Genomic DNA, 55,797 nt, shown 5'->3' with positions numbered 1-55,797 from the left:
GGCCACTGGAAACCCTATTTCGGAGCTGCCGTCCATCGTGAAGTGCCCAGGGTAAAAGCATTGCAATTCGGATCCCACTTTCGAAATGGCAAGCTGTAATGCCTGGATCGAGTCTGCGCCGTAAGCATGCAACGAGCGGACGTTCTCCCCCTCGATCGTTATCTCGTAGGGGCAGACCCAGTAGTCAGCCGTCACGTCCTCATCCCCTGGAGGTGGTGGCACGTGTCGAGGTCTCCCAATTCTGATGACAGCCTTGCGCACAGGAGCGTCGCTTGTTTCCCGGTATTCGAGCTCTCGTTCCGCAATGCAATCGAGAGCGATGGGCGTCGTTGCTGTCATCGTGCTTCTTCTTGTTCCGGTGCGAAGTGTTGCGCGAGCGGTCGCTCTGTCCCGTGCTCACTTGTTATGATTGCATCGCTTCAAACAATGTCCGTATTCCTCGGATGCCGCCCCGCGACACAAACTCTGTTGCATTTTCGTTCTGTACTTTCGTTTGTCTGCACATTCTCGCGACAGCAGCTCGTAAATTCGGTGGCAATTCGACTCGCAGACGCTACACGTCTCGGCTTGGATTGTCGTGCCCTGCAAGCTGGCGTGTGTTGCAGTCTCTGCAGACGTCCATCCAGGCCCCCATCCTTGCCGCGAACGGAAACCGCCCGAGCTACCGCCAAACGTGCCGGACAAAAGGATCGCGCCCAACCCCAGAATCGTTTTGCCCATCATTTCCCCCCCGCGCGCGCCCTGCGTTCAATACGCAGGGCGTCGCAGTGTTTCCCTGTAGCACGGCACGCATGGACGTGAAGCCAGAAGCCGTGCCGGCGATTGCGAGCCGCGCTACCCGTGCACCTTCCGCCCGAACTCCCGCATCCACTTCGCCTCGTCCTCGGTGAGCGGGCCTCGTTCGAGTGCGTTCAGGTTCTCTTCGAGCTCGGCTCGGGTCTTCGGACCCGTCAGCGCGAGGTCCACGTGCGGGCTCGAGAGCTGGAATCGATAACAATCGCCCGCGCTCATCACGGGACCGTCCCAGCCGCCCGGGCGCTTCAGCAGCTTCCGCCACGCCGTCGCCGTGTACGCGAGCACCGAGGGGGAATGGTCCTTCACGTGCGGGAAGACGTCGCGCTCGGCGCCCGGGTGCGCCGCGTTGTAGCGCAGCATCAGGAGGTCGAGCGGCGAGTCCGCGGCGAGCTTGCCCGCGCGCGGGCGATCGTGAATGCTCGCGCCGATCGCGCGGACCTTGCCGCTCTCGCGCAGGTGGAGGAGCTCTTTTTGCGTCGCCTCCGTCCACGCGGAGCCCTTGCCCAGCCAGCTGAGCAGGTACACGTCGAGGTGATCGGTGCCGAGCTCGCGCAGGAGTTTTTCGGCGCCCGAGCGCACGCCCCAGCCGAACCAGCCGAGCTGCGCGTAGCCAATGACGGTCGTCGCGTCGCGCCGCGCGCCCATCGCCGCCTTGACGGGCGCGCGCATCCCCTTGTTCCGCGCGGTCCACAAGAAGACGTTCACGCCCCGATCGATCGCGGCGCGGACGCCGTCCTCGTCGATGCCGTAGTTTGCTGCGAGGCCGAGCCGAAACACGCGCTTGCCGCGAAGCGCCGAGGGGGTCGCATACAGCCAGTCGTTCATGTCCCCCACGGTATCACGGATCGGTCAGCGTTCGCCGAGCTCCGTCGTCGAGCGAAAACCGAAACCCGAGTAGAGGTTGACCAGCCGATCCGCGATCCCCATCCCGCGCGCCTGGAGCTTCGTCGTGTCTCGCACCCGCGCCCCGATCCGACGCATCCACGCGAGCTCCTCCTCGCTCATCGGCCCCTCTTCGAGCGCCTTCAGGGCCTCGTCGATCTGCGCCGCGTCCTTCGCGCCGGCCCAGCAGGCGCCGATGTTCGGGTTCGAGAGGGCGAACCGATAACAATCCGCCGCGCGCGGCAAGCGCTCGTCGGCGGGGACGAGCTTGCGATCGAGGAGCTGACCCCACGAGGTCGAGGTGTACGAGACGATTCCGGGGCCCCGATCCGGCAGGTGCGGAAAGACGTCCTTGTCGGCGCCGGGGTGCGCCGCGTTGTAACGGAGCATCAGGAGGTCGATGCGGGGATCCCGGGCGAGGTGCTTGAACGCGGGGCGGTTGTGGCAGGAGATCATGACCGAACGCGTGCGGCCCCGACGCACGAGATCCGCGGCGGCGTCGAGGATCGCGTCTTTCGGCGGGAGGTTCCACCAGCCGAGGAGCAAGACGTCGGCGTGATCCATTTCGAGCTTGCGGAGCGCTTTTTCGAGCGATTTGCCGAGCCCGGACGACGAGCGCGCGTAGGTCTGGATGACGACCTTGATCCGATCGCGGTGGCTCTTGCCGAGGCGCTTCAAGCCCTCGCCGAAATCGGGCATGCGCGACGAGCCCCAGTAGAAAAAATTCACCCCGCGCTCGAAGGCATGCTCCACGTCGCGCCCCTTCGCTCCGTAGCTCGCCGCGAGCCCGAGGGGCACGACGTCCAGATTGCTACGGCCGAGGCGGACAGGGGAAAAGGACGCCGACATGGGAAGAGCCTCCGGCGCGAGGATGGCACGGAGGATCGAGGACACGCAAGGAAGGGGATTATCGCGCCTCGGCGGCGATCGGGGCGGGCGCCGTCGCGTCGGCCGCGCTCGCGGTGCGCGCGCCCGTGAGGCTGACGCAAGCGCCGCCCACGCCGAGGGCGACGACGCCGCAAGCAAAAGCGCCGAGCAGGGCGCGGCGCGCATCGCGCGGATTGCCGCGGACGACGGAGAGGACGCGGTCGTGCTCGCGGTAGACGACGGCGGCCGAGAGCACGGAGGCCCGCGTCTCCTCGCCGAGGCCGAGATCGAGCTTGCGCGGCGACCAGGCGACACGCGGATCGTCGGCGGACGCCGGGCGCATGGCGGAGAGGAGGCGCTCGACGCGGAGAGCGCGCGCGAGGGCGACGGCGTCGCCGAGGCATAACGCGAAGATGGCGGCGACGGCGGCGACGCCGAGGGTGCGCGAGACCTCGAGCGAGGGGCGGACGCCGGTGGGAAACACGTTCCAATCGGGCAGGGCGGCGAGGGTGCCGAGGGCGACGCTCACGGCGACGGCGAGCCAGACGGCGCGGCGATCGGCGCGATCGACGAGGGATCCGGGCCGGGCGCGGCCGACGCGGCGGGCGGCGGCGAGGACGAGGGCGAAGGCGGGCAAGAATCCGAGCGCGCAGACGAACCCCGTGGCGGCGCCCTCGCCGAGGCCCCAGCGCGACCAACGCATCACGCCGATGAGCGCGCCGCCCATGAGCCCGGCCGACAGGACGCCCACGGCGGCCGCGAGGAACGCAGCGGCGCGGCGAGGCCAGTGGACGGTGGGCTGAACGAGGACGCCGAGGAGGAGGGCGCAGAGCGGGGTGACGACGACGAAGGCGGGGCGGAGGCCGGCGTCCATGAGCTTGAGGGCGCCGACGCGGAAGAAATCGGCGGCCATCCAGCCGCCGACGGCGCCGAGGACGGCGTACGGGAGCGAGAGGCGAGGGACGCGGCTGGGAGCGGGAGCGAGGGCGGGGGTGGGAGCGGCGGCGGGAGCGGAAACGGAGGCAGGAGCGGCGGCGGATGCGGGGGCGGGGGCGTTGGGCTGGAGCATGGGCGGTACCTCGCGGGAGGGGTCAGACGCCTGGGAGGCCTCTGGGGTTCCCGGATTTGGATTTGTCGCCCTTGAAACGCCCTCGCGGTGAAACTCCGCCCGGCGTGGACGGGGTCGTCTACGACGTGGAAATGGCCCCAGATGCCACGCTGCGCAGCATCGTATCGTCACTCGTGAACTTGTCACGGATCTGCTGCGCGTAGCTGGTCAGGTCGGCCGCCAGGCCCGTGGAAGAGGTGGTCAGCAGATCGGCCAGCGTGCTGGTCGTCTTCGTGCTCTTGTTGTCGTTGAAATACTTGTGCAGGCGTCCCACGACCGGGTTCTCGTAGACATCGGCCTTCAGCACGTTCTTCGCGTCCTTCAGGGAGAAATGCACGCCGAGCCAGCCCTTGATCAAATTGTTGTTGTCATCTCCGGGCGGGATGCTTTTGTCCTTGTAGTTCTCCCGGGCGCAGCGGGCTTCCTTCATCCACGCGCGTAGCTCGGTCTTCAGCACGGCGATCACGAAAGCGTCCGTGTCCTTGGAGGCGCCCCGCGGGGATTCCTTCCGGACAATCTGATCATGCGCATGGGACATCTCGTGCGTCAGGGCTGCGATGCCCCTGCCCAGCTGGGTCCCCTTGGTGCCGTTGGTCACGTACTCCTTGATCGGATTGAACCAGCTCGACGAGATTTCGAGCATCATGGTACTGAAGTTCCATCCCCCACCGCTGCCGCCCGAGCTGATCCCGATATCCGCTTTGTGTTCGCGCAGGGCTGACCACAAGGCGGCGGTGGTGGCGCCGAATTTCGCGAGCAGCGTGGTGTCGTCGACGCTTTGCATCCACGCGCCATCCAGGTCGAACTTGCTTTGCACGACACGAGGAGGCGCGCCGGACAGGTGCGGCGCGTAGGCCTTCCGCTGCACCACGGTAGCCGGATGCGGCGGCCTCACCAAGAGGCCCCCGAACGGGCGTTTCGGCTGTACGACGGTCGCCGGGTGCGGCGGTTTCCTCGGCGCGGGCCCGTCGGGTTTCTTCGAATGATCGGGGGGCATGGGCGTTCCTGGGGGCTCCCCATGCTCGCGCGGAGTCGCACCCCAGGCAAAGTTTCGGGCTCGCGCCTGCAGCGATCGGCCCGCAGGATTTGTCGCCCCAGGAACGCCCTTTCGGGTAGGCTCGTCCGGTGCGGTCGCGATGGTCTCTCGGGGCGGTGGGGCTCTCGGCGCTTTTGTGGGCGGGGAGCGCGGAGGCGTTTTGCGGGTTCTATGTGAGCGGCGCGGACGCCAAGCTCTACAACAACGCGACGCAGGTCGTCCTCCTGCGCGACGGCACGCGCACCGTGCTGTCCATGCAGAACAACTACCAGGGCCCGCCGGAGGCGTTTGCCATGGTGGTCCCCGTGCCGATCGTCCTCCAGAAGGAAAACGTCAAGACCCTCGTCCGCGACGTCTTCGACCGTATCGATCAGCTGAGCGCGCCGCGCCTCGTCGAGTACTGGGAGCAGGATCCTTGTGACCATCCGCGCAGTCGCTCGTGGGTGCAGACGGAACGCAGGGCCAGCGCAGAGGCGCCCTCGCCCGCGGGCGGCGGCCCCGGCGGCGCGCCGCTCGTCCGGATCGAGGCCCAGTTCGCGGTCGGCGAGTACGAGATCGTCGTCCTCAGCGCCGAAGACTCCTCCGCGCTCGACACGTGGCTCCGGCAGAGCGGGTATCACATCCCCGACGGCGCCGAGCCGGTGCTCCGGCCCTATGTGCAGAGGGGCGAGAAGTTTTTCGTGGCCAAGGTCGATCCCGAGAAAGTGAAGTTCGACGCGAAGGGAATGGCCACGCTCTCGCCGCTCCGGTTCCATTACGACACGGAGACGTTCGCTTTGCCCGTGCGGCTCGGCCTTTTGAATTCGAAAGGCACGCAGGACCTCATCGTCCACGTCCTCGCGAAGAACCAGCGGTACGAGGCCGCGAATTATCCGAACCTCACGATCCCCACGAACATCGAGCTCAACGAGTCCGCGCTCGGCGCCTTTGGGTCGTTTTACGTCGCGCTCTTCGACCAGACCGTCGCGAAAAAGCCCGGCGCGGTCGTGACCGAATATGCCTGGAGCGCTGGGAAGTGTGACCCTTGCCCCGGGCCGACGCTCGCCCCGGAGGACATCGCGGCGCTCGGCGGCGATACCCTCGTGAGCCCGCGGGACACGGATCAGCCGCCCGGATCCCCGCCCGCGAGCGGCATGTCGCCCGCGGAGGCCACGATCACCCGATTGCACGTCCGGTACACGAAGGAATCGCTCGGCGAGGATCTCGTCCTCCGCTCCGCGTCGCCGATCACGGGCGGCAATGAGTGGAGCAGGGGCCCCGACAAACACGGGGCGACCTCCGACGCGCCGGGCGGCCAGAACATGTTCCAGGGGAGATACATCGTGCGGCACCCCTGGAAAGGCGACATCACCTGCACCGATCCTGTCTACGGGCGCTGGGGGGAGCGTCCGGACAAGGTGGGCGCGGCGCGGGATCTCGCGTTCGTGCCGCGGGAGGGGCTCGCGCTGTCGGAGCTCGTCGCCGAAAACGTGGAATCGATCGGGCTCTTGGGATCGCCGCCGACGATCGAGCGCAACGTCCGCGTGCCCCTTTCGGCGTATCTGCGCACGAGCGGCGCCGCGATCGGATTCGGGTTCGCGGCGGGGCTCGGGCTCGTGGGGTTTTTGCTGTACCGGATGCGGAGGGCCTCGTGAGCGACACGCCGATCGATCGGTCCGAGGAGCGACATCGCCTCGTGGCCATGGCCGCGAGCGTGCCGCTCTGGCTCCTCTGCGCGCCGCTCGTCTTGCCGTTCGGCGGCCGGGAATCGCTGCTCCAAATGGCGAACCGGGACGGCACGGCGGTGACCATCCTCGTGGGCCTCGCGTTCTCGCCGCTGTTCGCCGGCGTCGTCGGGCTCGTACGAGGGCTCCGGCGAGCCGCGCCGGGCCGGTGGCTCTTCGGCGTGCCCGCCGTCGCCGCGACGCTCATGGCCCTCGGTATGGTCCTCGTCATTTCGCTCCTGCTCCTCATCGAGCGGACGTCGAGCCATCAGCCCTTCGTCTGGGTCGGGCTCGTGGTGGCCCTCGCCGCGCTCGTTTGCCTCGTGCGGGGTTTTTTCCGCAAGGGCTGGCGCCGCTTCAGCCACGTCGTCGGCGGGATCTGGCTGTCCGGGCTCGTCCTCGGCATCTCGCTCGGTTTCTCGCCGAAGCCCTTCTTCACCTCTCCCTCGTGGGGCGAGTGGGCCTTCCTGTTCGGCCTCGCCGCGCTCGCGCCGCTCGTCGTGTTCGCGCTCGCCCCGCGGCGGCCGGCGTGAGCCCGTGCTAGCCTGCGGCCCATGGCTGCACGGCATTTCCAGTTCGTTCCGATGGACGGGCGGGCGCCCGAAGGCGCCATCTCCTGCGATGGGCTCGTCGCGGGCGCGGCCCTCGATCTGAGCCACTGGGCGAAGAATCGGACGCCGAAGGCCTTCAAGGCCGATACCTCCGTCGAAATCGCGCTTTCGTTCGTCCGCGAGGCCTCGCCGGCCGACGGGCCCTCCGTCGTCGTGAACAACCATTTCGACGCGGATGGAGTGCTCTCCGTCTGGTCGCTGCTCGACCCGGAGACGGCCGCGGCGCACGCGGGGCTGCTCGTCGCGGCGGCCGAGGCGGGCGACTTCGACGAGTGGCCGAAAGAGACGCGCGGCATCTGGCTCAACATGGCGATCCGGCGCCTCGTCGTGCTGAAGCCCGAGGCGAGCGCGTTTCCGATCGTGCTCGCGTCGCTCGGCGAGCTCGTGCGCACCCTCGACACGCGCGAGGATCTCTGGGGGACGTCGTACGCCGCGCTGCTCGAAGCCGAGCGGCGCGCGAATGCGGGGGACGTGATTTCGTATTCCGTCGGCCCCATTCGCGTGTTCCACCACGGGCCGGGCGTCCCCGAGGTGCCGGGGGCCGTGCTCTCGAAGCTCGGTTCGACAGGGGAGGGTGTTCTCCGGCTCTTGCTCGCGTTCGAGGAGCCGGACGGCTCGTTCCGGTATCGGTACGAGCTGCCGCGCTGGACCTGGGCCGATACGGTCGTGCGGCCCGTGATCCCCGCGCCGAGCCGCAATGCCCTCGCTGCGGGCCTCGGGCCGGGATGGGCGATGAAGGGCGTCGATTTCGGGATGACGGCCCTCCTGCGCACGACGGCGCCGCTCCGGGAGGCGCCGCGCGTGATGGCGGAGCGGTTCGCCTCGATCGATCGCTACGCGGCCTGATCAGCGTGCTTCTTTGCCCACGAGCTCCGCGATCGAGCCGATCCCCTCGGCGCGCATCCGCGACAAGATCCCCTCGTGGATCCGCCGCGCGAACGCGGGGCCCTCGTAGATGAACGCCGTGTACGCCTGCACCAGCGTCGCCCCCGCGGCGATGCGCTCCCACGCGTCGTCCGCGCTCTCCACGCCGCCGGCTGCCACGAGCACCATCGAATCGCCCACGCGCGCCCGCAGCCTGCGCAGCACCGCGAGTGCGCGCGCCTTCACGGGCTTGCCCGAGAGCCCGCCCGCGCCGATCTGCGCGACCTCTGCGGCGTCCGTCGCGAGTCCATCCCTTCGGATCGTCGTGTTCGTCGCGATGATCCCGTCGAGGCCGAGCTCGCGCGCGAGGTCGCCGATCGCGTCGATGTCCTCGTCTGCGAGGTCGGGCGCGATCTTCACGAGCAGCGGCACGCGTCGCCCGGGCGAGGCGCGATCGAGCGCGGCGCGCACCTCGGCGAGCAGCGGGCGCAGCTTCTCCGTCGATTGCAGATCCCGGAGGCCTGGCGTATTCGGCGAGCTCACGTTGACCACCAGGTAATCGGCGTGCGCGGCGAGGCGCTCGGCGCTCGCGACGTAATCGGCCGCGGCCTCGGATTCCGGCACGACCTTCGTCTTGCCGATGTTCGCGCCCACGATCACGCCGCCTGGCTGTCGCCTCGCGAGCCGCTCGGCCGCTGCGCGCGAGCCCTCGTTGTTGAAGCCCATCCGGTTCACGAGCGCGCGATCCGCCGGGAGCCGGAAGAGCCTGGGCTTCGGGTTTCCGCCCTGGGGCTCGCCCGTGACCGTGCCGATCTCGACGAACGCGAAGCCGAGCGCGCCGAGCGCTTCGAACCCGCGCGCGTCCTTGTCGAACCCCGCGGCGAGGCCGAGCGGGCCCGGGAAATCGAGGCCAAAGGCCCGCACCGCGAGGCGCGGATCCCGCGGGCCGAAGAGCCGCTTCGAGAGGGCGCGCGCGCCGGGCAGGGCCATCAGGAACCGCAAGAGGCCGAAGCCGAGGTGATGGGCCGTCTCGGCGGACAGGCGGCGGAGGAGCAGGCTGAACAGGAGGCGGTACATCGGCCGGCGAACGCATACGATGCCGCGTGCGTGCGTCAAGGCGCGTCTTGCGCATCCGTGACGGCGGTGGCAGGGAGTTGGCAAGCCATGCATGCCCCTGCGTTTTCCGCCGCCGTCCTGCTTTCCCTCCTCGCCCTCGTCCCGGCCTGCTCGAAGGACGAGTCGGCCGCGCCGCCCGGGCCGTCGCAGCAGCCGGCTGCGCAGACGGGCCTGCCGGACCGCGACCCGGCGCTCGCACGCAAGCTCGTCGCCGAGGGCGGCGTCTTGATCGACGTGCGCACGCCGGAGGAGTACGCGGAGCGCCACCTCGACAAGGCCACGAACATCCCCGTGGGCGAGCTCGAGACGCGCCTCTCCGAGGTCGAGAAGCTCACGGGCGGCGACAAGACGAAGCCGATCGTCGTGCACTGCGCGGCCGGCCCGCGCGCCGCGCGCGCCAAGAAGATCCTGCTCGGCGCGGGCTACACGCAGGTGACGAACCTCGGCGGCATCAACGACTGGGACGCGAAGTAGCGCCAAGCTTTGAGCATGGGTCTCTCCGGGGGCCGCCGAGCCGGGGCGCTGCCCCGGGCCCCGCGGGGGCTATCCGCCCCTCGACCCGGACCAGGGCCAGCCCTGGACCTCAGGGGGAAGAACTGCGCGATGCGCAGTTCTTCCCACAGGCCGGTGGTACCGCCTCGCCGGTGGAACTGTCCGCGCTGCTGGCTTGGTTGGCAGGGCCCTTCGTGGTCTTGATTCGGCCCGTTCGATGAACTGCGCGAAGCGCAGTTCATCGACCCTCGGTCCAGCGCGGGCGCTGGTCCGGGTCCAGGGGTGGACAACCCCGGGGTTTGGGGCGTAGCTCGGCTTGCCGAGCGTAGCCCCATCGTTGAACAGACGGGCCCGGGGTGAAACCCCGGCGCTACGCTACCCTGTGAACCCCCCCTCGAAGACGGGCGAGCCGCGCCTCCGCCTCGCGCATCCGGCCGGGCTCGCGCATGCGCCGCGCGCGAAAGAGCAGGTTGTGCGGGGTCACCGTGGGCGGCACGAACGCTGTGATCGTCACCTCGTAGCCCGCTGCTTCCAGCCTCGCCGCCCGCTCTGCGTCGACGAGCGACATCACGAACCGCCGCCGCACCTCGGCTTGGCGCGGGATCCCGAGCGCGTCGGCCTTTGCCTCGGCCGCCGCGGCGAACGGGACGCTCGCCGCATAACAGCACGGGACCAGGTAGAGCCATTTCGCGCCCGCCTGGCTCGCCGCGTCGAGGATCGCGTCGGACGCTGCCCCGCAGGCGTGCAGCGCCACCACGATTTCTGGCGCCTCGGGCCAGCACGACGCATCGCTCACGTCGCCTGCCGCGAGCCGGAGCTCGATCCCTGCTGCAAGCCGCGCGGCCGCGGCCTCGCATGCCGCGATCCTCGTCGCTTCGCGCTCGATCACGTGGACGCGGGAGAACCCGAGCAGCGCGGCGCCGACGAGGCCCACGTACGCTTTGCCGGCGGCCGCGTCCACGAGCAGCTTATCTTTGCGGTGCCGCTCGATTTCGCCGAGAAGTGCGGCGACCTCGACGGCCTTCTTGCGGTCCTCGCGCCGGAGCTTCGTGCCTTCTGCGACGATGAACAGATCGTGCAGGGCTCGCTCGACGGCCTCGGACGTGATCATGACGCAATCCTAACGTTGGTTCGTGGTACGGTGTGGACGTTTCCCTTCCGGAGATCCGCTTCTTCATGTCGGACCAAGACGCCTCGTCGGGGCGAACGACCTTCGCCGCGCTCTCGTCGGCCGCTCGTTTCGTCGTCGGCTTCACGCTGGTCGCGGTGGCGTCCACCGTGACCATCCTGATCGCGCTTTTCCTCCTGCCATTTCGGGTCCTGCGCATCAAGCTCTGCAACTATTACGGCAAGCTCATCGGGTATTCGATCACGCGTATCGCCGGCGTCACGCCCGTCCTTCATGACGCCGAGCGCATCACGCAGAGCCACCCGGCCATTTACGTCGCGAATCACGCCTCGACGCTCGACGCGTTCCTGTCGATCTGGCTCTGCCCGGTTGGCGGGTGCGGCGTCATGAAGAAAGAGGTCCTCAAGATCCCCTTCTTCGGCCAGCTCTACCTCCTGTCGGGGCACCTTTGGCTCGATCGGGCGAACAAGGGCTCGGCCATCGCGGCGATGGCCGGCATCGCGAAGACGGTGAAAAAGCACAAGCTTTCCATCTGGATCATGCCGGAGGGCACGCGCAGCCGCGACGGGCGCCTCCGCCCGCTCAAGCTCGGCTTCGTGCACCTCGCCATCGCCACGGGCCTGCCGATCGTGCCGGTCGTCCTCCACGGCGTGCACAAGAACTGGGTGAAGCACACGCTCTTCGTGCAGCCCACGACGGTGGACATCGAGGTCCTGCAGCCGATAGAGACCTCCGGATGGCGCGCGGAGACGGCGCGGGAGCACGCTGCCGAGGTGTTCAACGTGTTCGCGGAGAAGCTGCGCGACGATCAGAAGCCCTTGCCGGGCGTGCCGGCCGTGGCGGAGAAGGGCGAGAAGATCGAGCAGGCTGCGGCCTGATCAACCTGCCGCCTTGTTCCCCATCCGCCGCTGGAACCGGAGGCGGAGCACCTCGTCCTCGAGCTCGTTCGCGATTGCCATCGCGCGCCGCCTCGCCTCCGCGGAGGCCTCGCCGCCCACGATGCGCGCCAGCATGTTGAGCGCCATTGCGCGCATCCGCATGTGCCCGCCGTCGCCCGCGTGTCGGCACGCCTCCCGTGCGAGCGCCGCGCCTTCGTCGGGAAAACCTTGCTTCCAGCGCGCGTACGCGAGGCCGCTCGCCCGCCGTGCGCGCGCGAAGGCTGGCCCGTCTTCGGGGATCCGCAGGTAGAGCGCCTCCGCGGCGACCGGATCCGGCTGCTTGCCGCCCCACGAGCGGTTCCGCTCGAAGGCGCGTTGATCGATCCACCGCGCGAACAGGCAGGCCTTGTCGTGGGCGGGCATCGGGAGCTCGAACAAGGGCTCGATCTCGTCGAGCAGGCCGGGCACGCGCTCGACGTCGTCCCGGCTCGCGACGAAGGCCTCCGTGAGCAGCGCCTCGATGCGCGCCTCGGGCGGGGCTTTGCCGAGCAGGGGACGGATCCGGGCGAGGTGCGTCCGTGCCGCGTCGCGGTCGTCGCCGCGCAGCACGCACGTCGCGTGGGCGAGGGCGAGGAAGACGTGGGAGACCGGGTCTTCGCTCACCGGGGGCCGGTCCCAGAGGCGCAGGAGATCCTGGGCGAGGGGCAGGGGCAGGTCCGTGAAGCGCGAGTGATACGCGCCCATCCAGCGGGCCCGCTCGGTGAGCGCGTCCGGCAGGCCGAAGGCCGAGAGCGCGCGCGCCCCCCAGGTCCCGCCGTCGCGTTGCCCGCGCGTCCGCAGCCGACGCAGGGCGCGCTCGATCGAGTAGACGTCGTCCTCGTAGCCGCGGAGGGACGAGAGCCGCTCGGCGACCGCCGTCAGCGAGCCGTGCTGCGCGACGAGCCAGACGACGTAATCCTCCCAGGAAAAGCCTGCGGCCGCAGCGTGTCCGGGTTCGTGTCCGGGCATTTTCGTCGCGGCGAGCGTATCAAGGTTCCGAAGCAACCAACAAGGAGGACGGCGATGTCGAAGGAACCTGCATTTTTCCTGGTGATTGATCTGGAAGCGACGTGCGATGAGGAAGGGCGCATCCCCGAGAAGATCATGGAGATCATCGAGATCGGCGCGGTCCTCGTGGATGGCGTGACGCTCGAGCCGGTGGGCGAGTTCGCTACCTTCGTGCGCCCGGTCATCCGGCCGACGCTCACGGACTTCTGCAAGAAGCTCACGACGATCACGCAGGCGGACGTCGACGGTGCGCCCACGTTCCCGGCGGCGATCGAGGCGCTCGGGCGCTTCGTCGGGGATCGGGACGCGCTCTTCGGCTCGTGGGGCGACTACGACCGCAAGCAGTTCGAGATCGACGCGAACCGCTGGGGCGTGCCGCTCCCGCTCAAGGGGCACATGAACATCAAGAAGCGCTTCTCGGCGGCCCTCGGCGAGACCACGCGGTACGGCATGTCGAGCGCGCTCGAGCGCCTCGGGCTTCCGCTCCTCGGGACGCATCATCGGGGCATCGACGACGCGCGCAACATCGCGCGGATCCTGCCTTACGCCATCGGACGGGTGCCCATCCCAGAGACGCGGCCTACAACGTGAGACGGGACCTTGCCCGGAGCGCGAGCTTTCTTGCCGGCGAAAGCGGGCCATGAAAGCATCGCGCTCGGGGAGGATGATGTCCCGGGCGCGAACGAAGGCGATGACGGTGGCTGTGGCGCTCGCGAGCGCGCTCGGGCTCGCCGCGTGCACGAGCCATGTCACGCTCGCGCCGTCCGAGCTGCCGGCGCTCTCCAACGCCTCGCCCGGCCCGACCGGGCCGTTTTCCACGATCAAGACGAAGGACGGCGCGCGGAAGGTCGTCTACGGCCGCCTCGAAGCCGTCACGGTCCAGCGCAAGGGTGCGGCGGCGCTCGTGTATCCCGCGCCGATTCGATCGGTGGTCCTCGGGGATCGGCTCGTCGTGCGCACGCGGGACGATCAGCGCGAGATCCCGCTCGGCGAGATCACCGCGGTCCGCGCCTCGTACGACGATTACCTCGTGCGTGACCGGGTCGCGGGCGGCGTGCTCGTCGGCACGGGGGTGCCGATTTTCGTGGGCGGCGTGATGACCGCCGCGCTTGGCCTGACGAAGGATCTCGACGGAGGCACGGGCGCCGTGCTGTCGCTCTCGGGGCTCGGAGTGGCCGGGATCGGGCTCTTGATGATGATGCCCGGGATGGTGCTCGCGAAGAGCGGACCCAAGAAACCCGCGCCGGAGCCGGGGACGGTGACGGTCTCGGCGGGACCGGGCGGGATTTTGGGATCGTTCTGAACCTTCGGCCCCGCACCGATTCCATGAGATAGGACTCGACGAGCGGTGCGGGGCATTCAGGGGTTCGTGTTCAGCTCACGACGGCTGGATGGTCACGTACGGGTCCCACGTGACCGTGGCGTACGGCTTCCCATTCTGGTAGACGGTGCAAACGAAGCTGTACGCGACGTACTGCGTCGCCTGCATTTCACCGACGCACGTGGCTTGCACGAAGGCATCGGTGATCGGCTGGATCGAGACGCCGGCCGCATTGGACGTGGTGGAGCCGCCCGGCTTCGGGCTCTCCGGCGAGAAATTGAACGATTCGGTGGCGCGGCTGTAGGCGGGGCCATTCGCGGTCCCGGCGTCGGCGAACCACTGCTGCAGGAACTGGCTCGCGTCGAGCTGCTTGTTGTTGTCCGTTCCCCAGAGCCTCACCTGCGTGATCATCACCTGCCAGTTCTGGCCCTCCGGAAGACCCTGCGAGATCTGAAGCGGGACGGCGCGCCAGCGCAAGTTCGTCTCCGGAGCCACTTTGATGGAAAGCTCCGTGGAGCCCTGGCTGTTCCCCTGCACGATCGACGGATCCGCTGCGTACATCGACACCGCGTCCGACGGCAATTGGCCATTGGTCACGGGCTTCTGGCAGTCGACGATGATAAGGATGTCCTTGGCCATGTTCGTTATCTCCTCTGGTTCGATCGGTTTTTGCGAGTCCTGACTCGCGTTGCTTATTACGAAATCCGTGCCAGCTACCCCCGGTGCTCTGTTGCGGCTCGGACCGGGAATACGAGCTGTCACGCGGCCGCACCTCGTCATGCGTGCGCGGACGGGCGACGCTCGATATGCCTGCGGGCCTTCCTTCAGGCTCAGCCGCAGGCGTTCGCAGATGATTGCATGGGCTATGCCAGGGCGATCTCAGGCCCTGGAACGGCGCTCGATTCGGGCTCTGCTTTGCAAACGCAGGGCGAGCGCTTCGAGATATCTCCGGCGCCGAAGGCCCTGCGTCTCGTCACGAAGCGGCGCGTCTCCCGAAGACGCAGGCCCCCAGGAGACCCCAGCTCCGGAGGCCCTGCGTCTCGTCACGAAGCGGCGCGTCTCCCGAAGACGCAGGCGAAGAGCCGGACCTGGCCGGCGCACCGCGGCCCCTTGGGACTAGGAAACCAAGTTCTCCGCCCACACCGACGCGAGCGCCATGATCGTGTGCTGCGGGTTCACGCCGATCGTCGTCGGGATCGCCGACGCATCCGCGACGTAAAGCCCCTCGTAGCCGTGGACCTTGCCGCGCTCGTCGACCACGCCTTGCCGCGGATCCGCGCTCATCGGGCAGCCGCCGAAGAGGTGGGAGAGGATCGCGACGTAGCATCGCGGATCCGTCGGCCCCTCGTCGATGAGGTGGATCTGATCCGGCCCGATCTTGTACGGCAGCCCGAAAATCCCCGGGATGACCTCCCGCGCGCCGGCCTCGAAATGCATCCGCGTGACCATCGAGAGCCCCTTGCGGAGCTTGCGCATGTCGGCCTCGTCGAGCTGGTATTTCACCACGGGCCCGCCGAGCAGGCTCGGCTTCACCGTCCCCACGGACTCGGCCCGCACCGCGGCGACCCACATCGCGACGTGTCGGTACTCGCGGAACCGACGGATGAGCTCGGTCCCGCCGCCCGGAAGGCGCCCCGCCACCATCTCCGGCGGGATCGCGAGCGTCTCCAGCTTGAGCCCCGGATCCTGCCGGAACGCGGTCGAGGCCCAGCCCTGCGTGGCCCCGATGTTCTGATCGACCGGGTCGTCATACACGCCGAACACACCCGTACCCGGGTGCGCCCGGAAGAGCGTGCCGAGCGGACGGCTCTTGATGCCGCTCTTCGCGAGCAGGATCGGCGTCTGCGTCGCAGACGCGGCCACGAGCACGGCCTTGCGCGCCCGCACCGTGAAGCGCGCGCCGAACTTGCGGGTCTCCGGATCCTGAAAGCGGCCCGTCACGCCGATCACGCGCCGCCCATCGAAGAGCAGCTCCTTGACGGGCGCGGTCGAGAGCACGTAGCCGCCGCGCTCCAGCACCTCGGGAATGTAGTTGACGTTCGTGCTCTGCTTGCGGCCCTTGCGGCAGCCCTGGAGGCACTGGCCCGCGCCCTCGCAGTCCTTCGCATACCGCACCATGTAGTGCGACGACCAGCCGAGCTTCTCCGCCGCATCCATGGCCAGCGTGTTGATGAGCCCGCGCGCGTCAGGCGGAACCACCGTCGCCGAGAGCTCCTGCTCGATGCGATCCTGGTGCTCCCACACGCGCTTCTCCAGCGCGCGCCCATCGATGCCGTACTCGCGCTCCCACCGCGTAAAAACGTCGCCGGGCGTGCGGACCACGATGGCGCTGTTGACGACCGTGGTACCACCGACGCAAGAGGCCTGGACGATGGGCCAGAGCGCGCGGCTCTGCGTGACGAGCGAGCCCCAGTCAGGGAAGAGGTCGCGGATCGTGCCGTACGTGGTCCAAGGATAATCCTCGGGCGCGCGCCACGGCCCAGCCTCGACGATCGCAACGCGGTAGCCAGCCCGCGCGAGCACGACGGCCGCAGCCGAGCCACCAGCGCCGCTGCCGACGACCACGAAGTCGACCTCGGTTTCGAGGCCCGGCTGCGCGAACGAGGTGAACGTCGCGTGGCGGCCACGCGCCGTGTCCGAGAGCTTGTTCGGTGCGGTGCTTCGGTCCGTGCTCATGCGTGGAGTCCCTTGCCGCGATCCTTGTCGCGCCCGAGCGCGCGCTCCTTCTTGCCGAGCGAGAGCAGCTTGTCCGGCGCGCCGCCAGGCAGCGGCCCCTGCCGCGGAACGAAGGCCTCGAGGCGCCGCGTGCCCGGATCCTCGGGGTAAGGCGTGAGGTCGAGGAAGGCGCGAACCTCGGGCGATTGCCCCCAGAACATGCCGCCCACGAGCTTGAGGAGGAACGTCACCTGCCGGACGAGGTAGCCCGGGTGCGTCGCCATCGTATGCGCGTGCCGATCGAGGTCCTCCGCCGAGAGCCAGCTCGCGAGGAGCGGCTTGCGAATCGTGAGCAGAGGCGCGATCTGGAAGGCAACCGAAGCGGCAACGATGCCGGTCCAGAAGAGCCAGGTGGACTCACGGCGAAGGCGCGCGATCTTCCCCTCCACGCCAAGCTCGGCGAGGCCAGGCAGATCGTCCACGCGCGGATAAAACGCCGTGAGCGCAAAGCGGACGAGCTCGTTCACGGAGGGGGAACGTAGGAGGAGCAGGGGCCGAGGGGCAAGGGCTTCGTGCGTCCCGGGCGCCCACCGCCGAAAGTTCAGCCCTTCCGAACTCTCTGACTTCCCGAGGACCTTCCTGATCGGTAGAGTCTCGCCGCCTGCCGCGCCCCCTGGGCGGCGAACAGGGAACCACGAGACTTCACGAGGAAACGCGACCATGGCCTTCACGCTCCCCGATCTCCCGTACGCGAAGGATGCCCTCCAGCCGCACATCAGCGCCGAGACGCTCGAGTACCACCACGGCAAGCACCACAACGCCTACGTCACGAACCTCAACAAGCTCATCGACGGCAAGCCCGAAGCGTCGCTGTCGCTGGAAGAGATCATCCTCCGCTCCGACGGCGGCATCTTCAACAACGCCGCCCAGGTCTGGAACCACACGTTCTACTGGCACTCCATGAAGCCGAACGGCGGCGGCGAGCCGACGGGCGACCTGCTCGACGCCATCAAGCGCGATTTCGGCTCGTTCGAGAAGTTCAAGGAGGAGTTCTCGACCGCCGCCGCAACGCAATTCGGCTCCGGCTGGGCCTGGCTCGTGCAGAAAGACGGCAAGCTCGCCGTGACGAAGACGGGCAACGCCGACCTGCCGATGAAGCACGGCCAGAAGGCGCTGCTCACGATCGACGTGTGGGAGCACGCCTACTACATCGACTACCGGAACCTGCGTCCCAAGTACATCGAGACGTTCCTCACGAGCCTCGTGAACTGGGATTTCGTGACGAAGAACCTGCGGGGCTGAGGTTCTCGCAGCCGCCGCGCCGGGGCGCTGCCCCGGTCCCCGCGGGGGCTATCCGCCCCTCGACCCGGACCAGGGCCAGCCCTGGACCTTTGGGGGAAGAACTGCGCGATGCGCAGTTCTTCCCACGGGCCGGTGATGAGACCCGTGCTCCGCGCGAGCGGGGATCCGTCAGCCGTCGGCTGGCTCTTTCTTGGGCGCGCGGCGCTTGCCTTCTTTGAGGAAGAATTCTTCGGCGAGGGCGGGGCGTGCTTTGTAGAGATCGCGCAGTCGGCCGTAGGCGCTTTCGAACTGCTCGCGCACGGCTCGCCGCGCTTCGAGCTCTTCGGCGAAGCGTGTTTCCGCGAGGTCTTCTGCCTTCGATTCGGCCTTGATGGCCGCTGCGAACGCCGCGTGCGCTGCGTCGAAGCGGGCGAGCGCCTCGGCCACGATGCCGTGGGCTGCGAACTGGGCGATCCTCGCTCGGAGGGGCGCCAATCGTTGGAGTTGTGCCTCGCCTTCGGGATCGATTTCTTCGCCGTAGCCGTGGGGGAAGACGATCGCCTGCGCCTGGAGGGTCGGCATCTGCCGATCGAGCTTCCCGAGGTCCGCGTCGATGTCGCGGATCGTGTTCTCCAGCGTGATCTCGGCGTGATCCGCGAGGGCCGACGCCGCGCTCGCGTCGTCCTCCGCGTCCTCCGTGGCCCGCGCCTTGGCTGTCAAGTCGGAGTACTTCGCTGACATCTCGGCGTGTAGCTCCTGATGGAGCGGGGCCCCGCCGGTCGTGAGCTTGGCGAGGTGATACCGAGCCGCCCGCTTGTGGAGCGGGGTGCCGTCGGTGGGACGCAAACGACGCATGAATCCTCCCGGGAGCAGATGAAGGGCAAGGAAACTAACGGGGTTGCGTAGAAAAGTGCAAGCGCAAGAACGGAATGGGCACACAACCGACGGAAGGAGGGGTGCGCGGAGGCGGGGGCAGCGGACGCGGCGAAGGAGGGCGGTTGCGAGGGCGGGGAACGAAGGCGACGGGCGGCAGAAGGGCGCGTGCGGGGCGTCGCGGCGGGTGTTCCTGCGGAAGGAGGGCGGTTGCGACCCGGGGGAAGGGGCGCGGGGGGCGGAGGGGGGAGCGTTGCGAGATGCGGGAGCGGTCGTCCTTCGGGGGTGGGGGCGGGGGCGCGGTGTTGCGGCGGTCGTTCCGGCGGGGGTGGGGGCGGCTGCGAGGTGGCGGAAGGGGAAATCGGGGGCGGGAGGGCGGTTGCGAGCGGGGGCAGGGAGCGGATCGGCGCACTTGCCCGCTTCGGAGCCGGCGGGTAGCCTCCGCCACGAGGAGAGCACCGTGCGCTTCCGCGTCGAAAACCTGGGGCCGCTGCGCGAGGCCGAGATCGACCTCGGGAAGGACCTCATCGTCCTCACCGGGCCGAACAACACCGGCAAGACGTACCTCGCGTGGAGCGTGTACGGGCTCCATCGGCTCCGGGCGACGATGGAGGCCTTGATCGCAGATCCGGCGCTCACCGCGTTCCTGGCGTCGAAAGGGAGCGAGACGGATTTCGGGGGCACGTCGCCGGATTGGCAGGCCATTCTCGAAAAAACGGCAGCAGGGTGCCAGGCGTCGCTCTCCCGTATCTTCGCGTCCGCTCCCGAGACCTTCGAGAAGGCAAGGGTATCGCTCGTCGGAGGGCCGGATCTCGCAGCGCGAGCGGCGAGCCACGCGAGGGATCTCCCGGGGATCCTCGCAGCGATGCCAGCGCTGCCTGCCGACGAACCGCAGATCAGTACGATCCGCGACCTCGTCGTGCTCTTGAAGATCCGTTCCTGGGTGTTCCCGAATTGCATCCTGTTCCCAGCCGAGCGGATCGCCGTGAACATGTTCGCCAAGGAGCTCGCGCTCAAGCGAACCGAGCTCGTGAGCGAGCTCCTCGAGGCGGACGCCGGCACGAATGCCGCCCTGGTGCTCCAGCGCCGCGCAGGCCGTTACGCCTGGCCCATCCGTGACAGCCTCCAGGTCGCGAACGATCTGGCCAACATCGCCAAAGAGAAGAGCCCCTTCGCCGACCTCGCGGACGATCTCGAACGAGTCGTCCTCGGAGGCAAGGTCGTCGTTTCCGACCTGGGAGAGCTCTCCTTCGCCCACGATGGCGGAAGCGATCGTCCGCTTCCCGTCCACCTCACGGCCTCGGTGGTAAAATCCCTCGCGAGCCTCGTCTTCTACTTCCGCCACATGGCGAAGCAGGGCGACTTCCTCATCATCGACGAGCCCGAGCTGAACCTCCACCCGGACAACCAGCGCAAGATCGCTCGCGTCCTCGCCAAGGCGGTCAACCGCGGGTTCAAGATCATGATGAGCACCCACAGCGACTACGTCCTGCGGGAGCTCAACCACCTCGTCATGCTCTCCGATCCGAAGGAGAGCGTGTCCCAGGTCATCGACGAGCTCGGCTACGACCGCGCCTCCATCCTCCCGCCGGAAAAGCTCGGCGTCTACCTGTTCAAAGAACAAACTGCGCAACCGGTGCCCGTGACCGTCGATGGTTTTCAAGTGGAGACCATCGAACGCGAAATCGCCGCCCTCAACGCCGACGCCCAAGCCATCTACGCCGCGCGCTTCGGTTGAGCCATGGCCCTGTCGCCGCTCCTCCAGGCCCTCTGTGACGTGGTGCGCCCGGAGCTCGGGACCGTCCCGGCCGTCATCCGGCTCGAAGAAGCCGATCCAGGCAGCGCGTGCCCGCCCGTGGTGATCAAGAAACGCGGCCCTGCGCTGGTGCTGAAGCTCGACGCGCCGATCGCGCGCATTCCCTTGCTCCGGCACGACGCCGAGGGGCTCACGAGCGCCTGTGACTACCTGGTTTTCTACCAGCCCGAGGACGAGCGCACGCCGACGGTGTACGTCCTCTTGTGCGAGCTGAAGACGAGCCACAGCGGCGGCGCGCGGCAGCAAATCGAGAACGGCAAGCTGCTGGCCGAGTTCCTCGTGTCGATGGCCGTTCATCACCGGCTGAACCAGGCGCCGCCACGCCTGCAGTACCGCGGGATCATCTTCCGCGGCAAGGGCGTGGCCGAGCCGCGAGGCGGGCAGATGCGTTCAGTCTGCCCCTACAGGCAGCACCCCGTCTGGCGAGACCTCGGCATGGCGACGCTCCCAGCCGTCCCCGAGCGCGACATCTCGTTTTTCTGCGCGGCCATCGTCCCCGCATGACCACCGTCATCCCCCGCATCGACTGCGCTTCGCGCAGTCGATGCCCAGAGGTCCAGGGCTGGCCCTGGTTCGGGTCGAGGGGCGAACAGCCCCCGCGGGGCCCGGGGCAGCGCCCCGGCGCGACGCCTGCTCGAAGGAATAGGCGCCCGTGCTCCGGCGTCCCCGGCGCCATGCCGTTCGCCGCTCTGAGGGACATGCTCGCGCTTCCGCTCGCCGTGCTGCTCTTTTCCTGCACGCGCGGCGACGCGCCTGCGTCGACGGACGGGGACGCCGCCCCGGGCCCGCTGAGCGCCTCTCCCGCGGCTGTCGTGGTGCCCGCGCCATCCCCCAGCGCTCTCCCGAGCGCCGAGCCGCCGGACGCGGGCGTGAACGCGACCGAAACTGCCTATTGCGATCCCGAACATCCCCCGCCGCCGCCTTCGCCCGATACCAGGATTTATGCCACCTGGCGGACGTTTCCCGTGGACCTCGGGGCGCACGGCGGTGCCGGTAAGCTTCGTGTGCTCGAGGATTCGCGCCTGACGCGGCCCGGAGCTGTGCGGAGCGGCACGCACCCGAGCGTGCCGCCCTGCGATTGGCTCCAGAGTCGGGTGGAGTTGATCGACGAGAAGGGCGCGACGCTGCAAGTCGAGCGGTTCATGCCCGAGCTCGACGTCGAGCTGCGGACGATGGGCCCGGGTGCGATCTTGATCGAGACGATCGAGCGCATCCATTGCCTTGCGAGCTGCTGGTGCGGGGATGGGCATGCCTTCTGGCGCATCGAGGGCGGGCGGCTCGTGCCGCACGAGGGGCGCGTGGTGGAGCGTCGGCCTGCTGCGGGCAAGCCGGCCGTTGGGGCGATGTTGAAGGTCCAGCCGGTCACGCACGGATGTTATGAGAGCTCGAGCATCGAGACCAAGCCGGGCCGTCCTCCCGTGCTCGTCGTGAATCGCTCGGCCATGGGGAGCTTCGTCACGGCGCAGGAGCGGCACTGGTTCGAGGACGGCACGTGGAAGGCGAGCATCGTCGAACACAAGTGGCAGTAGCGCGCGGTTGACGCTGCCCGGTCGGGCCCCAGGAAATCCGAGGGGAGGTACCGATGAGAATGCGTCCTTGGATCCTGGCCTGGGTGGTGGGGGCGATGGTCGTCGGCGCGGGCGTCGAGGCGCGCGCCGAGGATACGGAGGGCGAAGGCGAGGAGAGCGCGACGCTCGACGAGGCGTCGGATGCGCTGGTCACGCAGGGAATTTGCGAGATGTGCAGGCGGACGTGTGCGCGGGGGCGGTGTTTGCCGATCTGCCTGCGGATCCGGTGCGCGGCGCCGGATTGGCGGGACCGGGTGTATCCGCCGGACTTGTGGCGGTGGCGCGAGGACCTGGTCCGGCCGCGGCCGGGCCGGCCGGAGGTGCGTGATTGGTAGCGGGCGCTTGCCGTTCCTGCCCCCTCTGCGCTACGCCTCCGGCCCATGTCGTCCCTGCTCGCGCCCTGGACCCGCCCGCGTGACCCTTCGGAGAAGCCCCTGCTCGCCGTGGGCACCATGAACTTCGGCAAGCGTACGCCCGAGGAGGAGAGCATCCGGCTCGTGCATCACGCGCTCGATCGCGGGCTCACGCTGTTCGATACGGCGAACGCCTACGTGGACGGGAACTCCGAGCGGATCCTCGGCAAGGCGCTCGCGGGGCGGCGCGACCAGGCGCTCGTCGCGACGAAGGTCGGGTTCGGGCGGACCGCCGGCAAGCCCGAGGGGCTCTCGCGGGGCCGCGTGCTCGCCGCCATCGACGAGAGCCTCGGGCGGCTCGGGATGGAGTTCGTCGACGTGTATTACCTCCACGTGCCGGATCCCGGGACGCCCATGGAGGAGACGCTCGACGCCGTGCAAACGTTGATCGCGTCGGGGAAGATCCGCTCGTGGGCCGTGTCGAATTACGCGTCCTGGCAGGTGCTCGAGATGTTCCAGATCGCCGACCAGCGCGGGATGCCGCGGCCCGTGATGTCGCAGGTCCTTTACAACGTGCTCATCCGGCAGCTCGATATCGAGTATTTCCGGTTCGCGAGGAAGTACGGGCTGCACTCGACCGTGTACAATCCGCTCGCGGGAGGCTTGCTGTCGGGGAAACACGCGCCTTCGGCCGAGCCGGCGCGAGGGTCGCGGTTCGAGAAGAATCCGCTGTACCAGCGAAGGTACTGGACCGATCGGTTTTTCGAGCTCGCCTCCGCCTACCGCGAGGTCGCCGAGGGCGCGGGGATGACGCTCGTCGAGCTCGCCTACGCGTACGTCGCGGGGACGCCCGGCGTGGACTCGATCCTCGTCGGGCCCGGGTCGATCGCGCACCTCGACGCCGCGATCGACGCCTGCGCGAAGGTGCTGCCCGCCGAGGCGCGGCAGCGGGTCGACGCGCTCTACCGCGAGTTCCAGGGGACCGACGCGAGCTACGCCCGATGAATTTCCTCGCGCCGGAGGCCTCGACCGTCGATGTGGAGGCGGCCCTCGCCGAGCTCGCGGAGGTCGGGTTCGCGCGGCTCGGGCGCGCGCTCTCGGACGAGGGGATCGCCACGCTCGCCGCGCGGGCCGACGATCTCATGCTCGGCCGCGTGGTGCACGAGGGGCTCTTTTTCCAGCACGACGCGGAGAGCGGGCGGTACGAGGATCTCCAGCACGGCAAAGGGTGGGTCGGGCCGTCGATCCATTATCGGAAGCTCGAGAAGCTCGAGAAGGATCCCATCTTTCGAGCTTTCCTCGGCAATGCGCTGTTCGAGCGGATCACGCGGGCCCTGACGGAGGGGGCCGTCACGCTGTATCGCGCGGTCCTGTTCAACAAGGCGGCGCAGGCCGGGACGGCGCTGCCGTGGCACCAGGACGGGGGGAGCTTCTGGGGGCTCGATCGGGCGCCGCTCGTGCAGATCTGGACCGCGCTCGACGACGCGCCGGCCGAGGCCGGCTGCGTGGAGATCGTGCCGAAATCGCACCACGGCGGGCTCGCGACGCCGCTCGGCGGGGTGATCCCCGCGGAGGTGACGCGCGCGGCCGAGGCGGAGGCGCGCTCCGTGCTCGTGCCCGCGCGCGCCGGCGAGGCGATGCTCATCCACAACGACGTCTGGCACCGGTCCGGGACGAACACGACGGGCAAGCCGCGGCGCGCCGTGACCGTGTGTTATCTGCGCGGCGAGACGCGGTGCGTGCGCAAGCGGAGGGCGCCGCGGACGTTCGAAACGATCTTCGAGGCCCGTCAGCCGATGGCTTGACGGTTCATGCCGGCCCAGCGGAAGGCGTCCTCGTGGGAGCCGAAGACGCGGCCGAACCTCGGCGCGTGCGCCTTCACCAGGCTCTGAAGGCTCATCATCTGGAGCGCGTTGTCCGCGGAGACGACGGCGATCCGCCGCGAGGCCGCTTCGAGCGCGGCGAACATCTCGCCGAGCGCGGCGTGCGTGACGGGGCCCCAGGCGAGGGTCGCCTCGCGAAGATCCATGACGGCGCCGCGGACGCGCAGGCCGGGCTCGCGGGCGACGCGCTGGAACATTCCGACCATTTCGCGCGCGTAGGCCGCGCCGATCTCGCGGCTCACGTCGGGCCGACGCCAGACGCGGCACGCGGCCACGCCGTCCCCGACGGTCAAGCAGTAGTTGCCGCCCTCCGCATACACCTCTCGCAAAGGCTCCGACGACACGCCTCAAAGCAAGAAGGAAATCCGAGGGTTGTCAAGGACGAAGCTTGCAACCGTCGCCCGACCAGACGCCGCCCGCGTCGCCGCAGATTTGCGCCTGCGTGCGCGCCTCGCGCCACCACTGGATCTCGTCCATCGAGCCGGCGAACGGGAAGAGGCCCTGCTCACGGCGGCCGATGAAGAGGGCATTCTGGATGGGGCCGAGGAAGCCGCCTTTGAACGTCTTGTGGAGCGCGCCGTTGATGTAGAGCGCGAGGGTGCGACCGTCGTTCACGTAGGCGACGTGGGTCCACGCGCAGACGGGGAGCACGCCGCACTCGGTGCCCACGTTCGTCGTGCCCGTGGTCTTTCGCGAGAAGATGAGCTGGATGTTGCCGCATGCCGACTGCATGAGGACGTTGTCGTCGTTCTCGCCGGTCCCGCGGCTCACGAGCGAGCCCACGGCCAGGCGCTCGTTTTGCTCGGGCCTGATGCGGACCCAGAGCTCGATGGTCGCCGCGGTCGTGAAATCGAGGTCGGGGGACGCCGGGACGCGTACGTAGCCGCCGTGAAACGAGAGTCCGCGCCCCACGCGTCCGGGCGCCCCGCGAACGAGGCCGCTCGAGGTGGCGCCGTGATGGTCATGGCCGGAGCTGTCGAGCCCGGCCGCGTTTGCCTCCTCGAAGCGATACCAGGCCACGAGGCCCGGCGGCGCTGGGCCGAGGAAGGGAGCGGGCAGGGGCGGGGGGGTTTCGTCGCAATCCGCCGTGGCGATTTGCTTGGTGTTGGCGGGCGGAGGCGGTGGGGCGTCTCCAGCGATGACGAGCGGCGCCGGGGAGGAGGGCGGCGACGCGGGATCGGGCGGCGGCGTGGCGCATCCGAAGAGCGGGACCGCGAGGAGCAGGGGCGAAAGGAAGCGCGGCGCGAGGGGCATCGCGGGTCGAGCTTTCTTCGAGAATGCGACGGTGGTCAAGCTACGGTGATGGAAATCGCGGGGGCCCTGCCGCATCATGCCCGGAGGCGTACGCGGTTCAGGGGTCGCTCGAGGTGCACGGATGGGCAAACGTGGTCGCCAGAGAATCAAGACGCTGAAGATGCCGGACGGCGAGAAGGTCGAGCTCGACGCGAAGGGGCGCGTGCTCATGTCGCAGGGGTCGCAGGGGATGCTCGCGGTCGGGATGATCGTGATCGGGTGCTTTCTCCTCGGATTGCCGTGGTGGGCCCGGAGCGGGGCCGAGGAGCGGGCCGAGCGGCTCGCGCGCATGCGCTCGTTCTCCGAGGCGACGTGCACGATCAAGGATATCGTCTGGGGAGAGCCGGATCCCGAGTACGGGACGACGCGGGTCTCCGCCGACTATCAAGTGCACGTCCCGGGGCAGGAGAAGACGTTCCTCGCGAGCGGGGTTTCCTGGGAAGGGAACGAGATCGACAACATCACCGCCGCTTCCAAGAAGCAGGAGCTTTTGCTCAACAAGCGAGTGCCCTGCTGGTACGATCCGGCCGATCCGACGAACGCGCTGCTCATGCAGGCGAGGGCGACGACGCCGCCGCCGATGAGCAACGGGGTCTTCGTGGGGCTCTCCGTCGTGGGGTTGCTCTTCGTCGTCGCGGGAATCGCGACGCTCCGCACGAAGAAGCGGCTCGCCCTCGGCGGGGGCGACGATTGAGAGGTTTTTTCAGCCTCCGGCGGGTCGCAAGTTGCCGACGCGCAAGGATTGAATGTGCGTCTGGACATCCACGTCAGGGGACGATGTGAGCACGAATTTTTGCCTCTTGTCCGTCAGTCTCGCAATTTTGCTCGTCGGCTGTACGTCACCACGTTCCGCAGACGACTCGACGGCCGCCGTCATGTCGTCGCCCCCTGTGCACATGTGCTTCGCGGATGAAAAAGGGGCGCCGCTCGTGGGAGCACGCGTGACGTCCGAAGCCCTGCACGCCGTCCCCGGTTCCGTCTACAAGTGGGAATCAGCCATGCCCACCGGACCTGCTCTTCCTGAGGTCACCACCGGGCCCGACGGATGTGGTGACATCCGATGGCTGTCGCGGCTCGACGCCGGTCCGACATGGAGTCAGCTCGTCGTGAGGCCCGCGGATCAGGGGCCCGATGGATGGGGAGCCATCTGCTCGCGGCCCCGGTCGCCTGCACCTCCCCAGGGCGAGGGCGAGGAAGGCAAACCTCTTCGCTGGCAGGTCGCGCCGCAGCGTTGTGTTTTGGTGTCCGCGCTCGAATGAGCTTTCGGTTTCAATGAAAACACTCGCCCGCGCCGCGGTAGGTGAGCGCGCGGGATTCGACGTGGTCGCCGCGGACGAGGAGGTAGTCGCGGAAGAACGTGGCGAGCTCGCCGGATTTGGCGTGGCGGAAGAAGACGGGATCGCCGGGCGCGAGGTTTACGTGGGGCGGGACGGCGAGCGGGGTCTGGACCTCGCCGGCGCCTTCGAGATCGAGGAGCGAGAGGCCCTCGGGTAGGTAAGGCATCGGGAGGCGATCCGGGCCAGCCGCGCCCGAGGCGATGAGGCCGCCGCCCTGGCACGTGACGAAGCCAGGCGCGGGGCGCCGCGTGACCTGGAGGGCGAAGAAGGCGGCCGGCTCGGGGCGGAAATCGTCGTAATGGTCGAAGAGGTGGCTGCCGAGGAAGCCGGAGCCGACGGTGATCTCGGTGAGGGAGGCGTCGCGGAGGGAGGAGGCGGCGCTGCCGGTGCCGCCGCCATTGAAGAGGGGGATCGGGAGGCGGCGGCGCTCGAATTCGGCGGTGATCTCGGCCCGGAGGGTGGTGACGGCGGCGCACGCGATCCGTTTGAAGGCGCGCTTCGCGCCGGGCGGGAGCGGGCCGAGCGGGGTCTGGTCGGGCGTGCCGGCGATGTGCGCCTCATAGCCGAGGAGGCCGGCGAATTCGAGATGGTGCGAGGAGGCCACGCGCTCGGCGAAATCGGCGACGGCGCGCGCCTCGTGGAGCGGGCTGCGGCGAACGCCGAGGTGCAAGCGGCCGCCGAGGCGGCGGAGGGAGACGTCGATGTCGACGACGACCGGAATGCGCGTCTCGTGCGTCGCGGCCGCAGCTTCGAGGATGTCGAGGTGGATGGGCTCCTCGACGGCGATGGAGACGCGTTTTCCTTCGCGGTTCACCTCGGCGAGGAGGCGCGCGTCGGCGGGCTGGGCGGTGGGGTAGGCGACGAGGATGTCGTCGAAGCCCTGCGCCGCGAGGAATCGCGCTTCGGCGGGGGCATAGGCCATGAGGCCGCGGAACGAGGGGCCGCCGCGGTGGAGGATGTGGCGGACGAGATCCACCGAACGAACGGATTTCGTGCCGATGCGGAGCGTTTTTCCGCTGTCGCGGACGAGCGATGCTACGGCGTCGACGTTGGCGTCGACGGCATCGAGATCGACGAGGGCGACGGGCAAGGCCTCGCCGGCGAGCGCCTTGCGATAACGGTCGTAGCGGTGGCTTCGGGTCTCCATGGCGTCAATCACAAGCCGCGCTGATGGGAGCAGCCGTCGGGACGCGCGGCGTGCCTTTGGAAAAACTCTCCAGGAAACATTGCATCTGATGTTTCGGGGGCTCGGTCTGGAAGACGACCTCGTGCCCGTCCTCCACGCCGTCCTCCGGATGTTGCACGACGACCGCCGTGGAACCGTCGACGTTGCCCGCCGCGGGCAGGGAGATCTCGCTGCGGCCGGTGAACGAGAGGAGCGCGGCGAGCGGAGTGTACACGGAGAGCTCGGGGGGCGAGGCGTCGAGCGGCGGGCCGGCGAGATCGAGGCCGAGCGAGAGGCTCATCGGGTTCGCGATGGGCGGCAGGATGTAATGGTCGACGATGCCCTGCATCATGAGGACGTGCCGCGGCGAGCCCTCGTTTTCGCGCAGGATCCGCGAGGCGTACGGCTGGACGTCGGCGGGCTCGCCGGCCCATTGCAGGAGGTTCAGGAGCGGATCGACCTCGGTGAGCGAGTATCCCGTGCCGCCGACGCCGACGAGGGACTCGGCGAGCGGGCGCGTGGCGAGAGGTTTTTGCTTGTGGACGATGTTCGCAAGGAAGCTCGCGCCCGCGCCGCTGAGGAGCAAGGCGCGGACGCGGGGCTCGAAAGCCGCGGTGAGCGGGACGATCGAGGCGCCCATGGAGTGGCCCATGAGGGCGAGGGTGTTCGTGTCGAAATGGGCCTTTCCGCCGGCCGCGTCCGCGCCGGGGCAATCGGCGACGTCGATTTCGATCGCGCCGAGGACGTGCGCGAGCAGGCCGAGCTCGGCGGCGGATTGGCGGATGTTGTCGCGCAAGGCGACGGGGTTCCCCACGTTGAAGACGAGGAACTGCTCGTCGCCGCCGGTCTTGTTGCGCAAGCCGCCGTGGGGGCCGTCGGCGCTGGCGCCCGCGAAGCCCGCGCGGGCGAAGGTGAGCGCAGGGCCGGCGCCGGGGTCGATCGCAGGGCCGCCGGGCTCGGCGTGGACGCCACGATCGACGAGAGGCCGCTCGCCGCCCGCGCCGGTGCGCGAGAAGAGGACGATGGGGTATCCCGCAGCAGGCATCGGGCGGCGCGGGACGGTGACGACGAAGTTCGCTTCCTCGAATCGCTGACGCACGGGTTTGCCCGCAGCGTCGAACACCCAGTCACCGCCGGCCGAGGTGTACGGGGGCTCCCCGCTTTGATACACGGGCAAAGCAATCGTGGTTTCGTAGACGCAATACTCGCTAAAGACCTCGTTCCGCACGAACGGCGAGGACGGCGCGGGGAGCGGCTCGGCGAGCATCGCCTCGGCGACACGCGCGTAATCGTCGATGGGCGCAGCCGTGGTGAAGACCGTGAGCGCGGCAATCTCGTCCGCCGGGATGCCCGCCTCGGCGAGGGCCACGAGCGCTTTCGTGTAGGTGGCGAGCGCGGCGCCGGACATGCCCGCCGGAGCTTTGCCGGCGCGCAGATCGCCCATGGCCGGCGAGGCGCCGAGCGGGGCGCCGTCGCGATCCTTCAGAGAGGTCCGGACGACGGCGGCATAGGTGGTGTTCGGCCGGAGCGGGACCCCTTGCACAGGGAGGAGGGCGAGCAGGTTCGGCGCGCCGTACGGGCCGCCGTCTTCGAGGAAGCGTGCGGCGATGGGATACCGGCGGAGGAAATCGGGAGCGTCCGCGGAGACGCCGAGGAGGAGGGCAGGGGCATCAGGCGCAAGGCTGTCCGTCGGCGTGACGAGCTCACCCGCGGGCAAGGGGCCGTCGAGGCCAAAGTAAACGGCCGTGCTGGTGCCGAAGCCGCGGACAGCCGCAGCGAGGTCGATCATCTGCGCAGCGATCCCGTTGTTCGAGGGATTCGGGAAGGCCGAGAGGTCAGCCATGCCATTCGCCAAGAGGCGCGCGTCGCTCGGAAACGGAGCGCCAAAGAAGCCGCCATCGCCCGTGAAATCGAGGGCAATCCGCGTGCGCTCGGGGCCCGGCAGGTCCGTCCCGGAGGGGCCGCAGCCAAGGCCGATCGAGGCGAGGACCAGCGCGGCAGCGCAGAGGTGCGAGGAGGCACGTAGGCGGGCAAACGCGCGCGGCATGAAGGCCACTCTCGCCGTGGCCAGCGCGCGTGTCCAGGCCTGTCTCATCGAGGTGTCGCCGCGCTGGGGCTTTGCCCCAGGCCCCACCAGGAGCTGTCCGCTCCTGGACCTGGACCAGCGCAAGCGCTGGACTCGTGGTCGATGAACTGCGCGATGCGCAGTTCATCGAACGGGCCGAATCAAGACCACGAGCGATCCTGCCAAGCAAGACGACAGCGCTGACGGTTCAGCTGGCAACGCGGTCCCACCGGCCTGTGGGAAGAACTGCGCATCGCGCAGTTCTTCCCCCTGAGGTCCAGGGCTGGCCCAGCAAAGAGGGGGCGGACAGCTCAAAAAACTTCCCCCGCATCGACTGCGCTTCGCGCAGTCGATGCCCAGAGGTCCAGGGCTGGCCCTGGTCCGGGTCGAGGGGCGGATAGCCCCCGCGGGGCCCGGGGCAGCGCCCCGGCGCGACGCCTCAGCGCGTCATCGAGGGATGGCGAAATCGGCGCGGGGGTTCGTCGGCGCCGAGGGGACCTCGGCCGCGCGGGCGAGGTGCCGGGCCCGGGCGGGCAGGGGCCTCGCCGTGCGATTCGGGCATGGGGCGGATGCGGACGCGCGGATCTCGTTCGTCCGGACGTGCTGCCGAGCGGGCGAAATCCGAGGCGACGGGGGACGCGACTTCCACGCTCGACGAGAAATCGCCGACGTGGATCGCGCCGACCTGATCGCTGCGAATGCCGCCGCGACGGCACACGAGCGCGAGCAGGCGGCGCGGATCGGCGCCGTGGCGGCCGCCCCAGCTCACCTGGAACGGGACGAAGGCGCCCGCGTTTGGCGCGTTCCGCGGGGCACGGGGCTCCGGGGGGCGGCGCGGGAGCGGCTCGTGCGGAACGAGCGGCGTGACGGGCAGCGGCGCTGAGGGGCCGGTGTGGCGGGAGCGCGCGAGCAGCGTGGTGACGAGCGTGGCCGGATCCATGTCCGCGAGCAAAGACGCGGCGAGGGCCTGGAGCCGCGGATCGACGGGATCGGCTGCGGGGGCGCGGAGCTCGGCGGCGAGGCGCGTGTCGGCTGCGCGGAGAACGTCGTCGGTCGAGGGGGCGGCCGACCAGGTGGCGCGGATGCCGGCGCCGCGGAAGAGGCGGGCCACGTAGTCGCGGGCTTGCGGCGGGACGAGCATCACGCTCGTGCCCTTGCGCCCGGCCCGGCCGGTGCGGCCGCTGCGGTGGGTGAAGGTCTCCGGATCGCTCGGGGGATCGGCGTGGATCACGCGGCCGACGTCGGGGATGTCGAGCCCGCGCGCCGCCACGTCGGTTGCGACGAGCGTGGTGACCGCGCCGGAGCGGAAGGCCCCGAGGGTGCGGGTGCGCTCGCGTTGTTCGAGCTCGCCGCTCAGGGCGCGCGCTGAAAAACCGGCCTGCCCGAGGCGCTCGGCGAGCTCCGAGGCGCCCTCGCGGGTGCGGACGAAGACGAGCGCGCGCTCGGTGGGCGCGAGGAGGAGCAGGTTCACGACGGCGGCGTCGCGCTCGTCGGGTTTTACGAGGTGCGCGACGTGCGTGATGTCCTGGTTCGCCTCGCCGAGGCTCGTGCCCTCGACGGCGACGGCGTCCTTCTGGTAGCGATTCGCGAGGGCCGAGACCTCGCGCGAGAAGGTGGCTGCGACGAGGTGGGTGCGGCGCTCCTCGGGCATCTTTCCGAGGATGGTCTCGAGCTCCTCGCGGAAGCCCATGTCGAGCATCTGGTCGGCCTCGTCGAGCACGGCTGCGCAGACGCGCGAGGGATCGATCGCGCCGCGCTCGAGGTGGTCGACGAGCCGGCCGGGCGTGCCCACGACGACGAGCGGGCCCTGCCGCAGGTTGTAGAGCTCCTGCGGGATGCTGGTCCCGCCGGTCACGGCGCAGACGGTGGCGCCGAGGGGCCGGAAGAGCCACGAGAGCTCGCGGGCGAGCTGGGCGGCGAGCTCGCGCGTCGGAGCGATCACGATCGTGGCCGGCTTGGCGGCGACGGATGGCGTCGATGCCGGGGTCGCGCTCGCCCGCTCCGCCACGATGCGCTCGAGGTCGGGGGCGAGGACGAGGCCGATGGCGACGGTCTTGCCCGAGCCGGTCTGCGAGAAGAGGCGCAGGTCGCGCCCCGCGTGGGCCGGGTCGAGGACGGCTTGTTGAATGGGGGTGAGGGACGTGTAGCCGCGGCCCTGGAAGGCAGCCGCGAGGGCAGGCGAGAGGGTTTCGATTTCGGTCATCGGGTGCGGAGCACGGGGGCGTTCGGTACGAAGCGCTCGGTTCGTCCGAGCAGCGCCCCCGCGTAGAAAGGCGCGCACCATAGCAGCTCTGCCGACGGATCGCCCGGAGTTTCGTCCGCCGGATTGTTGACGCTCGGACGAGCCGCCGAGAGCGCTCGCCCGCGCCCGGATGTGGCACTCGTGATGCAATCCGCGGCTGTCCCCGTGTGCACGCGAGAGGAGTGACCATGCGAGCAATCGTGAGGCGAGGATTGTGGACGGGCGCCGGCCTGACGGCGGCGACCGCGACGGCCATGATGAGCTCTTCGGCGATCGAGCGGGGCTCCCCGTGGGCGGGGCTCAACGCGATGGCCACGGCGGCCGTGCCGACGCGGCGGGTCGGCGCCGAGTTCCAGCGCGGCGTCACGCCCCTCGGGTTCCTGCTGCTCACCGGCGGCCTGCTCGGCTGGGGGCTCGCGTATCAAGGGTTGATCTCCCGGGCCCGTCCCGAGCGGCAAGGGAGCCTGCTCCTCGCCAGCGCGCTCTCGGCCCTCGGTGGATATGCCTTCGACACCCTGGTGATGCCCGACCGCCTCGTCCCGAACTTCCGCCGGGCGATGGGGAGCAAAGGGACGCTCGCCAAGTACGTCGCCCTCGGGCTCGCGAGCTTCCTCGCGGCGCGCCCCGTGCGGCGTCGGAGGCTCGCGGGCCGGAAGATCGCCGTGCTCACGGCGGACGGGTTCGAGCAGGTCGAGCTCTTCACGCCGGCGCGGGCGATCGGCGCCGAGGGCGGCGAGGTCGAGGTGCTGTCGCTCCGGCCCGGGAAGATCGTGGGGATGAACGTCGACGTCCCGGGACGGAGGGTGCGCGTCAAGCGGACGATCCGGGAGGCGGATCCGGGCGAATACGACGCGCTCTTCGTGCCGGGCGGCTTCATCGCGCCGGATTTCCTGCGGCAGAGCCAGGAGGTGCGGGAGTTCGTCCGGGCCTTCGACGCGGCGGGCAAACCCATCGGCGCGATCTGCCACGGGGCGTGGGTGCTCGCGTCGGCGGGCATCCTGCGCGGGCGGCACATCACGTCGTGGCCCGGGATCCGGGATGATCTGGTGAACGCGGGGGCGACCTGGCGCGATGAGGCGGTCGTGCGGGACGGCAACATCATTTCGAGCCGCGGACCGCAGGATCTGCCGGTGTTCACGAGCGCGCTCGTGGACTTCTTCACCGGCTCGAAGCCGACGCCCGAGCGGCCGTGGGCGCCGGCCGCGTCGTCGCCGCAGCGGAGCGCGCCGCCGGCCATGGCCCTCGCCGGCGCCGCGCTCCTGCCGAAGGTGGCCAAGGCGCGCAGCGTCCTCGGCCTGACTGCGGCGTTCGCCGTGGGCCTCGCGGCGCTACCCGCGCTCCGCGCGCTCCTGGCTTTCCGGCGCGCTTAGGCTCCCGAGCAGCGCCGCCGCGGCCGGCTGCACCACCTCGGCGAGCGCTCGCTCCATCGAGGCCCGCAGCGCGGCCGCTTCCGGCCGCCCGTGGGCTTCCAGCGCGCCGGCACCGCCTGCCTGCACGTCGAGCGTCGCGCCCGCGGCGAACGCCTCCGCGAAGGCTGCCCGGACGGCTCGCGCGACGGACGCATCCCCGCTCCGGAGCGCCCACGCCACGGCCCGCCAGGCGAGCTCGGCGTGCTTCGCCTCGTCCTCGGCGATGGCGGCGAGCGCCTGCCGCGCGGCCGGATCCGTCGCCCGCGCGGCTTGTTCGGCGGCGAGCAGGCTGGCGAGCGTCTCGCCGATGCAGCCTTCCCGCACCGCGCGCGCCGCCACGTCCGCGAGGTCGGCGCTCACCGGGAGCGAGCCTCCGGCGAACGGGAACGCGCCCGGCCCGATGGGCTCCCCGGCGTAGGCCGATGCCAGCGCGAAGGCGAGGCGCGCGTGCCGGACCTCGTCGAGCGCCGCCTCGTGCGCGCGCTCCACGAGCTCGGCCGGCGCTCCCACGGCGAGCAGCTCCAGCGCGAACCGACCGAACGAGGCGATCGAGGCGTGCTCGAGCAGGCCGTCGCGGGTCCAGGCGGCCGCGAGCAGGGCGCGCTCGTCCGGGGACAAACCGGTGAGATCGGGCGCGGGGAGGGCGCTTTCCATCCAGGTCGATCGTGCTCTCGTGCGCGACGCCGCGCGGGCGCGGCCTTCCACGAGGAAGGGCCGGCCGACGCCGCAGGTCGTGACGTCCATCTCGTAGCAGCACTCGCCATTCGCGAAGGTCCCGTCGGTTTTCACCACGGCGCCGCACGAGCTGGGGCCGCCGGCCTCCACGTACATCAGCGCCGCGTCCTTGGGCGGGCAAGGGGGCACCATCGAGCCGCCCGCGCCGCCGCTCCCGCCCGCGCCGCCGCTCCCGCCCGCGCCGCCGACGCCGCCCGCGCCGCCGCTCCCGGCTTCTGCTTGAGGCCAGGCGAAGCACTCCGTGATCGTCTCGACGACGGAGCCGCCGCCGAACCCGCCGTTGCCGGCGCCACCCTGGCCTCCTTGACCTCCCGACCCCGGCGTCTCGACATCGTTGCCGCAACCCTGCGCGCCCGCTGCGCTGATCCCCGCGAGCGCCACACCGAGCAATTGCGCCGCGAGCCGGCGCCGGAACTGGTAAGAACGATCCATGACTCCTCCTTCCGCGCGCCGACACGGACGCGACCCCGGCTGGGTATCACGAGTCTTCGGCCGCACGGATGCACCAATTTTGCGAGATACGATCGCGCCTATGCGGCTCTCCCTCGTCGCCCGCGCCGCGGCCTTCCTCGCGCTCGCCTCCGCGCCCGTCCTCGGCTGCAGCTCGCTCCCGGACTCCGCGGTCGGCGTGCTCGAGGGGGCCGATTCGTTTCAGGTCCTCGCGCTCGAACCCGATCACGGCGGCGAGCCGCCGCAGGGCGCCGAGACCTTCCACGGCTACCAGGTCCTCGCGAAGGGCGACGTCGCCGATCCGAAGACGCGCGAGCGCATCGTCGACATCGTGAATGCCGGCGTGCGCAAGGGCGGCACGCTGGCGAAATGCTTCAACCCGCGCCACGGCGTGCATGCCGTGCGCGGAGGACGCTCCGTCGACCTCGTCATCTGTTACGAATGCTCCGCGCTCGAGGTCGTCGAGGACGGCCAGACCAAGACGCTCCCCACGGGCGACGTCCAGGCGGACCTCGACGAAACCTTCCGCGCCGCAGGCGTCATCCGCCCCGCCGGTCCCTGACGCGGCAGCCCCGTTGCCGCTTGACAGGTCTCGGTCGTCTGTGACAAGTGAAAGTCACTTTCATTTTCTGGAGTACGGAGACATGATCAAGCCTACGCTACGCATTCTGCAGTCCGCGGCCTTCGCGACGGCCGTGTCCGGGCTGCTCACCGGTTGCGGATCGGACCCGGTGTCGGGCCCGAAGCCGCTCTCGGAGACCGCGCCGCCCGTCATCGAGGCGTATGCGAACCTCGTGAACGGCTCGTACGTCGAAGCCATCGACGAAGCGGCGTCGCTCAACGCCACGCTCGCGCAGTTCGTGGCGGAGCCCTCGCAGCAGAGGTTCGACGCCGCGCGTGAGCAGTGGCTCCTCGCGCGCGATCCGTACGGCCTGACCGAGGCCTTCCGCTTTTACGGCGGCCCCATCGACGACGACGACGGCCCCGAGGGCCGCATCAATGCCTGGCCGATGGACGAGGCGCACGTCGATTACGTGGCGGGCGATCCGAACGCGGGCATCATCAACGATGCCATGACCTATCCGACGATCGACGAGACCATGATCGCCGACCAGAACGAGAACCCCGGCGAGAAGGACATCTCGACCGGGTACCACGCGATCGAGTTCCTGCTCTGGGGCCAGGACACGAATGCCGAAGGCCCGGGACAGCGCCCGTACACCGATTACGTGGTCGACATGGGCACGGCCGCGAACCAGGAGCGGCGCGGGCAGTACCTCCTCGCGGCAGGGAAACTCCTTTTGCAGGACCTGAGCTCGGTCTCGGCGGAGTGGGCGCCCGAGGGCGGCGCGTACCGGGCCACGTTCGTCGCGCTCCCGCCCGAGGAGGCGCTGCGCCGCATCCTGCTCGGTATCGGCAGCCTGAGCGGCGCGGAGCTCGCCGGCGAGCGCATGCAGGTCGCCTACGACACGAAGGAGCAGGAAGACGAGCACTCCTGCTTCAGCGACAACACGCACAAGGATCTGCTCAACAACGCGCGCGGCATCCAGAACGTCTACCTCGGCCGCCGCGGCCAGATCGACCTGCCCGGGCTCGACGATCTCGTGCGCGAGCGTGATCCGGCGCTCGACGCGCGGCTGCAGGAGGAAATGCAGGCCAGCATCGACGCGATCGAGGACATCGGCAAGCCGTTCGATCAGGCGATCCTCGGCGCCGACACCGCGGCCGGTCGGGTCAAGGTGAAGAAGGCGATCGACGCGCTCCGCAAGCAGACGACGACGATCGTCGAGGTCGCGACGCTGCTCGGCATCACGCTCAACATCGAGGAGTGATCGTCATGCGATGGCCTGTGTTTCCCGTCGTCTTCGTGGTCCTCGGTTGCGGCGCGGAGGCCCCGCCCGGACAAACCGGCCCTTCGGCCGAGCCGGGGGAGGAGCTCTCCGGCGGCGAGACCACCGTCCACGACACCTCGAAGAACGCCTATTCGCTCTCGGCGCGCAACATGACGCCGGAGCGGCGCAGCGCGTTCTTCGTGGGAAACTCGTTTTTCAAGGAAAACTGGGTCATCGCTCCTTCCTCCACCGAGGGGCGGGACGGGCTCGGGCCGCTCTACAACGCGCGCTCGTGCTCGTCCTGCCACCTCCTCGACGGCCGCGGCAGCCCCCCGGACGATCCGGCCGAGCCCCTGGTCTCGGTCCTCGTCCGACTCAGCGTCCCCGGCGCGGACGCGCATGGCGGCCCCGCGCCCGAGCCCACCTATGGCGGCCAGCTCCAGCCGCGCGCGATTCCCGGCGTCACGCCCGAGGGCGACGCGTTCGTCGCGTATGAAGAAATGCCCGGCTCGTTCCCGGACGGCGAGACGTACAGCCTGCGAAAGCCCGTCTATACAATCGCCCAAGGGCGCGGCGACATGCAGCCGGACACGTTGACCTCGCCGCGCGTCGCGCCTGCGATGATCGGCCTCGGCCTGCTCGAGGCCGTCGCCGAGGAGGACATCGTGCGGGCCGAAGATCCGGACGACGCCGACGGCGACGGCATTTCGGGTCGAGCGAACCACGTGTGGGACGCCGCGGCCGGGGCCGTCGCGCTCGGCCGATTCGGCTGGAAGGCGAACCAGCCGACGCTCGCGCAGCAGACGGCGGGCGCGTTCCTCGGCGACATGGGCATCACCACGTCGATGTTCCCGAACGAGGAGTGCACGGACGCCGAGGCCGATTGCAAGGCCGCCCCGACCGGCGGCACCCCCGAGGCGAGCGCCAAGATTCTGACGGACGTCACGTTTTATTCGACCACCCTCGCGGTCCCCGCGCGACGTGACGTCGCCGATCCCGTCGTCCTCGCCGGCAAGAAGCATTTCCTGGAGCTCGGCTGCGGCAAATGCCACACGCCCGTCTTTCGCACCGGGACCTTCGACGGCTACCCCGAGCTCTCCGGCCAGACGATCCGGCCGTTCACGGACCTCCTCCTGCACGACATGGGCGATGCGCTCGCGGATGGCCGGCCCGATTTCGAGGCGGACGGGCGCGAGTGGCGGACGGCGCCGCTCTGGGGCCTCGGGCTGCTCCAGGTCGTCAATGGCCACCAAAATCTGCTACATGATGGCCGCGCGCGCGGCTTCGTCGAGGCCGTGCTCTGGCACGGCGGCGAGGCGGAAGGCTCCCGCGAGGCGTTCCGCGCCCTGCCGGCCGAGGATCGCCGCGCGCTCGTTCGGTTCCTGGAGTCGTTATGAGCTTGTCCCCGCCCGCGTTTCCTTCCCGGTCCTTGCTCGCCCTCACCCTCACGCTCGCCCTCGCGGCGGCCTCGTGCGAGACGCCGACCGCCGACGACACGGCGCAACGCGCGGTGATGCACGACCTCGCCTACCAGGTGATGCTCCCGATCTACGGCGAGCTCGAAAAAGAGGCGCTCCCGTTGCCTCCCGCGGTCACCGCGTTCTGCGACGCGCCGACGGAGGCGACGCTCACGGCCGCGCAGGCGGCGTGGCGCGCGGCGCGCGTGCCGTGGAAACACGCCGAGGCGTTCCGGTTCGGGCCCGTCGAGGACCTCCGCATCGGCAGCGCCCTCGATTTCTGGCCCGCGCGCACCGACTCGATCGAGTCCGCGATCACCGACGCGCCCGAGCCCGTCACGGCCACGCACATCGCCTCGCTCGGCGTGAGCACGAAGGGCTTGCCGGCACTCGAATACCTGCTCTTCGATCCGGCGGGCGGCAATGCAGCCGTCCTCGCGTCCCTCGGGGGCGCGGACGCGACGGGGAAGAAGCGCTGTGCGTATGCGCGCGCGCTCGCCGACGCGATCGCCGCGGACGCGACGACGGCCGGGGACGCGTGGAGCCTCGAGGGCGGCGCGTTCGTGGATCAGGTCGCGAAGGCGGGCACGGGCAGCACGCTCTTCCTGACGGGGCAGGACGGCATTGCGCGGGTCGTCAACCTGCTCATCTCCACCATGCAGGCGGTGAGCGAAAACCGGGTCTCGGGCCCGCTCGGCGTGGTGAGCGGCGCTGGGCCCGATCCGACCCTCGTCGAATCGCGCTTCAGCGACAACTCGATCGACGACCTGCTCGGCACGCTCCAGGGCGTCGAGGACGTCTACCTCGGCCGCCACGGCGATCTCAGCGGGCGCGGCATCACGGAGCTCGTCGCCGCGCGCAGCCCCGCCATCGATTCCTCCGTCCGCAAAGCCTTCGCGGACGCGAAGGCCGCGATCTCGGCGATCCCCGCGCCGCTCCGCACCGCGATCACGGGTGATCCCGCGGCCGTCACGAAGGCGCAGGACGCATTGCGGGTCGTGCGGCGGGTCCTTTCCACCGACGTCGCAAGCGTCCTCGGCGTCGCCGTCACGTTGAGCGACAATGACGGCGACTGAGGGCGCGCCGCGGGAGAGCCTCGTCGAGAGGCTCTTCCGCCCCGTCGACATCGCGTCCCTCGCCGCGTTCCGCGTCCTCTTCGGCGCGCTCATGCTGGTCAGCGTCGTCCGGTTCTGGGCGAACGGCTGGATCCGCGATTTTTACATCACGCCGCCGCTGCACTTTCACTACTTCGGTTTTTCGTGGGTCTCGCCCTGGCCGAGCCTCGGCATGTACGCCCATTTCGTGGTCCTCGGCCTCGCGAGCGCGCTCGTGATGGTCGGGCTCTTCTACCGCGCCGCGGCGGCCGTCCTGTTCGTCGCGTTCACGTATGTCGAGCTCCTGGAAAAGGCGACCTACCTCAATCATTATTACCTCGTCAGCATCCTCTCCTTCCTGATGATCTTCCTGCCGCTCCACCGGGCGGCGTCGATCGACGCATGGAGAAGCCCGGCGCTCGCGAGCCGGACGGCGCCTGCCTGGGCGCTCTTGCTTTTGCGTTTCCAGATCGGGGTCGTGTACGTCTTCGCGGGGATCGCGAAGCTCGGGCCGGATTGGCTCCTACGTGGTGAGCCGCTCGGGATCTGGCTCTCGGCGCACACCGACATCCCGCTCGTCGGCCCTTTCCTCGCCGAGCGCTGGGTCGCGCGCGCGGCGAGCTTCGCGGGCGCCGCATTCGACCTCACCGTGGTGTTTTTCCTGCTCCAGAGCCGCACGCGGCGGTTCGCCTATGCCGCGGTGCTGGTTTTCCATTTCATCACGGGCATGCTTTTTCCGATCGGCGTCTTTCCGTGGATCATGTCCGCGTCCGCGCTGATCTTCTTCCCGCCGAGCTGGCCGCGTCCGCTCCTCGCGCGGCTCTCGCGCCGGTTTGCCCGTGCGATTCCCGAGGATCTCACCGCCCCGCCGCCCCCGCGTCCGCTCGGGACGCGGCAGCGATGGGGAATCGCGCTCCTCGCGGCGCACGCGATCGTGCAGGTCGCGCTCCCGCTCCGCCATTTCCTTTACCCAGGGAACACGGCCTGGAGCGAGGAGGGCTTCCGGTTTGCCTGGAGGGTCATGCTCGTGGAAAAACTCGGCTTCGTCGAGCTGCGCATCCATGACCCCGCGACCGGCCGGACGATCCGCGCCGAGCCTTCCCGATGGCTCACGCCGCTCCAGACGAAGATGATGGCGCAGAGCCCCGACATGATCCTCGAATTCGCGCACCACGTCGCGGACGACTACGCCGCCCGGGGCAAGCACGTCGCCGTGTACGCGGACGCGTGGGTCACCATGAATGGCCGGCCGAGCCGCCGGATCATCGATCCCAGCGTGGACCTCACGACCGTCCGGGATTCGTTGCTCCCCAAACCATGGATCCTGCCCCTCGACGACAGCGCCGAGGCGGCCGCCACGGCCTCCTCGCAGCATTGATCTGGTGATTCGACCTCGGCCCGGCGTACCCTCTCGCCGATGCCGCGCCTCCCGCTCGCTCTCTCGCTCGTCCTCGCCGCGTGCGGCGCTCCGGCCGCGCCCCCTGCGGCCCCGCCCGCCGCGCCTGCGCCTCCCGCGGCTTCCGCGCCTCCGCCCGCCGCGCCTCCGCCCATCCAGCCTGCTTGCGCCCTCGCGGCCGATCTCCCGCCGCTCCGTCCGCCGCGCCTCGACCTTCGCGCGCCCGAACCTTCCCGGGAGAACGTCCGCGCGTGGGTCGATCTCCTCGCCGATCCCGCTCTCCACGGCCGCGCCGCCGGCTCCGCCGAGAACCGCCGCGTCGCCGATCTGCTCGCGCGCGCCTTGCTCTCCTTCGGCTTTTCCCCGCCCGAAGGCCACGACCCTTGTGTCCCCTTCGAGCGCGGCGGCGTCCGTGATCAGAACGTCATCGCCCACCTCCGCGGAAAAACCCGCTCCGGCGGCCCCACCGTCCTCGTCGGCGCCCATTACGACGCGCAAGGCGAGCGCGACGGCGAAGCATATCCCGGCGCGGATGACAACGCCTCCGGCGTCGCAGCTTTGCTCGAAATCGCCCGCTTGTGTGCTTTGCGTGGGACCGATCTCGACCTCGTCGTCGTCGCGTTTGGCGCCGAGGAGCGCGGCGTGCTCGGGGCGAAAGCTTACGTGGCAGCGCCGACGGTGCCTCTTGCTCGCCTCGCGCTCATGGTGAACCTGGACATGGTCGGCCGGCCCCTGCTCGACGGATCGCCGCTCCGGCTCGTCGTTCCCCGCGCCTCCGAGGCGCTCGGGTTCGTCGTCGGGACGCGGGAGGGGGAAAAGACCCGCGCGCTGCTCGATCGTGCGGCGGCACGCGAGGATCGGCCTTTGTTTGGCATTCCCGAGGCCGCGATGACACGACTCGGGTACGCCTCCGACAGCGTCCCGTTCGGCCCGCACACCCCCACGATTTTCCTCTCCGACGCCGCGCTCGCCGATTACCACCAACCGACGGACACGCCCGACCAGATCGATCTCGACCAGATCGGGCGCGCCGTTCGCCTCACGTTGACGGTGATCGACGAAGTGCGGAAGGAGCGCGATTCAGGGCAAGAGAGCGCCTATTTACCGCCCTGACCCCCGCAGGCAGGCTCGAACGGCAAGGACGCCCCGTCTCCCGCGTTGTTCAATTCATCGAGGACCGCGCCCAGAACCAGGCGGCGCTCGTCGTCGCCCGCGTCGAACGCAACGTCCCCGAGGGCGAGGATCTCGTCCACCGTCTCGAGATCCCCATCGGCGTCGACGTCCGCGAAGATGTAGTTTCCGATGCCGAAGGCCTTTGCGTTGAGCTTCGCCGCGAGGAGCTGGTGGCCCAGGATGATCTGCGCGTTCCCCTTGGGTGGCGTCTTGAAATACGCCTGCACCTCGAGCGACGAATCGAACGTCGTCGTCGCGCCGAGCGAGACCGGCAAGAGCGAGAGCCCACCCACGACGCCATCGATGACGCAGGTGTGGTTTTTCCAGAAGCCCTGCGTCCGCGTGAGGAGCGGAACGTTGCATTCGTCGGGCGGGTCCGTGGGCGGCGGGTCCGTGGGCGGCGGGTCCGTGGGCGGCGGCTCGGAGGGCGGCGGGTCCGTGGGCGGCGGCTCGGTGGGCGGCGGCTCGGTGGGCGGTGGCTCGGTGGACGGCGGGGCAACGAGCGTGGGCGGATCCGCGGGAGCACACGGCTCCGGCACGGGAGTCAGCGCGAACGTGACGCCACGCAGAGGATCGAATGACGCCGGCTCGCAACCGAGGAGAAGGACGAGGGAGGTGACGGCAACGGTCAAGGACGTTCTGCGCATGACGGAAGGATACACCCGGCACGCACCATTAAAAGCACGGAGCAAAATGGGAACGATGGTCAGTGTAATGACCAGGTCTCCATTTCAGGGGGCGCGCCACTCCAGCGCCACGCGCACCCGCGCGCTGTTCCCGTCGTTCGTGCAGACGAACGCGCCGCGGCCGAGGTTTTTCTCGATACATTCGGCCAGCTCGCGGTCGGTCGTCCCGCTGAGGACCTTGCCCGACACGGGCACGCCGTCCTCGCGGACAGCGAGATCGGCCACGATCACGCTGCCGGCGGGGGCCGCGCAACGCGCGAGCGGCGCGGCGAGCGAATCGACGTTCTCGACCACGAGCCGAGTGATCGGCATGTACTGCGTTTTCCCCTCGACCGCTCGCTCGATCGCATGCCAGTCGTCCTCGGCGTGGAGGTTCGTACTGGCCTCGATCACGCGGATCTCCGGCCGCTGCTTTCCAGACAGATCCGGGGCCTCGTACCGCACGCGGACCGTGCGTCGTCCGGGCCGCTTGCCCATCGCCGCCGAGCCGACGAGCGCCTGGCACACGCACGCCTCGCGCGCTCCGTCGCGACCGTCTCGTACGTCGAGGTTTTCCATTTCGCAATATCGTCCACCCGCGTCGCCCTGCAGGAGGAAATCGCGGCTCACCTCGTCATCGCCCGAGAAACACGCGGCGAGGCCGGCAACGCGGTCCTTCCAGTCGGCTGATCCGGGATCACAGCTGCCGTAGCGTTTTTCCTCGCAGAGCGTGATCGGTCCTTCGCGGAGCGCGGCCGCCTCGCTCGCCCGTGCCCCGAGGCCGCCGACGGCACCGACGTCCTCTCTCCGGACCATCGACGCGAACGCAAAGCGATACCTATCCACGAGCCCGAGCCGCGGATCCCAGGGCCCCTCGAATGTCACGCCGGGGTCACCGCCGCCGCGCGACACCAAGTTGATCCAGAGCACCTCGTCACGTCCTCCGCGGCCCCCCATGACATGCATCACGTCGGTCGTCATCCAGCCCTCGTCGTGAGCGCGCCGCGACACGGACTCGTACTCGTAGGCGCAGCGATGTCCCGTCTTCTTGGACAGGGGCTGCAATTTCGAATCGATCGCGGCCGGCGCGAGGATCAGGTAATCGGGCGCGACCCGGGCGAGGTGCGCCGCAAGCTCGGCGCGCAGGGCCGCGCGTTCGGCGCGGAAGAGCTGGTCGTCCTCGAGCGGCAGCACGGCGACCTCGGGCCGATGGGCCGGCGCCTGCGGAAGCGCGGCGGCCGGCGCGGGCGGACGCGGTTGGGGCGCGACCACCTGCGGATCCGAGACGATGGTCGCTTGCAGCGGAGATTGAACGGCGCAGGAGACGCTGACGAGCGCGCCCCCGAGAGTCACGAGCGCGGCGCGCGGGCGGGCGGACGTCTGCATGGGAAAAACCTTCAATCGATGGTCATCGTCAAGGTTTGTCCGATCACGTGACACTCGTCGGCGGTCACCGTGACATTCGCCGTCTTCGTCGCGGCGTCGCGCGTCGCGGTGATCACGAAATTGCCCGACTCTTCCACGCCGCAATCGTAGGTATTCTCCACGACCTGCTCGCAGGGCTTCGCGGCGCCGCCGTTCACCGTGTACGTGAGCTCGGCGTCGGTGACGGGGGCTTCGGTGCTGTCGACGACGGTGACCGTCACGGAGACGGCCGCAATCGTGGTGCAGGCGACCTCGTCGGAGCTACAGGCCGCGAGTGGGATCAGGCAGAGCGAGAGGAAGGGCGCGAGGAGCGAGCGCATGGTCGACGCCTTTACCGAGCGCCCGCCGGCCGGGCAAATTCTCGGCGGAGGCCGCGCGCCGCCCGCGGGTGTGCTCCTTGCTGGTGTGCCTGTGATGCTCCTTCCGCGCACGCGAGCCCTCGCGCGGCGGCGCGCGGCGGAGGCGCGTCGCTGGCCCATTCGATACCCGAGGAGAGGAGCTCATGCCGAAGCGAATGCTCATTCCGTACCTCGCACTTTGCCTCCTGCCGGCGGCTGCGCACGCCGAGGGCGCGCGCAAGCCCAGCGTCGAGCGCGTCGCGCAGCAAGAAGAGACCGTCCAGAGGGACGTCCCCTTCGTGCCCACGCGCGAGGAGACCGTGGCGCGAATGCTCGACATCGCCGGCGTGACCAAAGACGACGTCGTCTACGACCTCGGCAGCGGCGACGGTCGTATCGTGGTCATGGCCGCGCAGAAGCTCGGCGCGCGCGCGGTCGGCGTCGAAATCGACCCGGCGCGCATCCGGGAGGCGAACGACAATGCCAGGAAGGCCGGCGTCACGGGCCGCGTCGAGTTCCGAGAGGAGAGCCTCTTCGGCACGGACATCAAGGACGCGACCGTGGTGACGATTTACCTCTTGCCCGAGGTCAACCTGAAGATCCGCAACAAATTGCTCACCGAGCTCGCGCCCGGCGCGCGCATCGTCTCGCACGACTTCGACATGGGGGAATGGCGGCCCGACCGGAAAGAGAAAGTCGGCGACGACACGATTTATTTGTGGGTCGTCCCGGCCAGCGCGGAGGGCACGTATCGTTTGACGGTCCCGACGGCCCAGGGCGACGTCCCGGCCACGCTCACGCTCGATCAAAAATTCCAGGACGTGAGCGGCACGCTCCAGATCGGCAATCGACGCTTGCCGCTCGCGGAGGTGACGCTCCAGGGGCGCGCATTGAGCTTCCGCACGGCCGAAGGCCCCGAGCTGCAATTCCGCGGGCAGATCGACGGGACACGCATTCATGGGATCGTGCTGCCGAGCGGCGGGCCCTCCCGCGCCTTCACCGCGCAGCGGCAAGCGGCGACGCCGTGACGATCGCCTCCCGCGGTCACGCCCGATTCTCCGTTGGCACCTGATTTGCTCTGCCTCGCCGTCGAGCTTTTCCCCCTGGCGACGACGAGAGGTGCCTTGTGCGCAAGACGACGACGATGGGCTTGATCACCTTGACCTGCATGGCTGCCCTTGCCGCGTGCGAGGGCCCCGCCACCGAGACGCCCGATCCCATCGATCCGCCGGTGACGACCGACGACGGCCTCGATCTCCCGGAGACCCCGTACAACTACGCTGCGATCGATCTGCCCGCGCATTTCCAGGGCCAGCTCGCGCAGGATCAGGACAACATGCCCCCGGCGAACCCCATCACCGACGACGGCGCGACGCTCGGCCGCGTGCTCTTCTACGACACGGCCCTTTCGAAAAATGGCGCCGTCGCCTGCGCTTCCTGCCACAAGCAGGAGGACGCCTTCGCCGACACGACGCGCCTGAGCCTCGGCTTCGAGGGCGGCGAGACCGGGCGCAACTCGATGAGCGTCGCCGATGCGCGTTACTACCGAAACGGCCGCTTCTTCTGGGACGAGCGCGCCGCCACGCTCGAAGATCAGGTGCTCCGCCCGATCCAGGATCCCGTCGAGATGGGCCTGACCCTCGACGAGCTCGTCGCGAACGTCTCGGCGAAGAGCTACTACCCGGTGCTCTTCGAAAAAGCCTTCGGCGACGCTTCGATCACCTCGGACCGCATCTCGTGGGCCCTCGCGCAGTTCGTGCGCTCGATCGTCTCGTATCGCTCCCGCTTCGACGAGGGCATCGAGGCCGCGGGCGGCAACATCGCCGCCGATTTCCCCACGTTCACGCCCGAGGAGAACGCCGGCAAAACCCTCTTCCTCGGCCCCGCGGGCGGCTGCGCCGCGTGCCACCTCGACGACGGCCCGCCCCACCCGCCGCCGCGCCACAACAACGCCTTCTTCTTCATCGCCGTCCCCACGAACAACGGCCTCGACGCGACCACGGACGTCGATGACAACGGCGTCGGCGAAATCACGGACAACCCGCAGGACAATGGCCGCTTCAAGTCGCCCTCGCTCCGCAACGTGGCGCTCACCGCGCCGTACATGCACGACGGCCGCTTCGAGACCCTCGACCAGGTCGTCGAGCATTACAACTCCGGCGTGAAGCCGCACCCGAACCTCGATCCGCGCCTGCGCGTCCAGGGCTCGACCGAGCCGCGCAAGTTGAACCTCACGCCCGAGCAAAAGGCCTCGCTCGTGGCCTTCCTGAAGACGCTCACCGACGAGAAGCTGCTCGTCGATCCGATGTACGCGGATCCCTTCGAAAAGGCCTCGCCCTGAGCGCTCGCCGCGCCGCGGGGAGCTGGTAGGATCGAGCGGCATGACGCCCTCCGACCTCTCCCCTCGGCTCGACGTCCTCCGCGGCAAGGGCCGATTCTCCGCGCGCACCCTCGACGATTTCGCGGCGTACGTCACGAGCGCGCCGGACGAGGCCCTCTTCCGCATGAGCCCTCTCCGGTACGCGGCGAGCCACGGACTCGACGAGCAGGAGGGCATCGAGCTTTTCCTCCACGCGACGCACGTCGGCATCCTCGACTTCGCCTGGGGCATGCTTTGCCCCGGCTGCATGGCCTTCCTCACGACGGCCGGCGGATTGCGCTCGCTCCAGTCGAAGCACTGCAACTTCTGCAACCTCCACCTCGACGGCTTCCTCGACGACCGCGTCGAGGTCGCGTTCACCGTGGCCCCCTCGGCGCGGCGCATCCGCTTCCACGCGCCCGACACCGTGGATCTGCGCGAGGACGCCATCCGGCTCTATTTCTCGTCGAGCGTCGCCCCCGCGTCGCGCCCGCACCACGCGCTCGGCGAGAGCATCCTCGCCGCGGGACGCGTGCTCCCCGGCGAGGCCCACTCTGCCTCCGTGGACTTCGCCGAGGCGGGGCAGTTCGTCCTGCTCGCGCCCGCGGGCCACGTCGCGGTGTACGTCCGCGCGCAGGCGGGCGGCGCGCGCGAAGCCTCGTTCGATTTGCTCGATGGCCGCGCGATCCCGGCCCGCGTCGACGTCGGCACGGGCCGTGTCGATCTCCGCATGCTGAACCGCACGACCCACGCCGTGGGCTATTTCGTCGCGCCGGTCGGCAACACCTGGCCCGATCCTGCCGAACCAGGACGACCCCTCACGCACCCGCTGCTCCCGTACCTCACCGGGGCGCGCCTCGTCTCGTCGCAGTCGTTCCGCGACCTCTTCCGCGCCGAAAGCATCCCCTCCGAGGGCGGCCTCGAGCTCAAGCGCGTCACCGTGCTCTTCACCGACCTCACCGGCTCCACGGCCCTCTACGAGCGCGTCGGCGACCTCCGCGCCTACGACCTCGTCCGCAAGCATTTTTCGGTGCTCCGCTCGATCGCCGCGGCCCAGGGCGGGGCCATCGTGAAGACCATCGGCGACGCCGTCATGGCGAGCTTCGCCGAGCCGATCCACGCGATTGGCGCCGCGATCCTGATGAACCGGGCCATCGCCGAGCTGAAGGAGGCGGATCTCCTGCTCAAGATCGGCCTGCACACGGGCCCCTGCATCGCGGTCGAGCTCAACGAGCGGCTCGATTATTTCGGGCGCACCGTGAACATCGCGGCGCGCGTGCAGGGCCTCGCGCGGGCCGGGGAGATCGTCTGCACGAGCGAGGTCTTCGAGGCGCCCGGGGTCGCTCCTGCGGTGGACGCGGCCGAGCTCGTCGCCGCGCACGCCACGGCGCCGCTCAAGGGCATCGCGGGCGAGGTGGCCGTCGTGCGGATGGTGCGGGCCGGGGCGGAGGCGCCGCTGTCCCTTCCGTGACGCGCCTCGGATGGAGGTTCCAGCCTCCATGCCTGGAGGCTCGGACCTCCATCCTCCGCCTCGGGCCTTCTTCCACGCGAGCGCCGGACCCCACCCGTACCGGCGCTCGGTCTTGTCCGGGTCGCCGTTGATTTGCTCCAGAAGGCTCTTGACGCTGCCCTTCTTTTTTTCTTTGAAGAACCCGTCGAACTTCGTGCTGTCGCTCTTCGCGCCTATTGGCGAACGCTTGTCGTGGCAAGAGCGAAATTTTCGTGGGCGGCCGCAATCGCAGCTTCCAGCGCTCCACCGACGGGGGACAGACCTGGACCGACGAGCTCGCCGCGCAAAACATGTGGACGAAGAATGATCTCAGCACGGTGGAAACGATCTTCGTCCTGCCGACCGGCGAGGGCGTATACGCGCCGATCCTCACGGGCACCTTGTTTCGCCGCCGTTGATACCGTTACCCTGGGGGCATGCATTCCACGCTCCACGCTCGCACCTCGATCGCCCTCTTTGCCTGCACGGCTCTCTCGCTCCTGATCCTCGATCCGGCCTCCGCGTCGGCCGCCGAATGCGGCTGCACCCACGAGATCATGCCGGGCACGACCGCCGTGAACGGCACGGATCTCGGTGTGAAGCCCGGCGACGTCGTCTGCGTCATGGCCGGCGATTACGAGTTCATCCGCTTCCGCGAGATCCAGGGCACGGCCGAGGCGCCCGTCGTCGTGAAGAACTGCGGCGGCGTCGTCAACGTGCGCAACACGGATCGCGCGTATGCCGTCGATTTCCAGGGGAGCTCCCACCATTTTCATCTCACCGGAACGGGCGAGGCCGGCGTCACGTACGGCTTCCGGGTCAGCGCGCCGGACAAGGAGCCGTATCCGGGCGTGGGCCTCTGGTTCCTCGACAAGAGCACGGAGTACGAGGTCGACCACATCGAGGTCTACGAGACCGGTTTTGCCGGCGTGATGTCGAAGACCGACCCCCTCTGCGACGGCAGCGCCGATCAGGACAAGTTCATCCAGAAGAACGTGCGCCTGCACCACCTCTGGGTTCATGACACCGGCGGCGAAGGGTTTTACGTCGGGAGCACGCAAGGGGCCGGTCACACCATCACCTGCAATGGCCAGCAGGAGGTGCGCATGCCGCATTTCCTGGAGGGCATCGAGATCGACCATTGCCTCGTGGAGGACACGGGCTGGGACGGCGCGCAGGTCGGCATGGCCCGCGAGGGTTGCAGCGTCCACGACAACGTGATCCGCCGCGTCGGCGGCGAGATGGTGCAATACCAGTGGATGGGCCTGCAGATCGGCGGCCCCTCGAAATGCGACATCCGCCGGAACATCATCTCCGACGGCCCGGTGAACGGCATCTTCGTGTTCGGCGCGAACGACACCACCGTCGCCGACAACGTCGTGCTGCGGTTCGGCGAGACGAACATTTACGCGAACATCCAGAACAACCCGGGGCCCGTCGCCTATCGCATCGCCCACAACACGCTGGTCGGCTTCGGCGAGGCCGCGGTGAAGGTCTTCGGCGACAAGATCGAGGGCGCCTTCGCCTACAACAACCTCGTCATCGGCCCGAGTTCCGCCATCGGCGCAGGCAACGACGTCGGCTGGGCAGCCGAGGGCAATCTCTTCGTGCCCACGGTCGCCGAGGCCGGGTTCGTCGCGCCCGACGCGGACGATTACCACCTCACGGAGAGCTCGCCCGCGCGCGGCGCCGGCATCGATCACAGCGCCGACGGCTTTACCGCGGACCTCGACGGGTACCTCCGCGGAAAGCCCCCCGCGGTGGGCGCGTACGAGATCGTGATGGATTCGCCCACGGGCGGCGTGGGCGGCGGTTCGAGCGGTCCGGGCACGGGCGGCGGCGGCGGAGCGGGCGCATCCGGCGGCGCAGGCGCGGGCGCGTCCGGCGGCGCGGGCGGCGCCTCCGCGGACGATCCGGGCTCCGAGGGGGGCTGCGGATGCCGCGTGGCCGGAACGACGGAGCCCGCAGGCAATCACGGCGGCCTCGTGCTCGTGGCCGGCGTCTGGCTCGCGACGCGGATTCGCCGTCGTTTCCGCGCCTCGCGCTGAAGCAGCAGCCTGCCCTGAGCCTGTCGAAGGCGCCATTCCTGGAGCCCGTGGGCAAATCAGGAGAATGGCCTTCGACAGGCCGAAAAACATCTTCCCCCTGTGGACGTCCGGCCGTCCTGGCCCGACGTAGAGCATGCCCGCCCGGGGCTGTCCCGGGCGCAGGGTAGGGGGATGTTACGATGAACCTGACCAAGTCGATGTTCTTCGCCGTGATGTCGCTGGGCCTCGTCGGGACCACCAGCGTGGCCCGCGCCGATCAGGAAGCGAGTATCGCCGAGTCCGTGGGCGCGCTCAGAGACGAGGAGGCCACCGAGGACCGCATCATCACGGAGTCCGACGAAGCGCTGACGAGCCAGCCCGCCGATTACAATCCCTACGATTACGACGCGTACCGTCGCCATGGCGGGCGCAGCAGGTGCCTGGACTTCTGCAGGGAAGAGTACTTCCGCTGTGAGCGGTACGACGATCGCTTCAGGCGCCACGGCTACCCGGGCGACCGCTTCCGCCGCCACGGTCGCTGTCAAAGCGAGTACAACTTCTGCGCGCGGCGCGTCTGTCGTGAGCACCGCTTCGGGGATTTCGGTCGCTGAGCGAACCGAGACGCGCAAGCAGGCTTGAAAGTCGTGAGATCGCCCGGCCCTCGCTCCCACACCCGGGAGCGGGGGCCGCGGCCCCATCGAGGCGGCGAGGTTCATGCCTCGCGCCAGGAGCGGGGATCGATATGGGAGGTTCGAGCGCGCTCAAGGGGTCCGTCGTCGTCATCACCGGCGCATCGAGCGGGATCGGGCTCGCAGCAGTCGAGGCGTTCGCCCGGCGCGGAGCACGACTCGTGCTCGCAGCGCGGCAGGAAGACGCCCTCGCCGAGGCAGCCCGCAGGTGCAAAGCGCTCGGCGCCGAGGCGATCGCCCTACCAACCGACATGACCGACGAGGCAGCCGTGGAGGCGCTCGCGCAGGCCGCGGTCGCCCGCTTCGGCGGGATCGACGTGTGGATCAACAACGCAGCCGTCCTGCTCTTCGGCGCGCTGCTCGACGCGCCGAGCTCCGCGTGGAAGCGGGTCGTCGAGACGAACCTCTTCGGCTACGTCCACGGCGCGCGCGCAGCCCTGCCAGTGTTCCGCGCGCAGGGTCGGGGCATTCTCATCAACAACGCCTCCGGCTGGGGGCTCGTGGGCGCGCCCTTCGTGAGCTCGTACGTCGCGAGCAAGTTCGCAGTCATCGGCCTCTCGGAGAGCCTGCGCCAGGAGCTCTCGGCCGACCCCGACATCCACGTGTGCGTGGTCTACCCACCCGCAATCGACACGCCCATCTACGAGCGAGCCGGCAATTTCACAGGCCACGAAGTCGGCCCCCTCCCGCCGGTCTCCTCGGCAAACGACGTGGCCGAGGCATTCGTCGACCTCGCCGAACACCCACGCCCGCGGCGCGCCATCGGCCCTTCAGGCCTGTTCCTCTACATCGCGAGCCGGCTCTCCCCCGCACTCTCCGCGCGTCTCATGGGCTCTCTCACGCGCCACTTCTCGATCCGCACAGAACCCTGCACGCCAACGCTCGGCAATCTCTTCACGCCCAAAGGACCGCACGCAAAGAGCGGCGGCTTCGATTGGCTCGGTCGGCATCGCCGAGGGAGGGGGCCGATTTTCTGACGTGTTCATCGTGGAGGCGTTTCGCTGGGGCGTTGCCCCAGGCCCCACCCGGGGCTGTCCGCCCCGGGACCCGGACCAGCGCCCGCGCTGGACCGAGGGTCGATGAACTGCGCAATGCGCAGTTCATCGAACAGCCGGGTCAAGATCACGAGCGACCCTGCCCAGCAAGACGGCAGCGCTGATGGTTCAGCCGGCGACGCGGTCCCACTGGCCTGTGGGAAGAACTGCGCATCGCGCAGTTCTTCCCCAAAGGGTCCAGGGCTGGCCCTGGTTCGGGTCGAGGGGCGAATAGCCCCCGCGGGGCCCGGGGCAGCGCCCCGGCGCGGCGCCTCCCTGGGGAACCTACGCCTCCGGATCGCCGCGATCTTCCGAGATTCGCCCTACGCCGGCGCCGTAATGATACGCGAGCTCCCCGCCGAGCCAGGCGCCGACGCCGAGGACCAGGAAACCGAGCGTCGAGACTGCGATCCCTGCGCCGCGGAGGTCCATGGCCCGCAGGATCACCGATCCGAGCATGAGCTTTGTGCTCGCCAGGTTCGACATGGCGTGTACGAATGCCACGCGCCGCGCTTTTCCTTCGAGGAAGCTCCACTCCGTGAGGCCTGTGAGCGCTGCGGGTACGGTGGCCACGAGGCCGATCTGGAATGCGAGATCTGCTCCGCGTGCTGCCCATGTGCTCCCGAGGAGCGACGCGACATCGAGGACGAGGCCTGTCGTGAAGGCTCCGATCGGGATGGGGATCAGCGCTGGGTGTAGCGGATGGCCGAGCCATGATCCGCTGAGCGCTCTTCGCACACGCGGGTGCCGACCGAGGAAACCACGCACGGGCGCTTGAAATACTTCGACGATTTCATCGAGGGGGAGCCGCTCGACGACACGCAGGAGCCATGGCGTTCTCATGCTGCCTCCTTGCAATGCCGCGAAGCAACGCTCGGGCCGCTCGCTGGCCGGATCGTCCCGTCTGGAATTGCGGATGTGATGGGAGAGCGCCCGAAAAGCGATTTTCAGGCGCGAGGCTCCCGTGGTTTCATGGGTGTCGCCAAGCACCACAGGGGAGGGATTTCATGACCACGACGACGTCGGTGATGGATACGGGGGAGCGCGGCGGGAGCGCCGTGCTCGTGCGAAACCTGGACGATCTTGCGAAGCTCTCGAGCGCGGAGCTCGAGCGGCTCTACCGCGGCGCTCCTGCGCCCGTGGGCGTCGAGCGCCTCGTGGGGACACCGAAGGGCCGCATGCTCGCTGTGCGCGGCACCGATGGCACGAGGCTCTTCTCGGCGCTCGCGTTCCTCGCGTCGCGCCGGCGTTTTCCCTGGGATGGCAAGAGCTTCGGCGCGCTCAGCCCGAGCGAGGGAACGGGCATCAACCGCGTCAAGCTCCTCCCGCTCCGGTTCGATTGGTTCCCGTTCCGCACGCGGATCGAGCCTTCTGCGGTCGATGGCCGCCCTTGCGTCTACCTCGACTACGAGCAACCGGGAAATCCCTTCTTCATCGCTCGCATTCGCGACGAGATCCGCGAGGTCGCGCCTGATCTCTGGCTCGGCCCGGCCATGGCGAAGACGAAGAACGGCGCGGTCCACGTGCTCTGGTTCGCCGTCGACTTCGGGCAGCCCTCGTCCTGATCGCGCCCGCGCGAAGCGGCTTGCTTCGGCTCGCGGAAGGGGAGACGATCGAGCGCGCCATTCGTTGGTCGTCAAAACAACTCCGCTCGAGGTAACCTTCCAGTCCGATGGGCCAAATCCCGCTCCTCGACGAGATCGCCGTCATCGCGGCCCTCGGCGTCCTCGTGACCGTCGTCCTCTCGCGCCTCTCGCTGCCCACGGTCGCGGGGCTGCTCTTCTCGGGCGCGCTCGTGGGGCCGTTCGGCTTCAAGCTCGTGCGCTCGATCCACGCGATCGAGATCCTGGCCGAGATCGGCGTCGTCCTCCTGCTCTTCACCATCGGCCTCGAGTTCTCGCTCGCGCGCCTGAAGAGCATCTTCCGCCAGGTCGCCGTCGGCGGGATCATCCAGGTCGGGCTCACGACGGCGGTCGTCGCGCTCGTCGCGAACGCCCTCGGGCAGCCGGCCGGGCGCAGCGTCTTTTACGGCTTCGTCTTCGCGCTCTCCAGCACGGCGATCGTCCTTCGCGCCCTGGCCGAGCGGCGCGAGCTCGACGCGCCGCACGGCCGCTTCATCGTCGGCACCTTGATCTTCCAGGACCTCTGCGTCGTCCCGATGGTCCTCGTCGTCCCCATGCTCGGCGCCGGCGCCGAGGGCGCGAACATGGCGAAGGACATCAGCCTCGCGCTCGGCAAGGCCACGGCCGTCGTCGTCGCGACCATCGTCGTCGCGCGCCTCGTCGTCCCGCGGGCGCTTCGCTGGGTCGCGGCGAGCCGCAGCCGCGAGGTCTTCCTCCTCGCCGTGCTCGCGCTCTGCGTCGGCACTGCATGGCTCACGTCGCTCGCCGGCCTCTCGCTCGCGCTCGGCGCCTTCCTCGGCGGCATGGTCGTCGCCGACACCGAGTACGGGCACCGCGCCATGGGCGACATGCTCCCGCTGCGCGACGCGTTCGTGAGCGTCTTCTTCGTCTCGCTCGGCATGCTCTTCGACCCGCGGATCGTCCTCGAACGGCCGCTCCTCGTGCTGCTCCTGCTCGGCGGCTTCCTCGTCGCCAAGGGCGTGCTCGCCACCATCGCCGCGCTCGCCATGCGCTTCCCGGCGCGCGTCGCCTGGCTCGCGGGTGTCGGGCTCGCGCAGTTCGGCGAGTTCGGGTTCGTCCTCGCGCGGCTCGGCGAGAGCGCGGGCGTCGTCGATTCGAACGCCACGCGCCCGCTGCTCGCGGCGGGCATCGCGAGCATGTTCCTCACGCCCGTCTTCGTGCGCGTCGCGCCGCACGTGACCGCAGGCCAGCGCTTGCTCGCGCCGCTCGAGCGGCTCATCGGCGTTCGCAGCATCGACGAGGCAGACGCGGGCGATGCGCACGGGCTCGCCGACCACGTGGTCATCGTGGGCTTCGGCGTCGCGGGCAAGCTCGTCGCGCGCGCCCTCGCGACGTGCGGCGTGTCCTACGTGGTGCTCGAGCTCAACGCCGAGACCGTCCGCGCCGCGCGCACCGCGGGCCAGCCCGTGTACTACGGCGACGCGACGAGCGAGGAGGCGCTCGGCCACGCCCACCTGGAGAAGGCGCGCGCGCTTCTTTTGCTCATGAACGATCCGCAAGCCGCGCAGCGCGTGGTCGACACAGCCAAGCGTGTCGCGCCTGGAGTGCCGATCCTCATGCGCGCGCATTACCTCCAGGAAAAACCTGCGCTCTTGCGCATGGGCGCGACGGACGTCGTGGCCGAGGAGGTCGAAGGCGGCGTGGAGATCCTCGCGCGACTGCTCCGCTGGCTCGACATCCCGCGCAACGTGATCGACGATCGCGTGGACGAGGCGCGCGCGACCACGCAGACGACGGAGCGCACGAACAAGGTCCCACGGCGGGCGCTCGGCGAGCACGCGGATCTCTCCGAGCTCAAGATCGAGAGCGCCTCCGTGACCGCAGCAAGCGCAGCCGTCGGGCGCTCGGCAGCATCGCTCGGCGTGCGGCGCCGGACCGGTGCCCTCATCATCGCGGTGCGTCGCGGCGAAGCACTCCTCGAACAGATGGATCCCCAGAAGCCCTTCGAGCTCGGAGACATCGTCTACCTCGCAGGCTCCGTGAGCTCCGTGAAGAAGGCCGTCGACCTCGTGAGCCGCCCGCTCGACGAGGGCGAAGCACCGCCAAGCGAGATGCCGATGTCACGCGGGTGAAGCCGCCGCGCCGGGGCGCTGCCCCGGACCCCGCGGGGGCTGTTCGCCCCTCGACCCGAACCAGGGCCAGCCCTGGACCTCTGGGCATCGACTGCGCGAAGCGCAGTCGATGCGGGGAGAGTTTTTCAAG

Annotated in this window: 53 protein-coding genes (1 of these 53 only partly in view); 31 read left to right on the top strand and 22 right to left on the bottom strand. The window is 69.4% G+C overall.

Annotation, left to right across the window (positions count from 1 at the left end; translation table 11 throughout):
• The 5 genes from QHF85_RS08810 to QHF85_RS08790 all read right to left on the bottom strand — a co-directional run.
• On the bottom strand, positions 1-195 hold the 5' portion of the coding sequence (locus QHF85_RS08810; protein WP_281326645.1) for a hypothetical protein. It extends 27 nt beyond the left edge of the window; only the first 195 of its 222 coding nucleotides appear in the window; it begins with the start codon at positions 193-195; its stop codon lies off the left edge, out of view.
• A 639-nt stretch (positions 196-834) separates the two neighbouring features.
• Positions 835-1,620, bottom strand: coding sequence for an aldo/keto reductase (locus tag QHF85_RS08805; RefSeq protein ID WP_281326644.1), 786 nt, complete (start codon positions 1,618-1,620; stop codon positions 835-837).
• Between the two features lie 24 nt (positions 1,621-1,644).
• Entirely contained in the window at positions 1,645-2,526 is an 882-nt protein-coding gene (locus QHF85_RS08800; protein ID WP_281326643.1) for an aldo/keto reductase, read from the bottom strand.
• 58 nt (positions 2,527-2,584) lie between these two features.
• Entirely contained in the window at positions 2,585-3,613 is a 1,029-nt protein-coding gene (locus QHF85_RS08795; RefSeq protein ID WP_281326642.1) for a hypothetical protein, read from the bottom strand.
• A 118-nt stretch (positions 3,614-3,731) separates the two neighbouring features.
• Complete coding sequence (locus tag QHF85_RS08790) at positions 3,732-4,523, bottom strand: hypothetical protein (protein ID WP_281326641.1); 792 nt, start codon at positions 4,521-4,523, stop codon at positions 3,732-3,734.
• A gap of 254 nt (positions 4,524-4,777) precedes the next feature.
• Here QHF85_RS08790 and QHF85_RS08785 point away from each other — a divergent pair, with 254 nt between their 5' ends.
• Genes QHF85_RS08785 through QHF85_RS08775 form a run of 3 tightly spaced genes read left to right on the top strand, consistent with a single transcriptional unit; the run spans position 4,778 to position 7,848 of the window.
• Positions 4,778-6,322 carry a DUF2330 domain-containing protein gene (locus QHF85_RS08785; protein ID WP_281326640.1) on the top strand — a complete coding sequence of 515 codons (1,545 nt, stop codon included), beginning with the start codon at positions 4,778-4,780 and terminating at the stop codon, positions 6,320-6,322.
• A complete protein-coding gene (locus QHF85_RS08780; RefSeq protein ID WP_281326639.1) occupies positions 6,319-6,924 on the top strand; it encodes a hypothetical protein in 606 nt (201 codons plus the stop codon). The genes QHF85_RS08785 and QHF85_RS08780 overlap by 4 nt, the downstream gene beginning before the upstream one ends.
• Positions 6,925-6,945: 21 nt before the next feature.
• A complete protein-coding gene (locus tag QHF85_RS08775; protein WP_281326638.1) occupies positions 6,946-7,848 on the top strand; it encodes a DUF6687 family protein in 903 nt (300 codons plus the stop codon).
• On the opposite strand, the gene QHF85_RS08770 is transcribed toward QHF85_RS08775, so the two are convergent.
• Positions 7,849-8,943 carry a quinone-dependent dihydroorotate dehydrogenase gene (locus QHF85_RS08770; RefSeq protein WP_281326637.1) on the bottom strand — a complete coding sequence of 365 codons (1,095 nt, stop codon included), beginning with the start codon at positions 8,941-8,943 and terminating at the stop codon, positions 7,849-7,851.
• 87 nt (positions 8,944-9,030) lie between these two features.
• Between QHF85_RS08770 and QHF85_RS08765 the strand changes: the two genes are divergently transcribed.
• Complete coding sequence (locus QHF85_RS08765; RefSeq protein ID WP_281326636.1) at positions 9,031-9,456, top strand: rhodanese-like domain-containing protein; 426 nt, start codon at positions 9,031-9,033, stop codon at positions 9,454-9,456.
• Positions 9,457-9,844: 388 nt separating this feature from the next.
• Here the strand turns inward: QHF85_RS08765 and QHF85_RS08760 are convergent, their stop codons facing one another.
• Complete coding sequence (locus QHF85_RS08760) at positions 9,845-10,585, bottom strand: methyltransferase (RefSeq protein ID WP_281326635.1); 741 nt, start codon at positions 10,583-10,585, stop codon at positions 9,845-9,847.
• Between the two features lie 65 nt (positions 10,586-10,650).
• Between QHF85_RS08760 and QHF85_RS08755 the strand changes: the two genes are divergently transcribed.
• Positions 10,651-11,481 (top strand): lysophospholipid acyltransferase family protein, encoded by an 831-nt coding sequence (locus tag QHF85_RS08755; RefSeq protein ID WP_281326634.1) that lies wholly within the window; start codon positions 10,651-10,653, stop codon positions 11,479-11,481.
• Here QHF85_RS08755 and QHF85_RS08750 read toward each other — a convergent pair whose 3' ends face one another.
• Positions 11,482-12,489, bottom strand: coding sequence for a hypothetical protein (locus tag QHF85_RS08750; protein ID WP_281326633.1), 1,008 nt, complete (start codon positions 12,487-12,489; stop codon positions 11,482-11,484).
• 54 nt (positions 12,490-12,543) lie between these two features.
• On the opposite strand from QHF85_RS08750, the gene QHF85_RS08745 reads away from it, so the two are divergent.
• Both QHF85_RS08745 and QHF85_RS08740 read left to right on the top strand, forming a co-directional pair.
• On the top strand, positions 12,544-13,119 hold the full coding sequence (locus QHF85_RS08745; protein ID WP_281326632.1) for a 3'-5' exonuclease: 576 nt from the start codon (positions 12,544-12,546) through the stop codon (positions 13,117-13,119).
• Between the two features lie 100 nt (positions 13,120-13,219).
• The gene (locus QHF85_RS08740) at positions 13,220-13,831 is read left to right on the top strand and encodes a hypothetical protein (protein WP_281326631.1); all 612 of its coding nucleotides are present in this window, start codon (positions 13,220-13,222) and stop codon (positions 13,829-13,831) included.
• Between the two features lie 75 nt (positions 13,832-13,906).
• Here QHF85_RS08740 and QHF85_RS08735 read toward each other — a convergent pair whose 3' ends face one another.
• The 3 genes from QHF85_RS08735 to QHF85_RS08725 all read right to left on the bottom strand — a co-directional run bounded on the left by QHF85_RS08735 (position 13,907) and on the right by QHF85_RS08725 (position 17,031).
• Positions 13,907-14,488, bottom strand: coding sequence for an AidA/PixA family protein (locus tag QHF85_RS08735; RefSeq protein ID WP_281326630.1), 582 nt, complete (start codon positions 14,486-14,488; stop codon positions 13,907-13,909).
• Positions 14,489-14,965: 477 nt separating this feature from the next.
• Positions 14,966-16,525: a GMC family oxidoreductase gene (locus QHF85_RS08730; protein WP_281326629.1), complete on the bottom strand. Its 1,560-nt coding sequence runs from the start codon at positions 16,523-16,525 to the stop codon at positions 14,966-14,968.
• On the bottom strand, positions 16,522-17,031 hold the full coding sequence (locus QHF85_RS08725) for a hypothetical protein (protein WP_281326628.1): 510 nt from the start codon (positions 17,029-17,031) through the stop codon (positions 16,522-16,524). The genes QHF85_RS08730 and QHF85_RS08725 overlap by 4 nt, the downstream gene beginning before the upstream one ends.
• Positions 17,032-17,224: 193 nt before the next feature.
• Between QHF85_RS08725 and QHF85_RS08720 the strand changes: the two genes are divergently transcribed.
• Positions 17,225-17,806 (top strand): superoxide dismutase, encoded by a 582-nt coding sequence (locus QHF85_RS08720; protein ID WP_281326627.1) that lies wholly within the window; start codon positions 17,225-17,227, stop codon positions 17,804-17,806.
• Between the two features lie 168 nt (positions 17,807-17,974).
• Here QHF85_RS08720 and QHF85_RS08715 read toward each other — a convergent pair whose 3' ends face one another.
• Positions 17,975-18,640 (bottom strand): hypothetical protein, encoded by a 666-nt coding sequence (locus QHF85_RS08715; RefSeq protein WP_281326626.1) that lies wholly within the window; start codon positions 18,638-18,640, stop codon positions 17,975-17,977.
• Positions 18,641-19,118: 478 nt separating this feature from the next.
• Between QHF85_RS08715 and QHF85_RS08710 the strand changes: the two genes are divergently transcribed.
• The 6 genes from QHF85_RS08710 (at position 19,119) to QHF85_RS08685 (ending at position 24,200) form a co-directional block, all read left to right on the top strand.
• Positions 19,119-20,396 carry an AAA family ATPase gene (locus tag QHF85_RS08710; RefSeq protein WP_281326625.1) on the top strand — a complete coding sequence of 426 codons (1,278 nt, stop codon included), beginning with the start codon at positions 19,119-19,121 and terminating at the stop codon, positions 20,394-20,396.
• Between the two features lie 3 nt (positions 20,397-20,399).
• Positions 20,400-20,978 (top strand): hypothetical protein, encoded by a 579-nt coding sequence (locus QHF85_RS08705; protein WP_281326624.1) that lies wholly within the window; start codon positions 20,400-20,402, stop codon positions 20,976-20,978.
• 194 nt (positions 20,979-21,172) lie between these two features.
• On the top strand, positions 21,173-22,003 hold the full coding sequence (locus QHF85_RS08700) for a hypothetical protein (protein WP_281326623.1): 831 nt from the start codon (positions 21,173-21,175) through the stop codon (positions 22,001-22,003).
• A 53-nt stretch (positions 22,004-22,056) separates the two neighbouring features.
• Positions 22,057-22,377, top strand: a complete 321-nt coding sequence (locus tag QHF85_RS08695; RefSeq protein ID WP_281326622.1) for a hypothetical protein — start codon at positions 22,057-22,059, stop codon at positions 22,375-22,377.
• Between the two features lie 45 nt (positions 22,378-22,422).
• Complete coding sequence (locus QHF85_RS08690) at positions 22,423-23,400, top strand: aldo/keto reductase (RefSeq protein WP_281326621.1); 978 nt, start codon at positions 22,423-22,425, stop codon at positions 23,398-23,400.
• A complete protein-coding gene (locus QHF85_RS08685) occupies positions 23,397-24,200 on the top strand; it encodes a phytanoyl-CoA dioxygenase family protein (RefSeq protein WP_281326620.1) in 804 nt (267 codons plus the stop codon). The genes QHF85_RS08690 and QHF85_RS08685 overlap by 4 nt, the downstream gene beginning before the upstream one ends.
• Here QHF85_RS08685 and QHF85_RS08680 read toward each other — a convergent pair.
• Complete coding sequence (locus QHF85_RS08680; RefSeq protein WP_281326619.1) at positions 24,185-24,622, bottom strand: hypothetical protein; 438 nt, start codon at positions 24,620-24,622, stop codon at positions 24,185-24,187. The genes QHF85_RS08685 and QHF85_RS08680 overlap by 16 nt on opposite strands.
• A gap of 31 nt (positions 24,623-24,653) precedes the next feature.
• Positions 24,654-25,532 (bottom strand): LamG domain-containing protein, encoded by an 879-nt coding sequence (locus QHF85_RS08675; RefSeq protein WP_281326618.1) that lies wholly within the window; start codon positions 25,530-25,532, stop codon positions 24,654-24,656.
• A gap of 121 nt (positions 25,533-25,653) precedes the next feature.
• Here QHF85_RS08675 and QHF85_RS08670 point away from each other — a divergent pair, with 121 nt between their 5' ends.
• Positions 25,654-26,265, top strand: a complete 612-nt coding sequence (locus tag QHF85_RS08670; protein ID WP_281326617.1) for a DUF3592 domain-containing protein — start codon at positions 25,654-25,656, stop codon at positions 26,263-26,265.
• A 575-nt stretch (positions 26,266-26,840) separates the two neighbouring features.
• Here QHF85_RS08670 and QHF85_RS08665 read toward each other — a convergent pair.
• From QHF85_RS08665 to QHF85_RS08655, 3 genes are all read right to left on the bottom strand, one after another.
• Positions 26,841-28,055: an alanine racemase gene (locus QHF85_RS08665; RefSeq protein WP_281326616.1), complete on the bottom strand. Its 1,215-nt coding sequence runs from the start codon at positions 28,053-28,055 to the stop codon at positions 26,841-26,843.
• A gap of 4 nt (positions 28,056-28,059) precedes the next feature.
• Entirely contained in the window at positions 28,060-30,120 is a 2,061-nt protein-coding gene (locus QHF85_RS08660) for a hypothetical protein (protein WP_281326615.1), read from the bottom strand.
• Between the two features lie 457 nt (positions 30,121-30,577).
• Positions 30,578-32,341: a DEAD/DEAH box helicase gene (locus QHF85_RS08655; RefSeq protein ID WP_281326614.1), complete on the bottom strand. Its 1,764-nt coding sequence runs from the start codon at positions 32,339-32,341 to the stop codon at positions 30,578-30,580.
• Positions 32,342-32,568: 227 nt separating this feature from the next.
• Here QHF85_RS08655 and QHF85_RS08650 point away from each other — a divergent pair, with 227 nt between their 5' ends.
• Positions 32,569-33,750 (top strand): type 1 glutamine amidotransferase domain-containing protein, encoded by a 1,182-nt coding sequence (locus tag QHF85_RS08650; RefSeq protein ID WP_281326613.1) that lies wholly within the window; start codon positions 32,569-32,571, stop codon positions 33,748-33,750.
• Here the strand turns inward: QHF85_RS08650 and QHF85_RS08645 are convergent.
• Positions 33,709-34,956 (bottom strand): ferritin-like domain-containing protein, encoded by a 1,248-nt coding sequence (locus tag QHF85_RS08645; protein WP_281326612.1) that lies wholly within the window; start codon positions 34,954-34,956, stop codon positions 33,709-33,711. The genes QHF85_RS08650 and QHF85_RS08645 overlap by 42 nt on opposite strands.
• A gap of 100 nt (positions 34,957-35,056) precedes the next feature.
• Between QHF85_RS08645 and QHF85_RS08640 the strand changes: the two genes are divergently transcribed.
• The 6 genes from QHF85_RS08640 (at position 35,057) to QHF85_RS08615 (ending at position 41,866) form a co-directional block, all read left to right on the top strand.
• Positions 35,057-35,536, top strand: a complete 480-nt coding sequence (locus tag QHF85_RS08640; RefSeq protein ID WP_281326611.1) for a hypothetical protein — start codon at positions 35,057-35,059, stop codon at positions 35,534-35,536.
• Between the two features lie 82 nt (positions 35,537-35,618).
• Positions 35,619-36,806, top strand: coding sequence for an imelysin family protein (locus QHF85_RS08635; RefSeq protein ID WP_281326610.1), 1,188 nt, complete (start codon positions 35,619-35,621; stop codon positions 36,804-36,806).
• Between the two features lie 5 nt (positions 36,807-36,811).
• Positions 36,812-38,203 carry a di-heme oxidoredictase family protein gene (locus QHF85_RS08630; RefSeq protein WP_281326609.1) on the top strand — a complete coding sequence of 464 codons (1,392 nt, stop codon included), beginning with the start codon at positions 36,812-36,814 and terminating at the stop codon, positions 38,201-38,203.
• Positions 38,200-39,339 carry an imelysin family protein gene (locus tag QHF85_RS08625; RefSeq protein ID WP_281326608.1) on the top strand — a complete coding sequence of 380 codons (1,140 nt, stop codon included), beginning with the start codon at positions 38,200-38,202 and terminating at the stop codon, positions 39,337-39,339. The genes QHF85_RS08630 and QHF85_RS08625 overlap by 4 nt, the downstream gene beginning before the upstream one ends.
• The gene (locus tag QHF85_RS08620; RefSeq protein WP_281326607.1) at positions 39,326-40,735 is read left to right on the top strand and encodes an HTTM domain-containing protein; all 1,410 of its coding nucleotides are present in this window, start codon (positions 39,326-39,328) and stop codon (positions 40,733-40,735) included. Before QHF85_RS08625 ends, QHF85_RS08620 begins: the two co-directional genes overlap by 14 nt.
• A gap of 39 nt (positions 40,736-40,774) precedes the next feature.
• Positions 40,775-41,866 (top strand): M28 family peptidase, encoded by a 1,092-nt coding sequence (locus tag QHF85_RS08615; RefSeq protein ID WP_281326606.1) that lies wholly within the window; start codon positions 40,775-40,777, stop codon positions 41,864-41,866.
• Here QHF85_RS08615 and QHF85_RS08610 read toward each other — a convergent pair.
• The 3 genes from QHF85_RS08610 to QHF85_RS08600 all read right to left on the bottom strand — a co-directional run bounded on the left by QHF85_RS08610 (position 41,851) and on the right by QHF85_RS08600 (position 44,336).
• Entirely contained in the window at positions 41,851-42,573 is a 723-nt protein-coding gene (locus QHF85_RS08610; protein ID WP_281326605.1) for a hypothetical protein, read from the bottom strand. The genes QHF85_RS08615 and QHF85_RS08610 overlap by 16 nt on opposite strands.
• Before the next feature lie 84 nt (positions 42,574-42,657).
• Positions 42,658-43,977: a hypothetical protein gene (locus QHF85_RS08605; RefSeq protein ID WP_281326604.1), complete on the bottom strand. Its 1,320-nt coding sequence runs from the start codon at positions 43,975-43,977 to the stop codon at positions 42,658-42,660.
• A gap of 11 nt (positions 43,978-43,988) precedes the next feature.
• A complete protein-coding gene (locus QHF85_RS08600) occupies positions 43,989-44,336 on the bottom strand; it encodes a hypothetical protein (RefSeq protein ID WP_281326603.1) in 348 nt (115 codons plus the stop codon).
• A 182-nt stretch (positions 44,337-44,518) separates the two neighbouring features.
• Between QHF85_RS08600 and QHF85_RS08595 the strand changes: the two genes are divergently transcribed.
• The 7 genes from QHF85_RS08595 to QHF85_RS08565 all read left to right on the top strand — a co-directional run bounded on the left by QHF85_RS08595 (position 44,519) and on the right by QHF85_RS08565 (position 51,895).
• Positions 44,519-45,382, top strand: coding sequence for a class I SAM-dependent methyltransferase (locus QHF85_RS08595; protein WP_281326602.1), 864 nt, complete (start codon positions 44,519-44,521; stop codon positions 45,380-45,382).
• 98 nt (positions 45,383-45,480) lie between these two features.
• The gene (locus QHF85_RS08590) at positions 45,481-46,695 is read left to right on the top strand and encodes a cytochrome c peroxidase (protein ID WP_281326601.1); all 1,215 of its coding nucleotides are present in this window, start codon (positions 45,481-45,483) and stop codon (positions 46,693-46,695) included.
• A gap of 40 nt (positions 46,696-46,735) precedes the next feature.
• Positions 46,736-48,184, top strand: a complete 1,449-nt coding sequence (locus QHF85_RS08585; protein WP_281326600.1) for an adenylate/guanylate cyclase domain-containing protein — start codon at positions 46,736-46,738, stop codon at positions 48,182-48,184.
• Positions 48,185-48,435: 251 nt separating this feature from the next.
• Entirely contained in the window at positions 48,436-48,621 is a 186-nt protein-coding gene (locus tag QHF85_RS08580) for a hypothetical protein (RefSeq protein ID WP_281326599.1), read from the top strand.
• Between the two features lie 18 nt (positions 48,622-48,639).
• Complete coding sequence (locus QHF85_RS08575) at positions 48,640-50,250, top strand: right-handed parallel beta-helix repeat-containing protein (RefSeq protein ID WP_281326598.1); 1,611 nt, start codon at positions 48,640-48,642, stop codon at positions 50,248-50,250.
• Between the two features lie 179 nt (positions 50,251-50,429).
• Positions 50,430-50,840, top strand: a complete 411-nt coding sequence (locus tag QHF85_RS08570; protein WP_281326597.1) for a hypothetical protein — start codon at positions 50,430-50,432, stop codon at positions 50,838-50,840.
• A gap of 131 nt (positions 50,841-50,971) precedes the next feature.
• The gene (locus QHF85_RS08565; protein WP_281326596.1) at positions 50,972-51,895 is read left to right on the top strand and encodes an SDR family oxidoreductase; all 924 of its coding nucleotides are present in this window, start codon (positions 50,972-50,974) and stop codon (positions 51,893-51,895) included.
• A 342-nt stretch (positions 51,896-52,237) separates the two neighbouring features.
• On the opposite strand, the gene QHF85_RS08560 is transcribed toward QHF85_RS08565, so the two are convergent.
• The gene (locus QHF85_RS08560) at positions 52,238-52,795 is read right to left on the bottom strand and encodes a DUF2231 domain-containing protein (RefSeq protein WP_281326595.1); all 558 of its coding nucleotides are present in this window, start codon (positions 52,793-52,795) and stop codon (positions 52,238-52,240) included.
• A gap of 164 nt (positions 52,796-52,959) precedes the next feature.
• Between QHF85_RS08560 and QHF85_RS08555 the strand changes: the two genes are divergently transcribed.
• Both QHF85_RS08555 and QHF85_RS08550 read left to right on the top strand, forming a co-directional pair.
• Positions 52,960-53,517: a hypothetical protein gene (locus QHF85_RS08555; protein WP_281326594.1), complete on the top strand. Its 558-nt coding sequence runs from the start codon at positions 52,960-52,962 to the stop codon at positions 53,515-53,517.
• 107 nt (positions 53,518-53,624) lie between these two features.
• Positions 53,625-55,667: a cation:proton antiporter gene (locus tag QHF85_RS08550; protein WP_281326593.1), complete on the top strand. Its 2,043-nt coding sequence runs from the start codon at positions 53,625-53,627 to the stop codon at positions 55,665-55,667.
• Positions 55,668-55,797 lie beyond the last annotated feature (130 nt).

Origin of the sequence: Polyangium sp. 6x1 (assembly GCF_029946515.1) — a bacterium.
GTDB lineage: Bacteria > Myxococcota_A > Polyangia > Polyangiales > Polyangiaceae > Polyangium.
Note: the sequence above shows the minus strand (reverse complement) of the source record. Positions and strands in the feature narration are given on the sequence as shown.

Bases quoted from the DNA above. Each gene is read 5' to 3' on its own strand.
- QHF85_RS08805 (WP_281326644.1), bottom strand. From the start codon at position 1,620: ATGAACGACTGGCTGTATGCGACCCCCTCGGCGCTTCGCGGCAAGCGC.
- QHF85_RS08800 (WP_281326643.1), bottom strand. From the start codon at position 2,526: ATGTCGGCGTCCTTTTCCCCTGTCCGCCTCGGCCGTAGCAATCTGGAC.
- QHF85_RS08795 (WP_281326642.1), bottom strand. From the start codon at position 3,613: ATGCTCCAGCCCAACGCCCCCGCCCCCGCATCCGCCGCCGCTCCTGCC.
- QHF85_RS08775 (WP_281326638.1), top strand. From the start codon at position 6,946: ATGGCTGCACGGCATTTCCAGTTCGTTCCGATGGACGGGCGGGCGCCC.
- QHF85_RS08770 (WP_281326637.1), bottom strand. From the start codon at position 8,943: ATGTACCGCCTCCTGTTCAGCCTGCTCCTCCGCCGCCTGTCCGCCGAG.
- QHF85_RS08765 (WP_281326636.1), top strand. From the start codon at position 9,031: ATGCATGCCCCTGCGTTTTCCGCCGCCGTCCTGCTTTCCCTCCTCGCC.
- QHF85_RS08760 (WP_281326635.1), bottom strand. From the start codon at position 10,585: ATGATCACGTCCGAGGCCGTCGAGCGAGCCCTGCACGATCTGTTCATC.
- QHF85_RS08755 (WP_281326634.1), top strand. From the start codon at position 10,651: ATGTCGGACCAAGACGCCTCGTCGGGGCGAACGACCTTCGCCGCGCTC.
- QHF85_RS08750 (WP_281326633.1), bottom strand. From the start codon at position 12,489: ATGCCCGGACACGAACCCGGACACGCTGCGGCCGCAGGCTTTTCCTGG.
- QHF85_RS08745 (WP_281326632.1), top strand. From the start codon at position 12,544: ATGTCGAAGGAACCTGCATTTTTCCTGGTGATTGATCTGGAAGCGACG.
- QHF85_RS08740 (WP_281326631.1), top strand. From the start codon at position 13,220: ATGACGGTGGCTGTGGCGCTCGCGAGCGCGCTCGGGCTCGCCGCGTGC.
- QHF85_RS08735 (WP_281326630.1), bottom strand. From the start codon at position 14,488: ATGGCCAAGGACATCCTTATCATCGTCGACTGCCAGAAGCCCGTGACC.
- QHF85_RS08730 (WP_281326629.1), bottom strand. From the start codon at position 16,525: ATGAGCACGGACCGAAGCACCGCACCGAACAAGCTCTCGGACACGGCG.
- QHF85_RS08720 (WP_281326627.1), top strand. From the start codon at position 17,225: ATGGCCTTCACGCTCCCCGATCTCCCGTACGCGAAGGATGCCCTCCAG.
- QHF85_RS08715 (WP_281326626.1), bottom strand. From the start codon at position 18,640: ATGCGTCGTTTGCGTCCCACCGACGGCACCCCGCTCCACAAGCGGGCG.
- QHF85_RS08705 (WP_281326624.1), top strand. From the start codon at position 20,400: ATGGCCCTGTCGCCGCTCCTCCAGGCCCTCTGTGACGTGGTGCGCCCG.
- QHF85_RS08700 (WP_281326623.1), top strand. From the start codon at position 21,173: ATGCTCGCGCTTCCGCTCGCCGTGCTGCTCTTTTCCTGCACGCGCGGC.
- QHF85_RS08695 (WP_281326622.1), top strand. From the start codon at position 22,057: ATGAGAATGCGTCCTTGGATCCTGGCCTGGGTGGTGGGGGCGATGGTC.
- QHF85_RS08690 (WP_281326621.1), top strand. From the start codon at position 22,423: ATGTCGTCCCTGCTCGCGCCCTGGACCCGCCCGCGTGACCCTTCGGAG.
- QHF85_RS08685 (WP_281326620.1), top strand. From the start codon at position 23,397: ATGAATTTCCTCGCGCCGGAGGCCTCGACCGTCGATGTGGAGGCGGCC.
- QHF85_RS08675 (WP_281326618.1), bottom strand. From the start codon at position 25,532: ATGCCCCTCGCGCCGCGCTTCCTTTCGCCCCTGCTCCTCGCGGTCCCG.
- QHF85_RS08670 (WP_281326617.1), top strand. From the start codon at position 25,654: ATGGGCAAACGTGGTCGCCAGAGAATCAAGACGCTGAAGATGCCGGAC.
- QHF85_RS08665 (WP_281326616.1), bottom strand. From the start codon at position 28,055: ATGGAGACCCGAAGCCACCGCTACGACCGTTATCGCAAGGCGCTCGCC.
- QHF85_RS08660 (WP_281326615.1), bottom strand. From the start codon at position 30,120: ATGCCGCGCGCGTTTGCCCGCCTACGTGCCTCCTCGCACCTCTGCGCT.
- QHF85_RS08655 (WP_281326614.1), bottom strand. From the start codon at position 32,341: ATGACCGAAATCGAAACCCTCTCGCCTGCCCTCGCGGCTGCCTTCCAG.
- QHF85_RS08650 (WP_281326613.1), top strand. From the start codon at position 32,569: ATGCGAGCAATCGTGAGGCGAGGATTGTGGACGGGCGCCGGCCTGACG.
- QHF85_RS08645 (WP_281326612.1), bottom strand. From the start codon at position 34,956: ATGGATCGTTCTTACCAGTTCCGGCGCCGGCTCGCGGCGCAATTGCTC.
- QHF85_RS08640 (WP_281326611.1), top strand. From the start codon at position 35,057: ATGCGGCTCTCCCTCGTCGCCCGCGCCGCGGCCTTCCTCGCGCTCGCC.
- QHF85_RS08635 (WP_281326610.1), top strand. From the start codon at position 35,619: ATGATCAAGCCTACGCTACGCATTCTGCAGTCCGCGGCCTTCGCGACG.
- QHF85_RS08630 (WP_281326609.1), top strand. From the start codon at position 36,812: ATGCGATGGCCTGTGTTTCCCGTCGTCTTCGTGGTCCTCGGTTGCGGC.
- QHF85_RS08625 (WP_281326608.1), top strand. From the start codon at position 38,200: ATGAGCTTGTCCCCGCCCGCGTTTCCTTCCCGGTCCTTGCTCGCCCTC.
- QHF85_RS08620 (WP_281326607.1), top strand. From the start codon at position 39,326: ATGACGGCGACTGAGGGCGCGCCGCGGGAGAGCCTCGTCGAGAGGCTC.
- QHF85_RS08615 (WP_281326606.1), top strand. From the start codon at position 40,775: ATGCCGCGCCTCCCGCTCGCTCTCTCGCTCGTCCTCGCCGCGTGCGGC.
- QHF85_RS08610 (WP_281326605.1), bottom strand. From the start codon at position 42,573: ATGCGCAGAACGTCCTTGACCGTTGCCGTCACCTCCCTCGTCCTTCTC.
- QHF85_RS08605 (WP_281326604.1), bottom strand. From the start codon at position 43,977: ATGCAGACGTCCGCCCGCCCGCGCGCCGCGCTCGTGACTCTCGGGGGC.
- QHF85_RS08600 (WP_281326603.1), bottom strand. From the start codon at position 44,336: ATGCGCTCGCTCCTCGCGCCCTTCCTCTCGCTCTGCCTGATCCCACTC.
- QHF85_RS08595 (WP_281326602.1), top strand. From the start codon at position 44,519: ATGCCGAAGCGAATGCTCATTCCGTACCTCGCACTTTGCCTCCTGCCG.
- QHF85_RS08585 (WP_281326600.1), top strand. From the start codon at position 46,736: ATGACGCCCTCCGACCTCTCCCCTCGGCTCGACGTCCTCCGCGGCAAG.
- QHF85_RS08575 (WP_281326598.1), top strand. From the start codon at position 48,640: ATGCATTCCACGCTCCACGCTCGCACCTCGATCGCCCTCTTTGCCTGC.
- QHF85_RS08570 (WP_281326597.1), top strand. From the start codon at position 50,430: ATGAACCTGACCAAGTCGATGTTCTTCGCCGTGATGTCGCTGGGCCTC.
- QHF85_RS08565 (WP_281326596.1), top strand. From the start codon at position 50,972: ATGGGAGGTTCGAGCGCGCTCAAGGGGTCCGTCGTCGTCATCACCGGC.
- QHF85_RS08560 (WP_281326595.1), bottom strand. From the start codon at position 52,795: ATGAGAACGCCATGGCTCCTGCGTGTCGTCGAGCGGCTCCCCCTCGAT.
- QHF85_RS08555 (WP_281326594.1), top strand. From the start codon at position 52,960: ATGACCACGACGACGTCGGTGATGGATACGGGGGAGCGCGGCGGGAGC.
- QHF85_RS08550 (WP_281326593.1), top strand. From the start codon at position 53,625: ATGGGCCAAATCCCGCTCCTCGACGAGATCGCCGTCATCGCGGCCCTC.